Raw genomic sequence first — 55,411 nt, forward strand, 5'->3', positions numbered from 1 at the left:
GCATTGGGGGCATCGAAGTAGAGGTGCAGCGCATGCGCGCCCATGTCGATGTGATGGGCGGCAAAGCGCGCGATCTGCGGCAGCGGCGCCTTGACAGTGCTGACCAGGCCCCAGCGCAGCGTCTCTGCGGTCTTGCGGGGACGCGCGGGCACTGGCGCGTCGTTGTTCCGGGGCGCGGCCTGCCGGTTCCGCCGTTCCTTGCGGGCGGCCATGACCGCGAGCCGGCGAAAGACGCCTGCGGGATCGTGGATCAGCAGGTCCAGCAGGTGATGGGCGAGGGGGCGGATCACCGCGTCGCCCTCGGCCTCTTGCCAGAGGCGGGCGATCAGGTTCACGTCCAGCCCGCCGCCCACCAGCGCATAGCTGTCCATCTGCAGGGGCAGCTTGGCCTTGATGCGATCCGTGACCGGAAAGGGCTTTTCGGGCGGTTTGCCGCTGTAAAGCCGTTCGCTCTCGTAGAGCTTCATCATCCCGAACAGCGCCGTCAGCGCCAGTCCGGTGCTGCGCTGGACCGGCGTCGCCCCGTGATCGCCGAAGGTGGTCACGGCAGAGACCAGCCAGCGCGCGTCGAGCTGCCCCAGCAGGTGATCGCCCTGTTCCGCCCACATGCGTTGGAACAGGCGCGGGGCCTGGTCGGGACAGGCGCGTTTGCGCAGATGCGAGATGGTCAGCCCGTGCAACACGGTCAGTTCGCTTTGCCCCTGCAGTTCCTCGCGCAGCTGAAAGATCTTGCGTTGCAGGTTATTGGCAAAGGGCGGGGCAAAGGGGCCCTGCGCCGGATCTGCCACGGGGGAGGCGGCCAGCGCGGCCAGGTCGACGTCTGCAGCCGGCAAGCCGCCATCGCCGGGCAGCGGCGCGCGGCGGGCTTCGTACTGGTCCAGAACGGCCTTTATGCCGCCCTTGTAGGTGGGTGTCCTGCTCATGCCGCTACAGTGGCTTTGGCCGCGTGCCTCGGCAAGAGGCGGGCCGGTGAAATGGCGCCGATTGCATCTTTGTTCCGGCAGTCGAAGCGTGTAGAGGAGCCCGCATGGCACAGACATCCTTCGAGTTGACCGCCCGCGACGGGCGCGCGCGGCGCGGCGTGATCCGCACCCCGCGCGGTGAGATCCGCACCCCCGCCTTCATGCCCGTGGGCACGGCGGCCACCGTCAAGGGCATGATGCCCGAAAGCGTGGCAGCCACCGGCGCGGACATCCTGCTGGGCAATACCTATCACCTGATGCTGCGCCCAGGGGCCGAACGGGTGGCGCGGCTTGGCGGATTGCACAAGTTCATGAACTGGGAAAAGCCGATCCTGACGGATTCCGGCGGGTTCCAGGTCATGAGCCTGGCGGAGCTGCGCAAGCTGACCGAGGAAGGCGTGAGTTTCCGCAGCCATATCGACGGCTCAAAGCACATGCTGACGCCCGAACGCTCGATGGAGATCCAGAAATTGCTGGGTTCGGACATCGTCATGGCCTTTGACGAGTGCCCGGCCCTGCCGGCGGATCGTGACCGGATCACCCAGTCCATGCGCCTGTCGATGCGATGGGCGGCGCGCTCGCGCGAGGCCTTTGGCGACAGGCCGGGGCACATGCTCTTCGGCATCCAGCAAGGTGGTCTGGAAGAGGACCTGCGAGGCGAAAGCGCGGAGGCGCTGAAGGCCATCGGCTTCGACGGCTACGCCGTGGGTGGCCTGGCCGTGGGCGAGGGGCAGGAGGCCATGTTCGGCTGTCTCGATTTTGCGCCGGACATGCTGCCCGAGGACAAGCCGCGTTACCTGATGGGCGTGGGCAAGCCCGATGACATCGTCGGCGCCGTCAAGCGCGGCATCGACATGATGGACTGCGTGCTGCCGTCCCGCTCTGGCCGGACGGGGCAGGCCTGGACGCGGCGCGGACAGGTCAACATCAAGAACGCGCGGCATGCGGATGATCCGCGACCGCTGGACGAGAATTGCACATGCCCGGCCTGCCGGGGCTATTCGCGCGCCTACCTGCATCATGTCTTCCGCGCGGGTGAGATGATCTCGGGGATGCTGCTGACCTGGCACAACCTGCATTATTATCAGGAGCTGATGCAGAGCATGCGCGACGCCATCGAGGCGGGCGACTTTGCGGGGTTCGAGGCGGATTTCCATGCAAAGCGCGCCGAAGGCGACATCGCGCCGCTTTGAGGGGCGGGTGTCGGGACAATGCCGGCAAAGGATGGTGCCGTTCAGCGCGGCGGTAACATAGCGGGGAGGTCGGCGCGCAGGCGGGCAAGCCCGCCGGGACGCCATCCCAAGGCGGGCAGGCGATCGCAGATCAACGGATTGACCCTGCGGTCGCTGACTGGCGGCACCGGGTGCGGGCAGTTGGTGAGCTGCTGAACCTCGCCGAGCAGGTCGTGGCGGTCAAGCAGCATGTCCGAGAGGTGGAAGGCGCCGATGCCCGTCGTGTGGAGCAAGAGCCGCGTGGCCCCGGCGAGATCGGCTCCGTGCAATTCCGTGCCGCGGCGCGGGGGGATCGGGCGGCCTGCAAGGTAGTCCGCGAACAGGCTTTCCCACTTGTGATGCGGGCCGGGGCCATAGATGCCGGTGGCGCGCAAGCTCTGCCCGATGAGCGGCAGGGCGGCGAGATGCGCCTCGGCCTCGGCCTTGACCTGTCCATAAAGGGAGGCGGCCTGCGGCGCGGTGTCTTCGGTCAGTGGCGTATCGTCCGGATATCCGTCGAAGACCGCCCGGGACGACAGGAACTGGATACGCGTGACGCCCGCCTCGGCGGCGGCATCGAAGAGGCGCCTTGTGCCGTCGAGATTGGACTGCAGGAAGCCGCGCGGGTCGTCGCCTTCGCCGCCGCGATAACGGCCCGGGACATGAGAGAAGGCCGCGTGGATCAGGGTGTCGATCCCGCTAAGGTCGGGCGCCGGGCCGCAGAGATCCCAGGGGCCGAACGCATGGCCGGGCAGGGCGTGTCGCCCCAGCACCGTGATCGGGCCGGGCAGACCACGCAGCAGGAACCGGCCCACAAGGCCCGAGGCGCCGGTCAGCGCGATCATGTCGGGCTTGGAAGGGCGGCGAGGTCGGGTGTTTCTCCCGCCGCATAGGCGTGCCAGAGGTCGATCAGCGGGCGCAGACGGTCGGCCTTGGCGTGGTCCTGCCAAGGTTTTTCATACTGGAAGTGCAGGACCTTGATCGCGTCCCAGTTCCAGAGCGCGGGCATGTTGAACCAGACATATTGCAGCGTGTTGAAGGTGACCGGCAGCCCGTGCCAGTCGGGAAAGAAATCCTGCAGAAAGGTCTGGTCGGTGCGGCGCCAGAAGGCGCCGGGAGTATCGAGCCGGGTCATCATCGCCTCGAAGGTCGCTTGGGAGGGGCGCGCGGTGAAGACACCGGAATTCATCCGGTGAAAGTCACCGAGGCTTTCGTAGACGTTCGGCGCGGCGCAGAATTCCGGATAGTCAAAGAGGCTGTCGATGTTGCGCAGGACCAGCGTGTCGGCATCCAGAAAGACCACCCGGTCATGGCTCAGCTGCCACAGGCGCAGTTTGCAGAAATTGTCGAGCGGGGTGTGAAAGGCAGGTTTCTCGCCCTTGGTGAAGGGAGCGGCTCCATGCAGGGCCTCGCGCGCATGGGCTGAGTTGAAGGCATCCGACGTGGGCAGCAAGTCGGTTTGCACCAGCCGCGCGCCAAGGGCGGTGAGCGGCGCCAGCGCCTCGGGCGGCACGCCGCCGGTGTGCATGACGACGCGCTCCGCCGTTGTCCCGGTGGCAATAAGAGAGTTCAGCAAGGCCTTGGCGCCCAACGCGAAATCCGCGTTGGTCACCAGTGTCACATAGGCACGTTTCACGACACCGACCGCAGTGCCTTGCCTTCGGGGTCATGGTCGACCTTGGCCGCGATGTCCTTGGTCCAGGCCGAAACCGCGGCAACGCGCGACCGGTCGATGCGGTGCGCGTATTTCTTCGCCACGTCCACGACCTCGGACAAAAGACCTTCGGCCAGCGTCGTCGGGTTCAGGCCCAGGGCCAGGAACTGGTCGTTCTTGACGATCAGGTCGTTCTCGGGGGCTTCCTTGCGCGGGTTGGGCAGGTACTTGACCTCGGCCCCGGTCAGCCCCGCCACCTTCTCGGCCAGGTCGCGGACGCGGTGGGTTTCCGTCATCTGGTTGAAGATCTTGACGCGGTCGCCCCGATCAGGTGCGTCCTTCAGAGCCAGCTCGATGCAACGCACCGAATCCTGGATGTGGATAAAGGCGCGGGTCTGACCGCCGGTGCCGTGCACCGTCAGCGGATAGCCGATGGCGGCCTGGATCAGGAAACGGTTGAGCACCGTGCCATAGTCGCCGTCATAGTCGAAACGGTTGATCAGCTGTTCATGGCGACGGGTCTGGTCGGTATGGGTGCCCCAGACGATGCCCTGGTGCAGGTCGGTGATGCGCAAACCGTCGTTCTGGGCGTAGAACTGGAACAGGATCTGATCCAGGCTTTTGGTCATGTGATAGACCGAGCCGGGCCGCGTCGGGTAGAGGATTTCCTGCTCTTTCGGACCTGCGGGCGTGTCGATGGTCACGTCCAGGTAACCTTCGGGGATCGGCGCACCGACCGAGGAGTAGCCGTAGACGCCCATCGTGCCGAGGTGCACCAGATGCGCGTCAATGCCCGATTCCACCATCGCGGCCAGCAGGTTATGCGTCGCGTTGGTGTTGTTGTTGACGGTATAGACCTTGTGGCGGTCGGTTTTCATCGAATAGGGCGCGGCGCGCTGTTCGGCGAAATGGATCACCGCCTCGGGGCGGATTTCGACCAGCCACTGTTTCAGGCGTTCATATTCCTTGGCGAGGTCGAGCAGGTGGAAATGAATGGTTTCTCCGGTGACTTCTTTCCAGATGCGGCAGCGTTCCTGGATCGAATCCATCGGGGTCAGCGATTGAACGCCCAGTTCCGTGTCGATCCAGCGCCGGGACAGGTTGTCGAGGATATGCACCTCGTGTCCCTGGGCCGAAAGATGCAGGCAGGTGGGCCAACCGACGAAACCGTCGCCGCCAAGGATCGCGATACGCATCTGGTGTCTCCTTATGGAAGTCTTCGCGCGCTCGAAGCCGCATTAACGGTTGCCCCTAGGGTGCACAACCGGGGAAGTAAAATGAAGCTTTCTTGACAATTGCTGTCCTGAAAACACCCCTTTCTCTTTGAAAACGTTTTGTTTTCAATGGTGGAAGGTGGAATTGATACAGGGGTGATATCGGCGGATCGCCGCCGCCCGGCAGAGCGGGCGGCGGCGCGGGGGCTATTGGCGGAACCGGATCGCGATCTGCTTGGGATAGTGGCGGGTCGTCGTATCCGCCGGGTCCGCATTGGCTGTTTCGGGCAGGTGGCGCAGCTTGGCGCGGGCCAGCCGGGGGCCAATCTGTGCACTGCAGTCGATGTCCAACGGCGCCTGCGCACCGGCATGGACCGGGATTGACAGCATCATCGGGGTCGTGATCGTGACCGTCCGCCCTCCGCGCGCGATCTCGCACCGCGCGGTGTTCAGTTCCGCCAAAGAGGACGAGGCGCCGACCAGAAAGGCACTGACCGTCACGGTTTCACGTTGAAGAACGGGTTTGCCGGGCTCGGGTGGCAACGCCACTGGCGTTGCCGGCGGATCGTAGTCCGCGGCGCAGGCCGATAGGGCAAACACAACGGCAATGATCGACAGGCGCGAGGAGATCAATCCTCGACCCCCAGCACCAGGTGGATATTGACGGGATAGTTGAACTCATCCTTCAGCGGGTCCCGGGCGGCCTTGGCGATGCCCTTGGCGGCGGCGGTCAGCGCAACGCCCAGGATCCCGCCCGAGGTTGTCGAGGACTGGTTCATCCGCAACAGCGTCATGTTGATCGGCTTGACGGTCTTATCAGTCCGGTCCTTGTCGGTTCGGCAGGTGACGGCAATCGGATCCGCCGCGCCCTGGTAGGCGGGCATCTTGACGATCGCGGGGGTGACGAAAGCGGCCTTGAATCCGGTCCCGGTCAGGCTGCAGCGGACACCGACAAGCTCCTGGTTGTCCTTGCGGCCTTTTTCGGTGCTGCGGAAGCTGCGAAAGGTGGTTTCGGAATAGCCCCGAACCGCGGCCTGGGCGCGGCTCTCGGTAAAGCTGACGGATTGCGGCGGGGTCTTCACTTCGGCGTATTCGACACAGGCCGCCAGCAAAAGCGGCAGCGCCAGGGGAAGGAAACGGATGTTCATGGTCATTCGGCTCTTTGAAATTGCAGTGGGGCGCTCATAGGGGTGACGCCAATTGGCGTCGAGGCTTGGCGGCGCAGTTTTCGTCCGCATGACGGCCTGTGTGGTCTTCCGGGCACGGGCAAAGTTTCCTGCATTGGGAATGGCCCGCGTTTTTCGGGGAATTCACCGCAGATGGCAGCCGTGGCGCAGGATCGGGACACGATGGGCGCTTGCACACCGGGGGGCGTAGGGTCATGCTGCCCATCCAGGGTCAGGGGCGTGTGCTTGAATTCCGGTGCAGCGACCCCATCTTTGACCCTCATGACCGGAGGCGACCTCAAGCTGCCGCGAAGCGGGGCAGGGACGTCTTGCCAAGAACAGGACACGAGCATGAAACAACCTCTCAATCCTTCCTACCCGGTGCTGCCGCTGCGCGACATTGTCGTGTTCCCGCACATGATCGTGCCGCTCTTCGTGGGGCGCGAGAAGTCGGTGCGCGCACTGGAAGAGGTGATGAACGACGACAAGCAGATCCTGCTTGCCAGCCAGATCGACCCGTCCGATGACGATCCGGATACCAGCGGAATCTACAAGGCCGGCGTGCTGGCCAACGTGCTGCAACTGCTGAAACTGCCCGATGGCACCGTCAAGGTGCTGGTCGAAGGCCAGAGCCGCGTGCGCATCGACGAGTACATTGAAAACGAGAACTTCTTCGAGGCCAAGGCCGAGCACCTGACCGAGATGCCGGGTGACACCGCCTCGATCGAGGCGCTGGTGCACACGGTCGCCGAAGAGTTCGAGCGTTACGCCAAGATCAAGAAGAACATCCCCGAAGAGGCCCTGTCCGCCGTGGGCGAGGCCAATGATGCCGCGCAGCTGGCCGATCTGGTTGCCGGGCACCTGGGGGTCGAGGTCGAGCAGAAGCAGGAACTGCTCGAGACGCTTTCAATCAGCGAGCGGCTGGAAAAGGTATATGGCCTGATGCAGGGCGAATTGTCGGTCCTGCAGGTCGAGAAAAAGATCAAGACCCGCGTCAAGTCGCAGATGGAGAAGACCCAGCGCGAGTACTATCTGAATGAGCAGATGAAGGCCATTCAGAAGGAACTTGGCGATGGCGAGGACGGCGAAGGCGAAATCGCCGAGCTGGAAGAGAAGATCGCCGGCACCAAGCTGTCGAAGGAAGCCAAGGAAAAAGCCGACGCCGAGCTGAAGAAGCTCAAGAACATGTCGCCCATGTCCGCCGAGGCGACCGTGGTGCGCAACTACCTCGACTGGATGCTCAGCATTCCGTGGGGCACCAAAAGCCGCGTTAAGAAGGACCTGAACAAGGCCCAGGAGATCCTCGATCACGACCACTACAGCCTCGAGAAGGTCAAGGAACGGATCGTCGAGTATCTCGCCGTGCAGGCGCGCTCGAAAAAGCTCAAGGGCCCGATCCTCTGCCTCGTCGGCCCTCCGGGTGTCGGCAAGACCTCGCTGGGGAAATCGGTTGCCAAGGCCACGGGACGCGAATTCATCCGCATCTCGCTGGGCGGCGTGCGTGACGAATCCGAGATCCGTGGCCACCGTCGGACCTACATCGGCTCCATGCCGGGCAAGATCATCCAGGCGCTGAAAAAGGCCAAGACCACGAACCCGCTCATCCTGCTCGACGAGATCGACAAGATGGGGCAGGACTTCCGTGGCGACCCGGCCAGCGCGATGCTGGAGGTGCTGGATCCCGAACAGAACGGGACGTTCGTGGACCACTACCTTGAGGTGGAATACGACCTGTCGAACGTCATGTTCGTGACCACGGCCAACAGCTACAACATGCCTGGGCCGCTCCTCGACCGGATGGAGATCATCCCGCTCTCGGGTTACACCGAGGACGAGAAGATCGAGATCGCCCGGCGGCACCTGCTGGACAAGCAGGTCAAGAACCACGGGCTGAAGGCCAAGGAGTTCTCTATCACCGACGGCGCGCTGACCGACATGGTGCGGTACTACACCCGCGAGGCCGGTGTGCGGAACCTCGAGCGCGAGATCGCCAAATGCGCGCGGAAGGCCGTGACCAAGATCGTCAAGAAAGAGGCCGAGGTGGTCGAAGTGACCTCTGACAACCTCGACGATTTCCTGGGCGTGCGGAAATTCCGCTATGGCCTGGCCGAGGATGAAAACCAGATCGGTGTCGTCACCGGGCTGGCCTATACCTCGGTTGGTGGGGATCTCTTGCACATCGAGGCGCTGAAGCTGCCGGGCAAGGGCCGGATGAAGACCACCGGCAAACTGGGCGACGTGATGAAGGAGTCGATCGACGCGGCCTCTTCCTACGTGCGTTCCATCGCGCCGGAGATCGGGGTGAAGCCGCCGAAGTTCGACAAGATGGACATTCACGTCCACGTGCCCGATGGCGCCACACCCAAGGACGGGCCCTCGGCCGGTCTGGCGATGGTGACCTCCATCGTGTCGGTCCTTACCGGCATCCCGATCCGCAAGGACATCGCCATGACGGGGGAAGTCAGTTTGCGCGGCAACGCCATGCCCATCGGCGGTCTTAAGGAAAAGCTGCTGGCAGCCCTGCGCGGCGGGATCAAGACCGTTCTCATCCCCGAGGAGAACGAGAAGGATCTGGCCGAACTGCCGGACAACGTGAAGGACGGGCTGGAAATCATCCCGGTCAAGCACGTCTCCGAGGTGCTGGACATTGCACTGGTCGGCAAGCCCGAGCCGGTGGAATGGGACGAGGAGGCCGAGGAAGCGGCCGCCGCGGCATCGGCCAAGAAGGCCGAGGATTCGGTGGCAGGCGCAACCGCGCACTGATCATCGGTCGCGAGGTCTGAAAACGGGAACGCGCGGTGGGTCACCACCGCGCGTTTTGTCTTGTGATCAGGGCTATGCCCGACAGTCAGTGATAGTAGTGGTAGTGGTGACCGCCACTGCCAGAACTGACCGCCGCCGCGACGACAATCAACAGCATCAGCGGAATCAGCAATGCCGCGCCGGACGAGGCTGTTGTCAGCTCGGCGCTCTGCGAAGAGACGATCATGTCGTTGCGCAGTTGCTCCGGGCTCATCTTGGGTGCGGGTTTGCCATCAGCAAAGGCCGCATTGGCCACCGACAGGCACAAGGCGGTGGTGAGTACGAGTTTCTTCATCTTATCCCCCGTGATTGGTGCAGTAGACAGTCAACCGTTTACGCAACCAATGCGCCCGAAGACGCTGTGGATAGTTTGCGCCTCCTTGACGCTGGGGCAAGAGGGGAAAGCGTGCCAGCCGCCTGGTCGCGACCAAGATGCAACATCCCACCTGTCGCCAAATGGAAAAGGACCCCGCAGCCTGGCTGCGAGGCCCTTGTCCCCGGTTGGTCCCGTGATGGGTTCGGTTTCGTCCCCGCGTCCCCGGGCCAGGACCCCGCGATATGCTCAGGGGGTCCGATCGACCGGACATGGCGCCCGGGCCGAAAGTGCCTTACTGGCTGGCGGCCACGCCGAAGACGACGATGGTCATCAGTGCAAGCAGCATGCCGGCGCTGCTGCTGGTCTGTTGCGTCTCTTCGACGACAACCGGCGGCGCGACATAGGGGGTTTCATAGCTTCCGGCGATCGACGTGGTGGTCGTTGCAGCGATCAGAAGACTTGCGGCAGCAATCGTCTTTTTCATGTGAGTCTCCAAACCCAAGTGGCAGATAGAAAAACCCTGCCTTGGAGATTCGTTGCAAGTCAAGCAACCCACAGGCACCCTGTTGTTTTCGCGCATCGACTGTGCTGATGCTGCCGCTCTGGGCACGCGGTCCGGGGTGGCTGCAAGTGGGGCATTTTTTGCGGGCCAAGCCTCTTGCGCAGGGCTGCGCTTGCCGGTAATAGGTCCGCCACCGGGTGATTAGCTCAGTGGTAGAGCGCTTCGTTCACATCGAAGATGTCGGGAGTTCAAATCTCTCATCACCCACCAGGTTTTCCGGAAAGCGCGCCCCGAAAGGCGCGCTTTCTTCGTTTCAGACCCTGTCCGTTCACCGGTATCGTTGCCGGTCGGACAGGGCGTGCAGGCTGTCGGAAAGGCGCATCGCGGAGAGTTCCTCCTGTACTTGTTGGCACAATGCGCCGCAGCGTGGGGCAGGGGCCATGAGGCGGGCCAGAAAAGCTCTCATGACCGGCCCCCTTGCTCGACGTCCTCGGGCCGCAGACCGACATCCCGCAAAAGATGGGGATCAGCGCGCAACCGCGCTTGCCTGCGGCGGTTTGTGCCACGGTGGAACAGACGGGCCAACCGGTCGCGCCAGCGGGCGGGGCGCCGGCGCGAGCGGCGTCTTTCGTCGATGTCTCTGAGGGCTTGGGCGGACATTCAGGTTCTCCTTGCAGATTCGGTTTGTTTCCCTAAGCTGCTTCCTCAAGTGTACTTGAGGTCAAGAAGAATGTCCGGAACACGTGGCCCGCGTCGCATGCGCAGCAATGATCTGACGGTCGGGGAAATGGCGCGCCGCGCGGGGGTGGCGGTGTCGACCCTGCACTACTACGAGGCCGAGGGGCTGATCCAAAGCTGGCGGACAGAGGCCAACCACCGCCGCTATGACCGGCGAGAGCTGCGCCGGGTGGCGGTGATCCGGATTGCCCAGACCCTTGGCATTCCGCTTGCCCAGGTGCGCGAGGTGCTGGCCCAGGTGCCCTCGGGCGGGGCGGTACGCAAGGCCGACTGGCAGGGCGTGTCCGAGATCTGGCGCGAAGAGATCGACCGCCGGATGGAGCTGCTGGCGCGGTTGCGGGGGCAACTGGATCACTGCATGGGATGCGGCTGTCTGTCGTTGGAAAATTGCCCGCTCTACAACCCGCAGGATCGCCTGGGGGACAACGGTTCAGGCCCACGCCGCTGGCTGGGAGAAGAGGAAGAACGCGAAGCGCCACCGGACCCACTTGCGCCCTGAGCATTCCTTCGCTAAATCGCCTTCTGCCGGGTGATTAGCTCAGTTGGTAGAGCGCTTCGTTTACACCGAAGATGTCGGGAGTTCGAGTCTCTCATCACCCACCATTTCCCTCAGGATGCACGGCTTTGGCCCCGGATCGGGCTGGGGTGTTTTCCAACGGCTTACAATGTCGCGGTCCCGGTTGGATTGGACGCCGCCTGGGTGCCCCCTGTGGCGGCTGTGCATAACATCCTCGCGAGCTGTTCCGCGAGGGTTGCTTTCACACACTCAAAATTGTCATTTGTAACTTTGACTGTCCGCGCCCGCCCGGCGCTGCCGGATGATTGTCCAGCCAGGCGGGGTACGGAGACAATTGTTCATTTCCTTTGAAGGCGGCAGTCCGCTTTCCCGGGACAACGCGAGAGGATAATCGTGCGACCCAAGAGCTTTATCAGCGCCACCGCGGTGGCGGCCATTTCCGCCGCCACCCTGCACACCGCGCCCGCACTGGCAGAGGCCGGTGGTGTGCTGGATCCGCAGACGCGCGCGCTTCAGATGCAGCAGTACAACGAGGACCGCACCAAGAGCATTCTCGAACTGCAACCCTTCCGCACCACCCAGACCGCCCAGGGGGCCGACGGTACCAGCTATGAGCTGGTCTCGCTGAACCCGGGCATCAACTCCTGGTATGTTCTGACCGTCAGCTCCGAGGGATTCTGGTCCAGCACGCGGCAGTTCCACCTGGAACTGGCCGATCCGGAACATTCGGTCATGGCGCTGGCGGGCGGGGCCGAGCCCGAACTGGTCATCACCGGCGAGGCGACCGAATACCGCTGCGCCCCTTGGTCGGGCCGCAGCCCCGAGCTGGACGAGGCGCAGTATCGCGGGCTGCCTTTCGCGCCGATCTGCGAGGAACGCGTGTTCCTGCGCAACCAGGTGCGAGGCAACTCCACCAACCGCGAGGCAGTGGCGGAATTCCTGCGCGACAACGTCGTCTTCGGCGAAAGCATCGTGAACATGATCAAGGGCTCCTTCTACGAGGATGCCTTCATGAACTCCGGCCCCGTGGTCGAGGGCGCGGATGCGGGCGAGACGGTCAAGGCACTAGGCAAGGCCAAGCTGGACAATGCGCCGGTCTTCCGCGCCAGCTTCAACTTCGATCTCGAAGGCGCCGAGGGCGGCCGCGTCGAGGCGGGCAGCTGGTACGCCATCAAGGACGTGCCCGGTGTCTATGCCAGCGCGATGAAGCCCGGCATGATCTCGGGTGAGATCCTCAGCCGACCGGGAGAGACGCATGGGCTGGACGGTGTAGAGCGCGGCGCCGACGTCTACATGATGGCCTTCGATCTGGAACAGTTCGAACTGGGCTACGAGCTGGGCACCGAACACCCCCGCCTGGGCTGGTCGCCCCGGCCTTCGGGGGCAGGGCGCAACTATCGCACACCCGGTCCCGACGGCATCGACGACTCCACGCCGCTGGTGCGCTCGGGCATGCTGTCCCCGGCCAAGACCGACCGCGTGGTGGGCACCTTCGCCGCCGGGTTCAAGCGCAGCCACGGCGCCTGGCGCCTCACGGAAAAGGCCTATACCAACTACGGCCACCACTATGGGTTCATCAGTGAAGGCGTGGTCTTCTCCAAGCTGCAGCCGGACCTTGTGACCATTCTCGTCATGGATGACGGCACCATCGACATGCGCAAATGGACGCGCGAGGATGAAAAACTCCTGCCGCGGATCCGCTTTGCCCGCCAGAACGGCGTGCCCCTGATCGAACCGGACCCCGCCACCGGCGAGGGGGTGCCCGGCAGCCAGGTGCGCAGCTGGATGGGCGGCAACTGGTCCGGCGACGCGGACGCCAAGCTGCGCACCCTGCGCGGCGGCGCCTGCATGAAGACCGCCGCCGGGCGCAAGTTCCTGATCTATGCCTATTTCTCGACCGCGACGCCGTCCGCGATGGCGCGGACCTTCCAGGCCTATGGCTGCGACTACGCGATGCTTCTGGATATGAATTCGCAGGAACACACCTATGCGGCCGTCTACACCCAGGAGGACGGCACCGTGGTGCCGCATCACCTGGTCAGCGGAATGGCCTCGATCGACGACCGCCGCCGCGACGGCACGCCGATCCCGCGGTTCGTGGGCTTCGCGGACAACCGTGACTTCATCTACCTGTTGAGGAAGTGAGCGACATGACGACAAGGCGCAAGGTGATCGGAGCGGCCCTGGGGGTCGTGCTGGCGGGGCTGATCGGCGCATCCGAAGGCGCCGCCCAGACCCTGCAACAGAACAACGAGGCGATGTTTCGCCAGATGCAGGCGGCGCGGGGCGTCACCAATGCCGAGATCCAGCGCATCCGCCAGATCTTTGCCGGCTCGCGCTGGATCGGGCAGGGCAACCCTGCGGTGACGCGTCATCCGCTGACTCCGGAACAGGCGCAGGCGCGCTTGCCCGCCCCGGCGCTGGAGTTCTACCGCAACAAGCGGTTCGAGAAGATCTGCGGCGAGAAGTACATGGCGCCGCTCTACGATCCGGCAACAGAGCAGCCAGAGGACGCCAAGGTCTGCGCCGACATGTTCGAATGGCCGAACGTACCTTTGGCCTATCCGGTGACCTGGGTGCGTGCCCGCGAAGCGGCGGAACTGTGCTGGGCCGAGGGCAAACGCATCGGCGACGCGCATGAATGGGAAGGCGCCTCGCACGGGGCGCTGAACCCGCCGGACTATTTCTTTGGCATGAGCGTGCAGGCCGCCCGCGCGGCCCATAACCGCAAGTACCAGTCCAGCGCCCGCTACAGCATCGGCCCGACCTGGAAAAGCGGCGTCTGCGCGACTGGCAGCTTCAAGTCCGGCGGTTGCAATGGCGGCAGCTTTACCGGCTGCGGGTCCAACACCTATCCGGCGGGCAGCTTCCCGAACTGCAAGAGCCCACTTGGCGTCTACGACATCGACGGCAACGCGGCCGAGCACATGAACCTGCCGCTGGCAGCCGACCAGATGGCCAGCCGCGGCAGCCGCAAGCTGGGCGTGACCGAGATGAAGGGCAGCTGGTTCATCTGGGACACGGTACGTGCCCATACCCATTGGAGCCGTTGGCGCGCGCCTTACTGGCATGGCTCACGCGTGCTGGCGCAGGGCAGCCACCATAACTACCACCTCGGCTTCCGCTGCTTCAAGGACGTGAACTGACGCTTCCGTACACCGAAACAGGAAACGCCGTCCGGCCCATCGCCCGGCGGCGTTTCTTCATGTCCGGTGCGGCCCGATACGCCCCTATCGAGTTTCTTCTTGGCAAAAATACCCCGGGGGTGAATTGGCCGAAGGCCAAGAGGGGGCAGCGCCCCCTCTTTATTGGTTCACGTCCGCGAACGGGCCGGGTCTCAGTTGGCGCTTGCGACCTGCAGCTGCGCGGCGCGGATCGGGCCTTCGTCGCTGATCAGCGATGCGTAGTCCGGGTCCGCCATCAGGTCGGCCAGGCGCACGGGGCGTCCGTTCAGATAGGCGGTCTGGCTGATCAGGCGAACACCGTGGCTGTAGTCGGCGTAGGTGGCGCCGTGCACGGTGCTCAGCGGCTGGATCGCCTTGCCGTTGGTCCGGTGCCAGCCATAGATCGCCACGCGGCCACGGTTGCTGCTCAGCCGGTTGGTCAGCACCAGGTCCTTCTTGTGGCCCGAGGTCAGGTGGCCGGCGACGGAGGCTCCGCGCAACTGGCCTTCGACGGTGCGGTTGTGGCGCACGAGATAGTCGGTCGAGGACATCTGCGGACCCGGGGTCATCGGCTTCGGTGCCACGCGGGTGTCGGCGGCGCGGTAGATCTGGTCCACCATGCGGCGCGTCGGGAGCATCATGTCAAAGCGCCCGGCGATCTGCATCGCGGCGGGCAGGCCCATCGGCACGCGCACGAAATCGCGGTCACTGCCGACGGCCAGGTAATCGGGCGTCGCGCAGAATGTGATCCGGATCGGCGAGCCATCGCGTGCGCGGCCCGAGACTTCGACAGGCACCAGGTCCTGGAGGAACGAGGGCATGTTTCCGGCAAGAATTTCACGCGCGACAAGGCGGTCGCGCTCGGTGCCGCTGGTGCGCATCAGGCCGGCCATGACCGCGTCGCCGCCTTTCGCCGAACCACGGCGGTTCGGCATGGCGCGGGTCAGGCGGGTGTTGCAGGTCGCGCCGGACACCGGGCGTTCGATGGCGCGCGGCAGGGCGGCCAGCGTGGCGGTCGGCGCCTCTGCTTCGGGTGTGCGGTCGATGCTGGGTTCGGGCAGTTTCAAACCCTCCGGACGCAGTTTCGGACGCAGCGACACCGCAACCTGGATGGTCTCGGGGACCTCGGGAATGTCCAGTTCGGGGCGGGCGCGGGGGCGGATCGTCCCCAGTGTCGCGATCTGCGGCACCAAGGAAGACTTCAGCACTTCCTTGTCCGGCTCCGGGGTGACGTCGCGCGGCAAGGAGGCCAGCGCCAGCGGTGCACTGTCCAGTTCCGGTGTCGGCAGGCCGTCGGCGCGTGGCGCGGCAAGCCCGCCGGGGGCGCTGCGCGCGATGTCCGGCGCGGCAGAATGGTCGCGCCCGACAGGCAGCTGGTGAGGCGGGTGCCAGGTCTGTGCGCGTGGCAAACGGTGGACCACCTCGCTCAGGGCCGCGTGCCGGGGCTCGGCGGCCGGGGCAGGCACGACCGTCGGGGCCAGCTTGCTCACCATGACCGGTGTCGCGGGTGCCGCTGTCGGGCCCTGATCGTCGGGCATCATGACAAGAACGGTCACGGCCGCAGCCGCGTTCAGGGCAGCAAAGCCCAGTGCGGCGGCAACGAGGCCGGGACGGCGTGCGGCGGAATCAAGTCTGGATAACCAGCCCTTGTGTTCGGCGGCGATTTCAAAATCGGAGGAGTGTGCCTGCATCATGACGCTGCCTCCTAGTCGCGAAGCGTTAAGCGAACAATGACGATGCGCACGGCATGGCCCGCCTTGGGCGGGAACTCGCCAACCCGGCCCGCAACCATCCTGTGGCTGCAAGGCCGCAAAGCGGATCATGCACCGATGTGTCCGTTGATAGGGTTTGATCTCATCCAATTGGAATGAAAGAGTATCTCTGGATTTTAGTCAAACTGCTTCGGCAACAGGTGGCGGATTTCCGCGAGGACTTGCATCTGGGCAACAGCCCGCAGGTCATTTGCGAAAATAACGTCGAAAAGTTGAAAGGAACGCGCGGATGATCCGTTCGACACGAGACCTTACCAAAGTGATTCTTGCTGCGGCGCTGATGCCGCTGGCTGCTCCGGCGCAGGCTGCCGGTGCGGAAGATGCGGCCCGGCTGTGCCGCGAACTGGCGGGTCCGGCCACGGCCGAGGCGCCGGTCAGCAAGCAGGCGGTCAGCGATTACTTCCGCGCGCTGCGTTCCGCCCGCGCTGCCTGCGAACGGGCGGTCATCGGGGCCAACCCTGATCCCGAGGCGCTGTTCCAGGTGGCCGTTCTGATGCAAGCCGATGGTGAACATGCCCTGGCGCTGGAAACCTTCGAACTGGCTGCAGAGGCCGGGGTGGCAGCCGCGCGCACCAAGTTGGGTGATTATTTCAACTTCGGCACCGGCGACGTGTCCGAGGATCTGGACCGGGCCATCGCCGAATATCGCGCGGCTGCGGATGCCGGCGATCTTCCGGCAAAGGCCACTCTTGGCATGATGAGCGGGCTGGGGCGCGGAACCTCGCGCGACTTCCGCCAGATGGTCGGCCTGCTGCAGGAGGCCGCGGATGGGGGCTATCACTTTGCCCAGCTGCGTCTCGCCTCGATCTACATGAACCCGCGCAGCCTGCCGCGCGGCCTGGCCGAGGAACTGGGCCTGCCCGACGTGGTCAAGGCGGCCGAAATGCTCGAGCTGGCCTCGAAACAGGGCAACGAGGATGCGGCGCGGGCCCTGTCTCAGCTTTATTCCGAGGATGGCCCGGTCACTGATCCGGCACAGCGCGCGGCGCTGATCCGGCGGTCGGCCCAGGGCGGCGACCCGGCGGCGATCAACGCGCTGGGATTCCTCTATGAACGCGGCGAGGGGGTGGACTACGACCCCGAACAGGCGGCTTCGCTCTATGTCCAGGCGCTGGAGTCGGGTCAGGTTTCGGTCAACGAGATCCGGGGCCGGGTGGATGGCCGCGCCGTCGCCTGGGACCGGGACACGGCACTGGCTTTCCAGCGGATCCTGCAGGAACGCGGGCTTTATGACGGTGCGCTGGATGCCAAGGTCGGCCCGGGGACGCTGCGTGCGGCACGGGGGCTTGCAACCCAGTGACCTGGGCATATCCGGGGCCGTCTGCCAGACTGGCAGGAGGTCCCGGGTCAAGCCCGGGACGGGCTCATTCGTGGAACGTCAGCCCAGCAGGCGCACGCCCCGGTCGATCCCTTCCAGCGTCATCGGCACCATGCGGTCCTCGAATATCTCGCGGATCATGGTGATCGACTGCGTGTATTGCCAATGCTTCTCGGGCACCGGGTTGATCCAGAGGTGATCGTGCCACTGGTCACGCGCCCGTTGCAGCCAGACCTGCCCGGCCTCGGCGTTCCAATGTTCATTGGCGCCGCCGGGATAGGCAATCTCATAGGGTGACATCGAGGCATCGCCGACAAAGATGCACTTGTAGTCCGGCCCGTAGGTGTTGAGCACCTCCCATGTGGGGGTCTGCCCATCCCAGCGCCGTGAATTGTCGCGCCAGACACCTTCGTACAGGCAGTTGTGGAAATAGTAGTGTTCGAGGTGCTTGAACTCGGACCGCGCGGCAGAGAACAGCTCTTCGACCACCTTGATGAACGGGTCCATCGAGCCGCCCACGTCGAGAAACAGCAGCACCTTGACCGCGTTGTGCCGTTCCGGCTGGGTGACCACGTCAAGATAGCCGTGTTCGGCGGTCGCGCGGATGGTGCCGTTGAGGTCCAGTTCTTCCTCGGCGCCCTGGCGCACCCAGCGGCGCAGCCGTTTCAGCGCCACCTTGATGTTGCGCGTGCCCAGCTCGACCGAGTCGTCGAGGTTGCGGAACTCCCGCTTGTCCCAGACCTTGACCGCCCGCTGGTGGCGGCTTTCGTCCTGTCCGATGCGCACGCCTTCGGGATTGTAGCCATAGGCGCCGAAGGGCGAGGTGCCGGCCGTGCCGATCCACTTGTTGCCGCCCTGGTGGCGACCCTGCTGTTCCTTCAGCCGCTCCTTGAGCGTCTCCATCAGCTTGTCGAAGCCGCCAAGCGCCTCAATCTGTGCGCGCTCTTCCTCGGTCAGGTGCTTTTCGGCTTGTTTCTTCAGCCAGTCGGCGGGCAGGTTGACCGCCTCAAAGACTTCTTCGGCGCTGATCTGGTCCAGTCCCTTGAAGGCGGTTGCGAAGGCGCGGTCGAACCGGTCGAGATGCCGCTCGTCCTTGACCATCGCGCTGCGCGCCAGAAAGTAGAAGGCTTCAACGTCATAGGTGGCGAGGCCCGCGCGCAATCCTTCGAGAAAGGTCAGATATTCGCGCAGCGTGACCGGAACACCGGATTTCCGGAGGGTTTCGAAGAAGGGTACGAACATGGCGCGACGCTATCCCGATTTGCCGGGCATGGAAATGGGGTACGGGACGGCAGTTCGGCTGTCCGCGTTGGCCGTCATCCTGGCGATTGCCCGCGAATTTCCGGCGTTCCTCAGCCCAGCAGGGTCTTTTCCAGCGCGATCGTCACGACCAGCCCCAACAGGGCGAAGGCGATGGCATAGATCACCGCGTATTGGGCAATATCGGCCCAGTTGCCCTTGCGCCGTTTGGCGGTTGTCCCGCCGATGATGGCGCCCAGAAGCGCCCCGAGGATCACGATCATAGCGTCCCTTGTCCCTGCCTCGCGGGATTGAGCGATCCGATCTCGCGCAGTTTCGCGCGCACCGCCCAATCAGAGCCGAACCCGTAGCGTGCCCAGCCGAGCGAGTCCACCCGGACGCTGCGGCCCTCGGCAACGCGGCCCGAGAGTTCCAGTGCCTCGGCCCGCAGCATCAGGAGCGTCGCCAGAAGGGCGGCGTTCTCATGCCGGGCGGCGGTGTCCAGGTGCGGACCGATGAGGGCCAGGGCATGTTCGGAATTGCCCGAGGCGATGGCATAGGCCCCCAGTTGCGAGGCGACATAGGCGCGATGCAGGGCGGTGTCCGGGCGGCGGCCAAAATAGCGTTGTGCCAGGACGAACTGATCCTGCGCCGCCTGCGGGTCGGTGGCCTGCAGCAGCCGGCCCATCGCGTAATGCGAAAAGGCGCGGCGATGATCCGTCCAGCCCATTGCCGAGGCAACCTGCAGCGCCTCGATGGCGGCGGCGCGCCGCTGTGCCGGGTTGGCGCCGGGGCCAAGGGCCGTCTGAACCGCGTCGATCCAGACCCGCGGCGTTTTTGCCAGCCGCTGCGGGACGATGCCCTGTCCGCGCGGATTCACGCGGGCCAGGATCGCGGGCAGACGGTCGGCAACCTGGCGCCGTGTCATTCCGGTGCGCAGCGCCGGGTCATAGTAGACACGCAGTATCATCATGTCGTAGCCGGTCAGGACCGTGTGGACGTTGTCGTCGTTGAACACGCTGTCGGGCAGGCGATAGAGATCGTTCAGAGGGCCGATGGCCTGGGCCAGCTCCTCGTGCAGGCAGTCGCGGACTTCCTGCGGTGAGGCGTCGTTGGGCAGGAAGATCGCCAGTCGTTCACGCTGTTTCAGCGTGGACCAGCTGACAGACCGGGATCGCCGCTTGCTGCGGTATTCCGCCAGCGACGAGACGTTGGGAACCACGAAACAGGCGGCCTGGGGCAGGGCGGCGCGGATGTCGGCCCGGCTGACGGCCTGGACGGTGATATTGGCCTGGGGGTCGCTGCTGAGCGCGATGTCGATCCCGGCCTCTTTGCGCAGCCGGTGCAGCAGTCGGCGCAGGTCCGGCGCCAGCGAGGCGGGCGGCGCACCGGTGACTCGGACGGTGATCGGCGTGTCGAAACGGGTAAAGCTCTGCAGCGGGCGGCCCGATTCCAGCGTGAAGGCCAGGTCGAGGAAATCCCGCGCCACGTCCTGGTTCGAGGCCACGGGCGCTTGTGGGCGCGGTGCGGCAAAGCTCTTCATCGGGGGCAGGCCGCTGGTTCCGTCGACCGCGGCCGCGCGGGTGGCCGCGGTGTCGGTCGGCGTGGCCGGCATGCAGGCGCCCAGCAGCAGGTAGAGCGGGAGCATCAGGCGACGGGACCTGCGCATCACATCCTCTGGTACTTGATGAAGGGCGTCAGCGTGCCGATCCGGTCATAAAGCTGGCGGGCCGTGGTGTTGAAGTCCTGCGTCAACCAATAGACGGTGGCGGCGCCATAGGCATCGGCCTTGTCATAGACGCCCTGGATCAAGGCGCGACCGATGCCCTGTCCGCGCACATCGGGAACTGCGTAGAGATCCTGCAGGTAGCAGACCTCCTCGATCTTCCAGGCGTGGCGGTGGAACAGGTAATGCGTCAGGCCGACCAGCCTGCCGTCAAGTTCGGCGACAAGGGCGTTGAAGTCGCGCGGATCATCGCCCAGAAGGCGTGCGAAGGTGGACGCATAGACCGGTTCGGGAACGGAGCTTTCGTAGAAGGCCAGGTAGGCCGTCCAGAGCTCACGCCACGCCGGTTCGTCCGCGGCGGCCAGGGGGCGCACCGTGAGAGCCGTATTTGGGGACACTTTTGAAGCCTGCCTGCTTTGTGTTCCGTGTGGATGCTCTAAGACATCCTTGGATTATCTGTCCTCTGTGGGATCACTATAGGGCAAAACCTTGGTTTCTGCCCAGCACTATGCCCACTTGTGGATAATTTTTTCCCGATTTCGGGAAGGCGGTTCAGAAATCGTTAATTTTATGGAGTTTCGCTGGATCAGGTGAGTCCGAATTGCCACTGTGGGTGCCTGTTGATAACCCTGCCGCCAGGTCAAACGTGGCGGTTTCTGGGCACTTCAGGCCAGCCAGGCCAGCGAAAACAGCGACAGGACACTGGTCCAGATGATGACCGGCGCGATGGCATCCGTGCGCACGCCGTACAGCAGCGCCAGCGCAAAGGCCATTGCCCCCGACGGTCCGGCGGCGGTCAGCGTGAAAAGCGTCTGCCAGGCTTCGGGCGGGGCCACGGCCCAGAGGGCACCCGCGACCAGTGCCGGGAAGGCCAGCAGTTTCAGGGCGGACACAGTGGCCACCAATGGTGTCGGTGTCAGCGCGTGGCCTGACAGGATTACCCCCAGCGCGAATAGGGTCAGCGGCGCGGCCCCGGCCCCGGCAAAGCCCATCGCGGTCAGGATCGGCTCTGCCACCGGCAGGCCGGTGACATTGACCACCATGCCAAGCGCGATGGCGATCAGCACCGGGTTCGACGCGATGCGCCGCAGGGCCGGACCGGGTCCGGCACCGCGATTGGCCATCAGGTCCGTCGTGACGATGAAGAAGGCAAAGCTGACCGCCGCGTCCCAGGCCACGATGGCGGTGACGGGCAGGGCCGCTGCCTCGCCGTAGATCAGAAAGCTGATCGGCCAGATATACAGCAGCGTGTTGACGAAGATCGTGGCCATCGCCAGCAGCCAGGATTCCAGCAGCTCGCGCCGGAACAGCAGGCGGCAGACCGCGAAGGTCAGACCGAACAGCGCCACCTGAGAGGCGGCATACCCGGCCAGCGCGCCAACCCGGAAGGATGACCAGTCCAGCGCCGAGATCAGAGGAAAGATCAGCGCGGGTTGCAGGATGAGAAAGGCGATCCGGTTGATCGCGCCCGCCTCACCCTTGCTGACCTTGTCAAGGCGGCCCAGCAGGAACCCCAGGGCCAGCATCGAGAAGACCGGCAGGATGTCATGGGTCAGAATGTGAAGCATGGGGCCGTCCGTCTGTGTTCCCCGCGACAGAGCATGCCGGGCCGCCGGGCGCAAGCTGCCGCCGGGGCAGGGCTCGGGTCAGTCGCTGGACAAAAGATGCTCGTACCGGGCGTCGGTCAGCGTCTTCAGGAACGCCACCAGTGCGTCGACGCGTTCATCGTCCAGCGCGGGCCCGTGGGTCAGCTCCTCCTGTGCCAGCGTACCCGGGACAGGCGGCGGGCCAAAAGGCGCGCCGGTTTCCGGGTTGATCTGCCGCGCGGCGGATTTGCTGTTGTAGCGGTTGTAGAAGAGGATCACCGTCCGCAGATCCTGGAACACACCGTTGTGCATGTAGGGGCCGGTCACGGCGACGTTGCGCAGGGTGGGGGTGCGGAACTTGCCCCGCTCTCCCGGGTCCGTCACCGCCGGGTTGTCCAGCAGGCCGTTGTCGACCTGGTCCGGCGGAATGCCGTTCAAGCCCCGCAACTCGGCATTCTGCGGCACTCCGATGTTGTGATAGCGGTAATCGGTAAAGGTCTCGCGCGGGTCCATCTGGCCGCGTCCGACCTGGTGGCAGAGGTTGCAGTTGGTGAATTGCTGCGAAAAGAACAGCAACCGCCCAAGTTCCTCCTGTTTCGTCAGCTCTGCGTCGCCGCGCAGGAACCTGTCGTATTTGGAATCGAAGGGGGCAAAGACCTCGGTTTCCTCGAAGGCGGCGATGGCCTGTGTCATGGCGGCATAGGCGCTGTCCGCCGCGTCCCAGACCTCCGCGCCGAAGAGGGACGGAAAGGCGGCCTCGTACACCGGGTCTTCACGCAGGCGGGCCATGACAGCCGCCTTGTCGGTCATGCCCATCTCGATGGGGTTCAGCGGCGGGCCGCCGGCCTGATCCGCAAGCGTCGCGGCGCGCCCGTCCAGGAATTGCCCGCCTGTCCAGCGCTCTTCGGCATCGCGGTGAAAGGCGGGTGAGAGAGCGGCATAGGTGGCGGTGGGTGCGTTCCTGTCCCCAAGCGACAAACCGTCGTCGCCGGGTGAGGCCATGCCGCGTGGATCGGCGAACCCATAGGCGGGGTCATGACAACTGGCACAGGATTGTGTCCGGTTGGCCGAGAGGTTCACGTCATGAAACAACAGCGCGCCCAAATCTGCCTTCGTCCGGGGCACGTCGGGCGCGTCACCGGAAACCACGGCGGCAAGGGTCGTGACGCCCAGGGTCAGGGCGGCAAGAACGGACAGGCGAAAGGCGGGCATGACGACTCCTTTGGGCTTGGGTCGTCGCATACGCCGAAAATGGACCTGAGTAAATTGATCAGGATCAAGCCCCCGGCGGTTTGGCCGGGGCGGGATCGCCTCAGCGTTGGCGCCGCGCCATGAAGGCCAGCCGTTCGAACAGATGCACGTCCTGTTCGTTCTTGAGCAGCGCGCCGTGCAGCTTCGGCAGGGCGCTGGCGCCGTCGCGTTTCAGGTCTTCGGCGTCCAGATCCTCGGCCAAGAGCAGCTTGAGCCAGTCCAGCACCTCGGAGGTCGAAGGCTTCTTCTTCAGGCCCGGCTGTTCGCGCAGCTCGTAGAACTGGGTCAGCGCGGTGGTCAGCAGCGCGGGCTTGATGCCCGGATGATGGACCTCGACGATCTTGCGCAGGGTCTCGGTGTCGGGGAACTTGATGTAGTGGAAAAAGCAGCGGCGCAGAAAGGCGTCGGGCAGCTCTTTTTCGTTGTTCGAGGTGATGATGACGATGGGGCGTTGTTTCGCGCGGATCGTCTCGCCGGTCTCGTAGACGTGGAACTCCATCTTGTCGAGTTCCTGCAGCAGGTCGTTGGGGAACTCGATGTCGGCCTTGTCGATCTCGTCGATCAGCAGGACGACCTTGCCCTCGGCCTCGAAGGCCTGCCACAGCTTGCCCTTGCGGATATAGTTGGCCACGTCGTTCACGCGTTCGTCGCCCAGCTGGCTGTCGCGCAGCCGGCTGACGGCATCGTATTCGTACAGTCCCTGCTGCGCCTTGGTGGTGGATTTCACCGCCCATTCCAGCATCGGCAGACCCAGGGCCTTGGAGACCTGGCGCGCCAGTTCGGTCTTGCCGGTGCCGGGTTCCCCCTTGACCAGCAGGGGGCGTTCCAGTGTCACCGCGGCGTTCACCGCCATCGTCAGATCGTCGGTAGAGACGTATTCCTCGGTGCCTTCGAAACGCATGGCGCGACCTTCTTGCTGTAACCTGTCGCCAGAGGGGTAGTGCGGTGCGGGCGCCTTTGCAAGTGCAGCACCCGTGCCCGACCGTTGCGTCACGGCGTGTCCTCATGTGCGGGTCAAGACATCGGCACTCGGCGGCCGGAAGGGCCTGCGCCATCCTGTCGCTTTTCGACCTTTGAAAGCGCGGCGGAGGCGAAAACCGGGCCCGGAAACAGGTGCCGATGCTGGAACCCCGGGCCGGAAATCCAGTCCCGAGAATGGCTTGGCCGGGGCATCCCGCGCTTGCCACAAAGTTACCCAGGGGCAGCCGCAAATCGGCCGAGGAAAGACGCTAATGTGACGTGACAACGGTCGCGGCTTGCTTTAATGCCTGCCCGCAGGGGTGCCAGATATCTGAGGAATTTCAACATGGCGGATATTGGCGTTGATGAGGGAGCGGATATGAAGCCTGAGACCTTTCTGCCCGATGATTACCGTCCGGCCGAAGACGAACCGTTCATGAACGAGCGGCAAACAGAGTACTTTCGCCGCAAGCTCCTGGCCTGGAAGGCCGAGCTTCTGTCCGACAGCCGCGACACCATCGAAGCGCTGCAGGAAGGCACGCGGAACATCCCTGATGTGACCGACCGTGCCAGCGAAGAAACCGACCGCGCAATCGAATTGCGCACGCGCGACCGTCAGCGGAAACTGGTCAGCAAGATCGACCAGGCGCTGCGCCGTATCGACGAGGGCGAATATGGTTACTGCGAAGTGACCGGCGAGCCGATCAGCCTGAAACGGCTGGATGCACGTCCGATCGCCACCATGAGCCTCGAGGCGCAGGAACGCCACGAGCGCCGCGAGAAGGTGCATCGCGACGACTGAGCCGCGACCACATGGACACGACATGGTAAACGCCGGGGCCTTGCCTCGGCGTTTTTCCTTTGCCAATGGAAGCACATGGAACTGACGGGCCGCGACATCACCATCATCGGCGCCGGGATCGGCGGGCTGACCGCGGCGCTTGCGCTGCGGGCGCGGGGGGGCGAGGTGCGCATCCTGGAACAGGCCGACGCGATCCGCGAGGTCGGCGCCGGCATCCAGGTCAGTCCCAACGGGTTGCGCGTGATCGAGGCGCTGGGTCTGGGCGAGGGGTTTCGCGCCATCTCGGTCGCCGGGCGCGCCGTCTCGCTGCGCGAGGCTCGTGGGCGCGAGGTGCTGAGGCTGGATCTGACCCGGCTGCCGGCCGAGCAAAGCTATCGCTTCGTGCACCGCGCGGACCTCGTGGATCTTCTGGCCGGGCAGGCGCGGGCCACAGGCATCCGTGTGCGCCTGCTGCAAAAGGTGCGCGAGGTCATGCCGGGCACGCCGCCGCGGGTCGCGCTTTGCAATGGCGATGCCACCGGCGCAGAACTTGTGATCGGCGCGGATGGATTGCATTCGGTGCTGCGCCCGGTCCTGAACGGCAAGGCAGACCCGTTCTTTACCGGGCAGGTGGCCTGGCGCGCGGTGGTGCCCAACACGGTCGGCCATCCACCAGAGGCGAGGGTCCACATGGGGCCGGGGCGGCACATGGTCAGCTATCCGTTGCGCGGAGGCGACCAGGTGAATGTCGTCGCGGTCGAAGAGCGGCGTGGCTGGGTCGAGGAAAGCTGGAGCCATCAGGATGCGGGCGACAACCTGCGCGCGGCTTTCGCGGGCTTTGGCGGGATGGTGCCGGGCCTGTTGGCCGGGGCGGACCAGCCTGGCCTGTGGGGGCTGTTCCGGCACCCGGTGGCGCGGGTCTGGCATGGCGCGGGTGTGGTCCTGCTGGGGGATGCGGCCCATCCCACCCTGCCTTTCCTTGCCCAGGGGGCCAACATGGCGATGGAAGATGCCTGGGTTCTGGCCGATGCTCTGTCAGAGGCGCCCGACATGGCCTCGGCGCTGGCCAGTTACCAGCACCGACGCCGCGACCGGGTGGTTCGGGTGATCGAGGCGGCCAATGGCAACGCCTGGAAATACCATCTGCGCAACCCGCTGGTGCGCGGCGTGGCGCATCTGGGTCTGGGCGTCGTGGGCCGGTTGGCACCGGGCCGGATGCTGCACCAGTTCGACTGGCTTTACGGGCACGACGTGACGCGCGGCGCCTGATCCGTCCGACCATTGAAGGGGGGGACACCGGCCCCCTACATGATAGACATGGCCCGTCACAGGGGAGAGGCATTCATGGACAGGGTAGACGCGATTCCCGAACAGGCATTGGCCTGGCACCGTGCAGGCGATGGCGCCGTGCTGGCCACCGTGGTCGAAACATGGGGCTCTGCCCCGCGGCGCATCGGCAGCCAACTGGCGATTTCCGGAACGGGCATGATCGAAGGTTCGGTCTCGGGCGGCTGCGTCGAGGGCGCGGTGATCGTCGAGGCGCTGGAGGCGCTGGAGGCGGGTGAGCTGCGCGAGCTGGAGTTCGGGGTCTCTGACGACGACGCCTTTGCCGTCGGCCTGGCCTGCGGCGGCACAATTCGCGTGCTGGTGGAACCCGTGGGGGACGTCCTGCCGGAACTGCTGCTCGAGGACCTGGTCAAGGCCCGTGCCGCGCGCGAGCCCGTCGCCTACGTGGTCGACCTGGATCGCAGCGACCGTTGGTTGGACCGACAGGGATTTGCCGATCGGTTCCGGATGGACCGCTCCGGGTTCGAGCCGGACAGCCGCGTCTTTGTCGGCATCCACAACCCGCCACTGCGGCTGATCGTGGTGGGCGCGGTGCATATCGCCCAGGCCCTGCTGCCGATGGCGCGCATCGCGGGCTATGATCCGTCGGTGATCGACCCGCGCGAAACCTTTGCCTCGCCCGAGCGGTTTCCGGATACGCGCCTGTTGCACGACTGGCCGGACGAGGCGGTCGAGACTCTGGGGCTGGACACGCGCACCGCGCTGGTGCTGTTGACCCATGATCCGAAGCTGGACGATCCGGCGCTGGAAAAGGCGCTGCGCTCTGGCTGTTTCTACATCGGGGCGCTGGGATCGACCCGCACCCATGCCAAGCGGGTGACACGGCTGACAGAGGCAGGGTTCACCGAGGATGAGATTGCGCGCATCCATGCGCCCATCGGGCTGGACATCGGCGCCGCCGGTCCGTCGGAAATCGCCGTCTCGATCATCGCGCAGATGACTCAGGTGTTGCGTCGCGGGGATCTGCGATGAAATTCGGCGCCGTTCCGCTGGACGAGGCCGAGGGCGCCGTGCTGGCGCATAGCGTCGCCCTGGACAAGGGGCGCCTGCGCAAGGGGCGGGTGCTGACGCCCGAGGATCTGGACAAGTTGCGCGGTGCGGGCCTGGACGAGGTCATCGCGGCGCGGCTGGAACCCGGCGACATCGGTGAGGACGCCGCCGCTGCGCGCCTGGCGCAGGCGCTGGTCCCCGATCCCGACCGCGCGGGGCTGAAAATCGGCAAGGCCGCCACAGGCCGGGTCAACCTGCACGCCGACGCCCCCGGCGTCGTCGAGGTGCTGGCGGGCCGCATCCACGCGCTGAACGCCCTGCATCCGATGATCACCGTGGCGACGGTGCCGGAATGGCAACGCGTTGCCGCCGGCGGGATGGTGGCGACGGTCAAGATCATCTCCTACGCGGTGCCCGAGGCGGCGCTTGAGGCGGCGTGCCTGGCGGGGCAGGCAGGGCTGCGCCTGCGGCCCGTGGTCTGTCGGACCGCGCAGCTGATCCAGACCACGGTCGACGGGTCGGAAACCGGCGACAAGGGGCAGAAGGTCACGCAGGATCGGCTGGATCGGCTGGGGGTTCAAATCGGCCCGCAACAGGTGGTGCCGCACCGCGTCGGTCCGCTGGCAGATGCGGTCGCGGCCACCGATGCGGATGCGGTTCTGATCCTGACGGGCTCTGCCACTTCTGATCTGCACGACGTCGCGCCAGAGGCGGTGCGACGGGCCGGCGGCTCTGTCACGCATTTCGGGATGCCGGTCGACCCCGGAAACCTGCTGTTCTACGGCGAACAGGCCGGCCGCCCGGTGATCGGCCTGCCGGGGTGCGCCCGTGCTCCGGCGCTGAACGGCGCCGACTGGGTGCTTGAACGATTGCTGTGCGGCGTTCCCGTCACCCCGCAGGACATCGCGGGCATGGGCGTCGGTGGCCTGCTGAAGGAAATTCCGGCACGCGGTCGTCTGCGCGAGGCCTGAGGATCAGCGCGGCGCATCCCCGATCAGGTCGATCAACGCCGAACGGCCCTTGTGGCCCGCGCCCTCGTCCAGGTCCTGTTCGTATTCCGCCAGCCGCAACAGGGTCAGGTCCGGGAAGGCCGCGCGCAGCATCTCTGCGGTATACATGTTGTCGGGGTTTCCCGGTCCCCCGGTGCCATAGTCCACCTGCTTCGGCGTGTAGCCATGCAGCATCAGCCGCCCACCCGGAGCCAGCGCACGGCGCAGCCCGGCAAAGACCGGGGCGCGTTCCTCGGGCGACAGGAACTGGAAGAAGACCGCCACAACCAGGTCATAGGTCCGGCTCCAGTCCCAGTCCTCGATCGTCGAGACATTGAAGTCCGGGGCCACGCCTGCCTTCTTCGCCAGCTTCTCGGCCTTGGCGATGGCATTGGGCGACAGGTCGAAGGCCGTGACATCGCAGCCCTGCTGCGCCAGCCAGACCGAATTGCGGCCTTCGCCATCGGCGATGCACAGCGTACGGGCGCCCGGTGGAATCAGCCCGGCATGTGCGGTCAGAAAGCCCGAGGGCGCGGTGCCAAAGACATACTCCTCGGTTGCGAAACGATTGTCCCAGCTCATGCGCGTTCTCCTTGGGCAGATACGAAAAGCCCGCCTTGGCGGCGGGCTCATGTGCGGATAATGCGCCTTTTCAGGCGATCATGTGCCGGACCCTCACTTGGCGGAGGGGCCGATCATCATGACCATCTGGCGGCCTTCCATCTTCGGCATGTTCTCGACCTTGCCGATTTCCTTGACGTCTTCCGCCACGCGTTCCAGCAGTTCGCGGCCAAGGTTCTGGTGCGCCATCTCGCGTCCGCGGAACCGAAGGGTGACCTTCACCTTGTCGCCGTTCTCGAGGAACTTGAAGACGTTGCGCATCTTGACCTCGTAGTCGTGGGTGTCGGTGTTCGGGCGGAACTTGACCTCCTTGACCTCGATGATCTTCTGTTTCTTGCGCGCTTCGGATTCCCGCTTCTGCTGTTCGTACTTGAACTTGCCGTAGTCCATGATCTTGCAGACCGGCGGCGTCGCGTTGGGCGAGATTTCCACGAGGTCGAGCCCGGCTTGTTCAGCCAGGTCCATCGCACGGGCAGGGGTGACGACACCGACGTTTTCGCCTTCGGCGCCAATGAGCCGGATTTCAGGGGCCCGGATACGGTCGTTGACTCGGGGGCCTGTGTCGCGCGTGGGCGGCGCGTTATGTGGTCTGCGGGCTATCGGAATGCTCCATTTGCGGTTTTCATCAGGGTGGCAAGGTAAACTTGGGCGCATAGGCTTTCAAGCGGCAATTCCATGCCTGTGCGCCACTTGCAAACGGATTCCCCTTGAAGCTGGCCGGGGGGCAGCGCACACCGCTCCCTAGGAACCCTGCGCACCGGTGCGCGGGGCGGAACGTGATGGAGGTTCCCATGAGAAACCTGATCTTCGTCCTGGTCGCGGTTGCAGCGGGCGTGGGTGGTTACCTGTGGTACGCAGACCAGCAGGCCAAGGAAGAAGCGGCACGCGCTGCGGCCGAGGCGGCCCGGGCGGCCGAACTGGCGGCTGCGGAAGCGGCTGAAAAGGCCGAAGAGGCGGCCAAGGACGCGGCAGAGGATGCCGTGGACGTGGCCAAGGACGCGGCGGACGCAACCGTCGACACCGCCAAGGACGTGGCCGATACCGCCAAGGACGCGGCGGATGCCACGCTGGACGCGGCCAAGGACGCCGCCGACAAGACCGTGGATGCCGCCGAAACCGCGCTGGCGGATGCCGCCAAGGACGTTGCAGAGGGCAAGGCCAAGCTGGGCGATGCCCTGGCCGGTGCTGCGGACAAGACGCTGGATGCTGCCAAGGACGCGGCGGATGCGACCGTTGACGTGGCCAAGGATGCGGCTGACGTGACCGTGGACGCCGCCAAGGATGCCGCCGACGCGACGATGGACGTGGCCAAGGACGCCGGTGACGCGGTCGACACGGCCCTGGCGGACGCGGATGCGCCCGAGGCCGTCGATCCCGCGCCCGCTGCAGAGCCTGCCGAAACCGCCGATCCGGCCGCAGATCCTGCCGCCGAACCCGTCGAGACGGCTGACCCGGCTTCGGAACCGGTGCTGGAGCCGTCGGCAACAGCCGATCCGGTGGTCGAACCCGTCGATACAGCCGAGCCGGCCGCAGAACCTGCAGCGGATCCGGCCGCAGAGCCCGTCGAGTCGGCGGAACCCGCCGATGCCGCGCCCGCGGCCGATCCGGCCGCAGAGCCTGTCGAAACCGCCGATGCGCCGTCGATCCAGGAACTGCTGACCGTCGATGGTTTCGACTATGACAAGGTGGTCGACTACATCGACAACTCCGAGCTGGGCGAGCTGAAGAAGGTCAGCGCCAAGGCCGCGGTAGAGGCTGTCCGGGATAACCCCGAGATCACCCAAACCGCGCTGGACCAGATCAAGGTTCTGCTGGGTCTCGAAGAGTAAGGTCCGTATCCCCCGAAACGCAGAAGGGCCGCCCGATAGAGCGGCCCTTTTGGTTTGGTGCGCCATCCTGGGCATCGGCATTCGATGTCGCGTAAATGCGCCGCGAAAGCGGCCCTTCGGCTGGTGGATCTTGGATGGCCGTTCCGCGTGGTCTATCGTGGCCCGGACGTCGTTGCCGAGGCTTCGAGAACAATCGGGCGTCCAGGATCGCATCAAGGATAGACAGATGAAGTTTCGCTTTCCCATCGTCATCATCGACGAGGATTTCCGGTCCGAAAACACTTCGGGCTTTGGAATTCGTGCTCTTGCCGAGGCGCTCGAGAACGAGGGGTTCGAGGTTCTGGGCGCCACGAGTTACGGCGACCTGTCACAGTTCGCACAACAGCAGAGCCGGGCGTCGGCTTTCGTCCTGTCGATCGACGACGAAGAATTCAGCCCCGGCCCAGACCTCGACCCGGCCGTTCTGAACCTGCGAAACTTCATCGAGGAGGTCCGCGCAAAGAACGAAGACGTGCCGATCTATATCTACGGTGAGACGAAGACATCACGGCACTTGCCGAATGACGTCCTGCGCGAACTGCACGGCTTCATCCACGCCTTTGAGGATACGCCCGAATTCGTCGCCCGTCACATCATCCGGGAAGCGAAAAACTATCTCGAATATATCCAGCCCCCCTTCTTCAAGGCACTTCTCGATTACGCCGAAGACGGGTCGTACTCATGGCATTGCCCGGGGCATTCCGGCGGGGTCGCCTTCCTGAAATCGCCCGTGGGGCAGATGTACCACCAGTTCTACGGTGAAAACATGCTGCGCGCCGACGTCTGCAACTCGGTCGAGGAGCTGGGGCAACTGCTGGACCACAACGGCGCCATCGGGGCGTCGGAAAGGAATGCGGCGCGGATCTTCAACGCCGACCATTGCTTTTTCGTGACCAACGGCACCTCGACTTCGAACAAGATGGTCTGGCACCACAGCGTCGCCCGGGACGACGTCGTGCTGGTGGACCGCAATTGCCACAAGTCGGTCCTGCACGCGATCATCATGACCGGAGCGATCCCGATCTTCCTCAAGCCGACGCGCAACCATTGGGGCATCATCGGACCCATTCAGAGATCCGAGTTCGAGCCGGAGGCGATCCGGGCAAAGATCCGGGCAAACCCGCTGCTGGAGGGGCTCGATGCCGATACGGTCAAGCCCCGCATCCTGACGCTGACGCAATCGACCTATGACGGTGTTCTCTACAATACCGAAGTGGTGAAGGACCTGCTCGACGGGTATGTGGAAACGCTTCACTTCGACGAGGCCTGGTTGCCCCATGCCGCGTTCCACCCGTTCTATGGCACCTACCACGCGATGGGCCGCCAGAGGCCGCGCACGAAGCATTCCGTGACCTACGCCACCCAGTCGGTTCACAAGCTTCTGGCCGGCATCAGCCAGGCCAGCCATATCCTCGTGCAGGATTCCGAGGAAACGAAGCTCGACCGCCACCTTTTCAACGAATCCTACCTCATGCACACGTCGACTAGTCCTCAATATTCGATCATCGCGAGCTGCGATGTCGCGGCGGCCATGATGGAGCCGCCGGGTGGAACGGCGCTGGTCGAAGAAAGCCTGCTGGAGGCGCTCGATTTCCGGCGTGCAATGCGCAAGGTCGACGCAGAATATGGCAATGACTGGTGGTTCCAGGTCTGGGGGCCGGACGAACTGGCAGAGGACGGGATCGGCCGGGCAAAGGATTGGGAGCTGAAGAAGACCGACAGCGATGCGGTCGAAAGCTCGGGCGAAGACGCCTGGCACGGCTTTGGCGACATGGCCCGCAACTTCAACATGCTGGACCCGATCAAGGCGACGATCATAACGCCCGGGCTCAACATCGATGGTCGGTTCGAGGACACAGGCATCCCGGCCTCGATTGTCTCGAAGTACCTTGCCGAACATGGGGTCGTGGTCGAAAAGACCGGTCTTTACAGCTTCTTCATCATGTTCACCATCGGCATCACGAAGGGCAGGTGGAACACGCTTCTCGCCGCGCTTCAGCAATGCAAGGACGACTATGACCGGAACCAGCCGCTCTGGCGTGTCATGCCGGAGTTCTGTGCCAAGCAGTCGCGGTACGAACACATGGGGCTCAAGGACCTGTCCCAGCATGTGCACGAACTCTATGCGAAATATGACGTGGCCCGGCTGACAACCCAGATCTATACCAGCGATCATCATCCGGCCATGTCACCATCAGAAGCCTTTTCCCACATTGCGCGCAGGAAGACCGAGCGGGTCGGGATCGACGAGCTCGAAGGTCGTGTGACCACGAGCCTCGTCACCCCATATCCGCCCGGTATCCCGCTTCTCGTTCCCGGCGAGATCTTCAGCACGGAGATCGTGGACTATCTCCGCTTCAATCGTGAGTTTTCACGCGAGTGCCCTGGCTTCGAGACTGACATCCACGGCCTCTTGCAGGAAACGGACAAGAACGGCGAGGTCAGGTACTTCGCCGACTGCGTCGCAGAGTGAACAGAAAATCGGTGCGCCGGGGGGCGTTCTTGTGCGACAGGCGGCGGCTTGCGGCAATCTCGTCGTGCTGTTCCTGCGTGTCGCAGGCCCCCTCTGCAGTCATGGAGCCGTTTCGGACCGGGGGGAATTGATCAACTATCCCGCCACCGATGCCGCTGCCGGGCGCGCTGTCGTCTCAATGAGACCTTCAAGGCACCCGTTCGTCGTCTTGTGCCTCTGTATCGCACAACAGTCCACCGCAACGCAGAAGGGCCGCCCGATGGGGCGGCCCTTTCGCGTTCCAGTGCGGCGCTTTCTCAGTCGAGAAAGGCCTTTTCGACAACGTAGTGCTTGGGGTCGGAGTTCGCCCCTTCTTCCAGCCCGTATTCCTCGAGCATTTCCTTCAGTTCGAGGTTGAAGGCCAGGTTGCCGCAGATCATCGCCCGGTCGGTCTCGGGGGTCAGCGGCGCCACGCCCAGGTCCTCGAACGCCTCGCCCGAGCGCATCAGGTCGGTGATGCGGCCCATCTTGGCGCTCTCTTCGCGGGTGGTGGTCGGGTAGTACTTGATCTTCTTCCAGAAGCCTTCGCCGATCACCTCGGCCAGGAGTTCGTCGGTCTTGAGGCTCTCGATGATCTCGCGGCCATAGGTCAGCTCGCCGGCCTCGCGGCAGGTGTGGGTGATGATGACCTCGTCGTAATCCTCGTAGGTCTGCGGTTCGCGCAGCAGCGACGAGAAGGGCGCAAAGCCGGTGCCGGTGGCAAAGAACCACAGCCGCTTGCCCGGCAAGAGCGCGTCATGGACCAGCGTGCCCACGGGCTTGGGGCGCAGGATGATCTGATCGCCCGGCTTGATGTGCTGCAGCTTCGAGGTCAGCGGGCCGTCCTGCACCTTGATCGAGTAGAACTCCAGTTCCTCGTCCCAGGAGGGGGAGGCGATGGAATAGGCGCGAAGCAGCGGTTTCTGCTTGCCGGTCTTGGGATCGGGGTCGCCCATTAGGCCGATCATGACAAACTCGCCCGAACGGAACCGCAAGCTCGCGGGGCGTGTGCAGCGGAAGGAAAACAGCCGGTCGGTGTAGTGCTTGACCTCGGTCACGGTCTGGGCGTCCGGCACGGCAAGGGTGCGGGGCGCGCGGGCGGGCTCGGTTGCGGTGGCGTCGGTCACGGGGCTCATCTCTGTCATGTCGTCCTGCCGGCTAGGTAAACCGGCACCTCATATCTAGCTTTGATCTGCATCAGGTGAAAGGCGGCGCAAGGGCGCGGGCCGGGATTGCCCCGGCCTGCGCCCGATAACGTCGCGAAATGCGTCAGGCGGTGCCGCGCATCCGTGCCTGGTAGTCATGGGCTTGCCAGTCGGCGCGGAACACCCATTGGTCCTGCGGCTGGCGTTCGGCCAGCGCCTCGTCGATCTCGACTTCGTCGAAACCGGCGCGCCGGGCCATCGCGTATTGATCCGCGATCACATGCCCGCGCGCCCGCAGGCGGCCCTTGTATCCCCGCAGGCGCAGCAGCCGCGCCAGGGTAAAGCCGCGCCCATCCGCAAAGCTGGGAAAGTCGATCCGGATCATGCCGGTGTCGTCGTCGAATGCGAGGCTTTCCGGGTCGGTGTCGGACGGCAGGTCCTGGGCCGCCGGGCCGTCGAAGTCGCCGTTCCAGTCCTCGGCGTGAAAGCCGTCGTCGCGCACGATGATCGTCATGCCTTTTCTCCTTGTGTCTCGCCGCCTCTGACGGCGCGGCCATCCACGAAATGGATGCCGCATTCTTCCTTGTCCTGCCCGCGCCAGCGGCCCGAGCGGGGATCCTCGCCCGGCGCGACCTTGGACGTGCAGGGTTGGCAGCCGATCGACGGATACCCCTGCGCCACCAGCGGATGCTTGGGCAGGCGGTTTTCCTCCATGTAGGCGCGCACGTCCTCGGGCGTCCAATGGGCCAGCGGGTTCAGCTTGATCCGGCCCGTGCCGTCTTCAAGCTCGAAGAACTCCAGCGCGGCACGGGTGCCGGACTGGTAGCGCTTGCGCCCGGTGATCCAGCCGTCGTAGCCGTCCAGCGCGGCGTTCAGCGGCTCTGTCTTGCGCAGGGCACAGCAGGCATCGGTGTCCGACATCCGCAGGGCGCCATAGGGATCGCGCTTGTCCAGCGTTGCCCGGTCGGTGCGGATGATCCGCAGGTTCTCCAGCCGCAGCCGTTCCGCGACCTCCTGCTGGTAGGTCAGGGTCTCCGCGAACAAGAGCCGCGTGTCGATGAACAGCACCGGCGTCTTGCGGTCCACCATCGCCACCAGGTGCAACAGGGCCACGGATTCAGCCCCGAAGGAGGACACCAGCGCCAGTTGCCCGGCGTCGGGATCGCTGAGCGCGCCTTCCAGCACCGAGGTGGCGCTGTGGTGGCGATACCGCGCGTTCAGCGCCGCGACCCGTTCGGCGCGGTCGGTCATGTCCTGCCGCGTGCCCTGCGCGGCAGGTCTGGACGGGGTGAAGGCGTTCATGCGCTCAGGCCGCCTCGGACCGCTTGTCGGCCTTCTCGCCGTAGAGCGCCGTCTTGAAGGGCGCCATGCCCAGACGGCGATAGGCCTGCAGGAAGGTTTCTTCGGCGCTGTCGCGGTGGTCGAGATAGGCCTCCACGATGCGTTCGATGGCCGGAACGATTTCCTCGGCTGAAAAGCCGGGGCCGGTGCGGGTGCCCAGGGCGGCGGTTTCGGTGTGGTCGCCGCCAAGGGTGATCTGGTAGTTCTCCACCCCCGCGCGGTCCAGACCCAGGATGCCGATATGGCCGACGTGGTGATGCCCGCAAGCATTGATGCAGCCCGAGATCTTGATCTTCAGGTCGCCGATCTCGTGCTCGATCTTCAACTCGTCGAAGCGCGTGGCGATCTCCTGCGCGATCGGGATCGAACGGGCGGTCGCCAGGGCGCAGTAATCCATGCCGGGGCAGGCGATGATGTCGGACACCAGCCCGATATTGGCGGTGGCCAGCCCGTGCGATTTCAGCCGCGCGTGGATTTCCGGCAGGTCGTCCTTGTGGACATGCGGCAGGATCACGTTCTGCTCATGGCTGATGCGCAGCTCGTCGTGGCCGAACTCCTGCGCGATGTCGGCCATGATGCGCATCTGGTCCGCCGTGGCGTCGCCCGGCGTTTCGCCATGCGCCTTGAGGCTGATCTGCGCGATGGCATAGCCCTCTGCCTGGTGGTCCGACAGGTTGGTGTCGGCCCAGGCGCGAAAGACCGGATCGTTGTCATAGGCGCGGTCAAAGGCCGAAACAGGGCGTTTCGTGAACGAAGGCGCCGCGAAATGAGTCTTGATTGTCTCGAACAGGTCGAGGTCTGCACCGTTGAAGGCGGCCCTGGTCTCGGTGAAGCGCGCCTCGACCAGGCGGCGGATCTCGTCGATGCCGTGCTCGTGCACGGTGATCTTGATGCGTGCCTTGTACTTGTTGTCGCGCCGGCCTAGCAGGTTCCAGACCGAGACGACGGCCTCGACGTAGGGTAGCAGGTCTTCCTGGCGCACGAACTCGTTGATGATCTTGCCGATCATCGGCGTCCGGCCCAGTCCGCCACCGACCAGCACGGCATAGCCGATCTCACCGTCCTTTTCGACGATGCGGATGGCCAGGTCATGCGCGGCGGTCACGGCGCGGTCGTTGGGCGACCCGGTGACGGCGATCTTGAACTTGCGCGGCAGGAACTGGAATTCCGGGTGATCGGTCGACCACTGGCGCAGCAGTTCCGCCACCGGGCGCGGATCGGCGATCTCGTCGGCGGCGGCACCGGCGAAGTGGTCGGCTGTCACGTTGCGGATCGTGTTGCCCGAGGTCTGGATGGCGTGCATCTCGACCTCTGCCAGCGCGTCCAGCATGTCCGGCACATCCTGCAGCTTGGGCCAGTTGTACTGGATGTTCTGCCGCGTGGTGAAATGGCCATACCCCTTGTCCCAGCGCTCGGCGATATAGGCCAGCTGGCGCATCTGGGCGCTGTTCAGGGTGCCATAGGGGATGGCGACGCGCAGCATGTAGGCGTGCAGCTGCAGGTAGAGGCCGTTCATCAGGCGCAGCGGCTTGAACTCGTCCTCGGTCAGCGACCCGTCGATGCGGCGCTCCACCTGGGCGCGGAACTGGCGGTTGCGTTCCGCCACGAAAGCGGAGTCGAAGTCATTGTATGCGTACATCTGTCGTCTCCTTTGCGCCTCGGCGCGTGGGGTCGGAAATTCTTACAGCTCGGCCTGTTTGCCGTGCGCGTAGTTCGAAGGGCCCTTGCGGCGAAAAGCCTCGCGGAAGTGCGTCGGCTCCGGCCCGTTTGCGCCCGGTTCCATGTCGGCGAGGTAGACGCCGACAACCTCCGCGTGCCGCGCGCTGGCCTCGACCAGCCGCAGCTGCGCGTGGGCCTCGTCGGTCAGCAGTTCCGCATCACGCAGGTCCGCGCTCCAGCGGTCGTCGGCGGTCAGATAGACGACGTCGCCAGCGAGGAGGGCGTTTGCGGTGACGACTTTGGGTGTGAACTTGCGGGCCATTGATATGCCTCCTGATCGAAACTTGTGACGGGAAGGCCATCGCGCGGGGCGAGGCCGTAAAGCATGAGGGCGGGGCCGTCGAAGCCGGCCTCCGCGAGGTCGGTCGAAAGCCGGTCGAGCGTGGTGTCCAGCACCCGCTGGTCGGGGCGCGAGGCATTCTCGACCACGGTGACGGGGGTGTTGGGGGCTGCGCCGTGCATCATCAGCCGGCCTTGCAGGAAATGCGCGGGGCGCTTGCCCATGTAGATCGCAGCGACCTCGCCGGGGCGGGCCAGGCTGCGCCAGTCGTGATCGGCAAAGCCCTGCATGTCATGGCCGGTCATCACCCGCGCCGAGGCATTGCGCCCGCGTTTGGTGATCGACTGGCCGATCGAGGCGACAGCGGCAGAGGCGGCGGTGATGCCGGGCACCACGTCATAGGAGAGACCCGCGGCCAGAACTGCCTCGATTTCCTCGTCCAGGCGACCGAAAACGGTGCAGTCACCGCCCTTGAGCCGAACCACCTGCGCGCCTTCGAGGCCGTGCTTGACGATCAGCGCGTCGATGTCTTCCTGCCGGGTGGACGGGCCGAAACCGGTCTTGCCCACGTCGATCATGGTGGCCTCGCGGCGGGCCAGTTCCAGGATCGGTTGCGGCACCAGCCGGTCGTGGATCACCACGTCGGCGGCGTCCAACGCCTTGCGCGCCTTCAGCGTCAGCAGGTCCGGGTCGCCGGGACCGGCACCGACAAAGGAGATGTGGCCGGGGCGCTGATCGCGCTCAAGGTGGCGGGCCAGAAGGTCGTCCAGAGCCTGGCCAACGGCCTCTTCGCCCTGCGTGATCGCGCGGGGGCCTGCGTTGAAATAGTAGTCCTGCCAGAAGTCGCGGCGTGCGCGGCCAAAGGGCAGGGCCTCTGCCATTTTGCGGAACGTCTTGCCGATGCGCGCCAGCGTGCCCAGCGTAGCGGGCAGGCGCTCTTCGAGGTCGGCCTTGATCGCGCGGGCCAGCACCGGGGCCGCGCCCTCTGTCCCGATGGCCACGGTCACCGGATCGCGGTCGACGATGGCGGGGGTGATGAACTGGCTGTCCTGCAGGTTGTCGACGACATTGACCAGCGCGCCCTCGGATCGGGCCAGCGCGGCTGTGCGCGCGTCCTCGACCGCATCCTCGTTGGCGCCGTAGAACAGGACGGCGCAAAGCGTGTCGCCCGGTTCCAGCGCACGGGGCACCAGGGTCAGGACACCTTCGGCGGCCCAGGTGATGATCTGACGGGCGGGATGGGCGGCAAAGACGGTGATCTGCGCCTCTGTCTTGAGGAGCAGGCGCAGCTTGGCCAAAGCGGCATCGCCGCCGCCGGAAACAATCACCCGCCGCCCGGCGAGATCGAGAAAGATCGGGAAGTGCTGCACTTCGGAACTCCTTGCGTCTGCCCTTGATAATAGGAAATTGTCCCCCGTTTTGCCTATGGGGCTGGGAAAGTAAGAACGTTTGTTCTACAAGGTCAATGTCGGTGGAGGAATGTTCCAATACTGGCCGAGAGGGAGAACAGCCGTGAAGATCGACGACACGGATCGGAAAATTCTTGCGGAACTGCAACGCGATGCAGGGCAGTCGCTGGACGAGATCGCCAAGAAAGTGGGCTCTTCCAAGACCCCTGTCTGGAACCGGATTCGCAAGTTGCGCGAGGGTGGGGTGCTGGGTCAGCAGACCGTTGTGCTGGACGCCGAAAAGCTGGGGTTCGAGGCGACGTTCTTCGTCCTGATCCGCACGTCCGAGCACGAGGCGGACTGGCAGGCAAAGTTCCTCAAGGCCCTGCGCGAACGCCCCGAGGTGCAAGAGGCGCACAGGCTGGCGGGCGACATCGACTATATCCTGAAGGTGCGGGTGAAGAATGCCCGCGCCTATGACGTATTCTACCAGGCGCTGATTTCAGAGGTGAAGGTGCACAACGTCACCGCGCTCTTGTCGATGGAAGAGATCAAGGCGACGACGGCGTTGCCCTTGTGACCACGGGCACTTGGCCCGTGTCACGATGTGCTGACCCGCAGACGTTCCAACCCGTGAAAATGATAGAGGTTGGCGTACTGCGGCGGTTCGGCCAGGCGCAGGGCGGGCAGGCGCTCGAACAGGATCGGCAGGGCGATCTGCAGCTCCAGCCGGGCCAGCGGCGCGCCGACACAGAAATGCAGACCGGCGCCGAAACTGGTGTTGGCGCTGATCGGGCGCGCTGGATCAAAACGCGCCGGGTCGGGCCAGACCCCGAGGTCGCGGTTGGCGGCGCCCAGCAACAGCGCCACCTGGTCTCCGCGCCGGAAGCGATGCCCGAAAACCTCCACCTCTTCATAGGCGTAGCGCGTGAACATGTGCAGCGGCGGGTCAAAACGCAGGATCTCTTCGACCGTGGTGTCGGCTGACGCCCGCGTGATACCCAGCCCGCGGTCCAACAGGCACTTGATCCCGTTGCCAAGCGTGTGCACCGTCGCCTCGTGGCCCGCGTTCAACAGCAGGATGCAGGTGGTGATCAGTTCCTCGGTCGAGAGCTTCTCGCCATCCTCCTCGGCGGCAATCAGATGCGTGATCAGGTCATCGCCGGGCTGGCTGCGCCGGGTTTCGACATAGCCCTTGAGGAAATCCGAGAACTCCTGCGCCGCGCGCGCGGCACCATCCTCGATCGCGCGGTCGCGGCGGGCCTGGTACATGGCGACCATCGCGTTCGACCAGGCCAGCAGTTGATCCGCCTGGGCCTCCGGCACCCCCAGCAGGCGGCAGATCACGATGACCGGCAGCGGCTGGCAAAAGCCCGTCAGCAGGTCGCAGTCACCCTCGGGCAGGCGGTCGATCAGGTCATTGGACAATTGCGCGATTTCTGGCCCCAGCGCCTTGATCCGGCGCGAGGTGAAGGCGCGCAGCACCAACCCGCGCAAACGGGTGTGGCGCGGCGGTTCCAGTTCCAGCATGGAATGCGCCTCGACCGCGTAGAAGGGCGCGAGATGCGGCGGGATCGCGGGGGCCTGTTCCGGCGGGATCTCTCGCCCGAAACGGCGGTCGCGCAGGAGCGCGCTGACCGCCCGGTGCGAGACCGCGCAGGGCATCGCGTAGTCCTCCCACCAGGCCAGATCGCCTGCACCGCGCAGGCGTTCGTAGAACGGGTAGGGGTCCTGGACGAATCCGGCGTCGGTCGGGTCTTGGGAAAAGCGTTGCATGGCGGGATGCTTGGCCCGTCTTGGCAGCACTGGCAAGAGGGGTCTATGATCGTTGGCCATGAGAGACAGACCCACAGCACGCGCGCCCATCGTCGGGCTTTTCCTGGCCGCGGTCGCTGGACTGGGCTGGATCGTCTGGACAACCAGCTACGCCGAGGCCCTGCGCCAGGTCGAGGCACAGGGCCGGTCTGACCTGAGACTGGCCGCCGACCGGCTGGTGACCGGGTTGCAACGCTACCGGTCACTTGCGGTGTCGCTCGCCGATCATCCTGCGCTGACCGCGCTGCATGCAGATGGGGACCGGGCCGCGGCAGAGGCGGTTTTGTTGCGCAACCTGGACCAGACCGGCGCGCTCAATGCCTTTTACGCCGACCGCAATGGGCGCGTTCTGGCCTCTGCCCAGGGCGAAGTGCCTGTCGATCTGGCGGCGCAGCCCTGGTTCTTGCGGGCGGTGAACGGCGCGCTGGGGGCAGACCGGGGCATCAGCGCAGCCGCCGCACGGCGGGCCTATTTCCACGGTGTCCCGAGTTTTGGTCCGGACGGCAAGGTGCGGGGTGTGCTGGTCCTCGTGGCCGACATCGAGGCGCTGGAATGGGAGTGGAGCGGTTCGCGCCCCTCGGTCTTCTTTACCGACGCGTTGAACCAGGTCTTCGTCACCAACCGGTCCGAACTGCTGTTCTGGCAGCGCACCGACCGGGCGATGATCGGTCCCGGGGGCGAGGTCGTCGATGTCCATGCGCGTATGGTCGGCGAACACGAGGTTTGGCACCAACTTCTCAGCCCCTATGTCCCGCGTGCGGCCCTGCACCTTGTCCAGCCGCTGCCTGTGATCGGCCTGACCGGCGAGGCACTGGTGGACGTCGGACCAGCGCGGCGGCTGGCCTGGTTGCAGACCGCCGTGGTGGCGGTGCTCTGCCTCTTCTTCGGCTCGCTGCTGTTCCTGGCAACAGAGCGGCGGCGCGCGCTCAGCATCGCCAATGCACGGCTGGAAGGCCGGGTCAGGGACCGGACGCAGGACCTGGAACAGGCGAACATGGCGCTGCGGCGCGAGGTATCGGAACGAGAAGAGGCTGAGGCCGCGCTGCGCCGGGCACAGGCGGAACTGGTGGAGGCAGGCAAGTTGAGCGCCCTGGGCCAGATGTCGGCAGGCATCAGCCACGAGCTGAACCAGCCGCTGATGGCGATCGGGCAATTCGCCGAAAACGGCGCCGCCTTCCTGGACAAGGGCAAGCCGGAGAAGGCGCGGGCCAACCTCGACCGGATCGCCGGGCTGGCGGCGCGGGCGGCACGGATCATCAAGAACCTGCGCGCCTTTGCCCGCAACGAGGCAGAGCCGATGGGCAAGGTCGACGTGGTGGCGGTGCTGTCCTCGGCGGTGGAGATGACAGAGGCGCGGTTGAAATCCGACGGCGTGACGCTGCATTGGAACCCGGCATCCTGGCCCGCGCCGATCTGGGTCATGGGCGGCGAGGTGCGCCTGGGTCAGGTCTTCGTCAACCTCATCAACAATGCGGCCGATGCCATGTCGGGGCAGGAGGTCAAGGTGATCGAGATCACGCTGGTGCTGGGCGACAGGTTGGTGGTGCGGGTGCAGGACAGCGGGCCGGGCATCGCCGATCCGGACAAGGTGTTCGAGCCGTTCTATTCGACCAAGCAAGTGGGCGACGGCATGGGGCTGGGCCTGTCTATTTCCTACGGTCTGGTGCAGAGTTTCGGCGGCCGCATCCGCGGCGCCAACACGGAAGCCGGGGCGCTGTTCACGGTCGAGCTGGATTACTGGCGGGCGGAGATGGCCGCGTGAGGACGATGGACGACGCTTGTCCCGCCCACCGTCCCTTGGGAGGCCGGACATGATGGTCAGCCGCGTGCTGCTGGTCGATGACGACGCCTCGGTTCGCGAGGCGCTGGGGCAGTCCCTGGAACTGGCGGATTTCGACACGCTGACCGCCGGGTCTTTTGTCGAGGCCAAGGACCGGATCCGTCCAGATTTCGACGGGGTGATCGTCTCGGACATCCGGATGCCGGGGCGGGACGGCTTTCACCTGCTGGACTATGCGCACCAGCAGGACCCGGAACTGCCGGTCATCCTGCTGACTGGCGAGGGCGACATTCCGATGGCGGTGCGGGCCATGTCGCAGGGGGCCTTCGACTTTCTGGAAAAACCCTGCAGCCCGGCGGATTTCACGGCCGTTGTGCGCCGGGCCCTGAAGACGCGCGGCCTGGTGCTGGAAAACCGGCGGCTGAAGGCCCAACTGGAAACCGGCGATCCGGCTGCGCGGCTGATTTTCGGCATTTCACCTGCGGCGGAACGCTTGCGCGCCCGCGTGCGCATGGCCGCGCGCGCCGGGACAGAGGCCCTTGTGACAGGTGCGCCCGGCACCGGCATTTCCAAGGTTGCCGAGGTCATTCACCTGGCCTCGCCCCGTGCCAAGGCACCGTTCCAGAAACGCGCCGCATCGGGGCTGGACCGGGCCGAACTGCAGGCCCTCTGGCAAAGTTGCGCCGGTGGGTCGCTGTTCCTCGACGGGATCGGCGGGCTCAGCCAGGATACGCAACTGGCCCTGATCGACCTCATGGAACAGGGCGACACGGTCCTGATCGGGGGCAGCACGCAGGACTTGTCAGTAGCGGCGGAAAAGGGCGAGATGTCCAGTGACCTCTACTACCGGCTCGAGGTCTGCCAGGTCCGTATTCCTTCGTTGTCGGAACGCCCCGAGGACATCCCGGTGTTGTTCCGTCACTATGTCGCCCAGGCCGCCGAACAGGCCGGCCTTGCGCCGCCGGAGATTACCGAGGACCTGATCTCCAGCCTGATGGCGCAGGACTGGCCGGGCAACGCCCGCTCACTGATGAGCACGGCCATGCGCTTTGTGCTGGGATTAGGCGACGTTGCCGCGCCGGAGGGCAGCCTGGGGCTGGCCGAGCGCATGGCTCAGGTCGAGCGATCCCTCCTGATCGAGGCGCTGCGCAAGAACGAGGGGCAGGCGCGGCTGGCCGCCGAGGCATTGAAGCTGCCGCGCAAGACCTTTTACGACAAGCTGGCGAAATACGGGCTGAAACCCGAGACCTATCGCGCCTGATGGCGAGTCGCGCCGAAGGGCAGGGGGATTCGCAATCTGCCCGGCAACTGTGCGGATTTCCGCACAGCGAGCGGAAACAGCTGTGCGGAGAATCGCACGACTCGCGGCGCCAAGACACCGGTCGCGCGAGGAATTCCATCGTAACGATATGATTTTGTTTCAGAAAAGTGGCGCGAAAGAGTTTCCGGTCACGCGCTCTTGATCCGATTCGGAACAGGCGGCTTTCTATGCGGCATCCGGCGCCTCGAGGAGGGGCGCCGCGAAACTTGCAAAACGTATCTGGGAGGATACCCATGAAAAAGTTTCTGATGACCGCCGCGGCGGCAGCCCTTGTCGTGACCGGTGCCACCGGCGCCCAGGCCGCCTGCGACGAGGGTGAGCTTGTCATCAAGTTCAGCCATGTCACCAACACCGACCGTCACCCCAAGGGCATCGCCGCCACCCTGCTGGCCGAGCGCGTGAACGCCGAGATGGACGGCAAGGCCTGCATGGAGGTCTTCCCGAACTCGACCCTCTACAACGATGACCAGGTGCTGGAGGCGATGCTGCAGGGCGACGTCCAGCTGGCCGCGCCCTCGCTGTCGAAATTCGAGCAGTTCACCAAGCAGTTCCGCATCTTCGACCTGCCGTTCATGTTCAAGAACATCGAGGCCGTCGACGGGTTCCAGAACTCCGACACCGGTCAGAAGATGAAGGAATCGATGACCCGTCGCGGTCTGCTGGGCCTGGCCTTCTGGCACAACGGTATGAAACAGATGTCGGCCAACAAACCGCTGGTTGATCCGGGTGATGCCGAGGGGCTGAAGTTCCGCGTGCAGAACTCCGAAGTGCTCAAGGCGCAGATGGCGGCCCTGGGCGGCAGCCCGCAGCCGATGGCCTTTTCCGAGGTCTACGGTGCGCTGCAGACCGGCGTCGTCGACGGACAGGAAAACACCTGGTCCAACATCTACGGCCAGAAGTTCTTCGAGGTGCAGGACGGCATCACCGAGACCAACCACGGTGTGATCGACTACCTGGTCGTGACCAACGTGGACTGGTGGGAAGGCCTGGACGCGGACGTGCGTGACCAGCTGGCGACCATCATCGCCGAGGTGACCGAGACCCGCAACGCTGAGAGCTTCAAGGTTAACCAGGAAGCCAAGCAGGCCATCATCGACGCGGGCGGCACCGTGCGCGAACTGACGCCTGAGCAGCGCGCGGCCTGGGTCGACACCATGAAGCCGGTCTGGGACGAGTTCGTGAAGGACGTGGGCCAGGACAACATCGACGCAGCACAGGCCATCAACAACGGCATGTAATGGCCTGAGCGCCGAATGCCCGGCCCCCGTGATAGTATGGGGGCCGGTTTTTTTGTACCCGAAACCGGGGCAAGGAGGGGGACCATGTCATCTCATAATCCGCCGAACGGGATGTTCGGACGTTTCATCGACGAACTGGAAGAGACGGTGATCGCGCTCATCCTTGGCGCGATGACGATCATCACGTTCATCAACGTCGTGCTGCGCTACGGCGTGAACAGCAGCTTCGGTCGCTGGCTCGAGGACCTGCTGGGCGTCGACCTGCCCGGTGGCCTGATCTGGGGGCTGGAGGCGACCTCGTTCCTCTTTGCATGGCTGGTGCTGTTCGGGGTCAGCTACGCGGTCAAGAAGACCGCCAACCTGGGCGTGGACGCGGTGCTGAACGTGGTTTCCGCCCCGACACGCAAGGTCATGACCCTGATCGCGGCGGCGGTCTGCATCGGCTATGCCTTCCTGCTGCTCAAGGGCGCCTGGGACTACTGGGCCAACTTTGCCAACCTGCCGCAGACCACGGGCCGCTGGTTCCCCACCGGGTTCGAGGAGATGGGCCGTACCTCTTACCGCTCCTGGTACGAGGTGATCGACATCCCGATGCCCGAGTGGCTGCGCTTTATCGAACCCTGGATCAACGAGGGCGAAGCCTATGAAAAGATCCCGCGGTTCATCCCCTACGTCATCCTGCCCTTCGGCGCGCTGCTGCTGTTTTTCCGGTTCATCCAGGCCACCGTCCGCATCTGGCGCGGCGAAGCCGAGAGCCTGATCGTCAGCCACGAAGCCGAAGACGCGGTCGAAGACGTCGCGCACATGAACAAGGACTGATCCGATGGATGTTGTCATTCTCTTTGGCATGGTGATCGGCCTGATGCTGATCGGTGTGCCGATTGCCGTCTCGCTCGGGTTTTCCTCGATCGTCTTCCTGCTGGTGCTCAGCGACACCTCGCTGGCCTCGATCGCGCAGAGCTTTTTCCAGGCGATGGCCGGGCACTACACGCTCCTGGCGATCCCCTTCTTCATCCTGGCGTCCAGCTTCATGTCGACAGGCGGCGTGGCGCAGCGGATCATCCGCTTTTCCATCGCCTGCGTCGGGCACCTGCCGGGCGGTCTTGCCATCGCCGGCGTCTTTGCCTGCATGCTCTTCGCGGCGCTTTCCGGGTCCTCTCCGGCAACGGTGGTCGCCATTGGGTCCATCGTGATCGCCGGGATGCGGCAGGTGGGGTATTCCAAGGATTTCGCCGCCGGTGTCATCGCCAATGCGGGCACCCTGGGCATCCTGATCCCGCCGTCGATCGTCATGGTCGTCTATGCGTCGGCCACCGATGTTTCCGTGGGCCGCATGTTCCTGGCAGGGGTCATCCCCGGCTTGATGGCGGGCACCATGCTGATGGCCACCATCCTGATCATCGCCATCATGCGCGACCTGCCCAAGGGCGAATGGAAAGGCTGGGGCGAAGTGGCCGAGGCCGGGGGCGATGCGCTCTGGGGGCTCTTGCTGATCGTGATCATCCTGGGCGGCATCTATGGCGGCATCTTCACACCGACAGAGGCAGCGGCGGTCGCGGCGGTCTATGCCTTCATCATCGCCACCTTCGTCTATCGCGACATGGGGCCGCTTGCGAACAAGGAAGGTGGGCCGAACACGCCGCTGATCCGCAAGCCCATCGCCCTGGTCACCGCCTTCTTCCACAAGGACACAAAGGACACGCTGTTCGAGGCGGGCAAGCTGACGGTCACGCTGATGTTCATCATCGCCAACGCGCTGATCCTGAAACACGTCCTGACCGACGAACAGATCCCGCAGCAGATCGCCTCGGCCATGCTGGATGCAGGCTTTGGCCCGATCATGTTCCTGGTGATCGTCAACGTGATCCTGCTGATCGGCGGTCAGTTCATGGAGCCTTCGGGCCTCCTGGTGATCGTCGCGCCGCTGGTCTTCCCGATTGCGCTGCAACTGGGGATCGACCCGATCCACCTGGGCATCATCATGGTGGTGAACATGGAAATCGGGATGATCACGCCTCCCGTCGGTCTGAACCTCTTCGTGACCTCCGGCGTGGCGGGCATGCCGATGATGCGGGTCGTCAAGGCGGCGCTGCCCTTCCTGGCCGTGCTCTTCGTCTTCCTGATCATGGTGACCTATATCCCGATCATCTCGACGGTCTTGCCGGACAACGTGATGGGGCCGCAGATCAACTGCGCGGGTGCACCACCCACAAACCAGCTCGAGGCCGCCTTCTGCGAGGCCCGCACAGCGGAATAAGCAAAAGGGCCGGGAAACCGGCCCTTTTTTCTTGTCTCGGGGATGGCTGGCGCGTCCTATGCCTCCATCGGGGCGGCGTTCAGCGCCTCGATGATGGGCAGGAAATCCGCAGCCTTGAGGCTGGCCCCGCCGACAAGCGCGCCGTCGACATTAGGGACGGCAAAGATCTCGGCGGCATTGCCGGGTTTGACGGAACCACCGTAGAGCAGGCGGGTCGACCGTCCCACCCCGGCGCCAAAGCGGCGCTCCAGACGGGCGCGGATGAAACCGTGGACCTCGCCGATCTGTTCCATCGTCGGCACCTTGCCGGTGCCGATGGCCCAGACAGGTTCATAGGCCACCACCAGCCGGTGCGCGGTGGCGCCGTCGGGGATCGAGGCGGCCAACTGCCCGCCGATGATGTCCAGCGTGTTGTTGGCCTCGCGCTGGTCCAGTGTCTCGCCGACGCAGACCACGGCGGTCAGGTTCGCGTCCCAGGCGGCGCGGGTCTTTTCCCGGATCAACTGGTCATCCTCACCATGATCGGCGCGGCGCTCGGAATGGCCGAGGATGACATAGCTTGCGCCCGCATCCGCCAGCATCGGCGCCGAGAGATCGCCGGTATGGGCACCCGAGGCCGCAGGGTGGCAATCCTGGCCGCCGATGGCGATGCCCTTTGCGGTCTGGGCCGCCGCCGCGATCAGGGTCGCGGGCGGGCAGACCAGGATTTCGGCCGCGCCCTCGGCGGCGGCACCCATCGCCGCCAGTTCGTCCAGCGCGGCGCGCGTTCCGTTCATCTTCCAGTTGCCCGCGGCCAGTTTGCGTCGCATATGCCTCTCCTTTTTGCGGGGCCAAGTGTCACCGGGCGCGGCGCGACGTCAAGCCCGCTTGCGGCGCGCGCGACCTCGTGACAAAGGGCGACCAAAGGGAGAGGCGGATGATCCCCAGACTGGATGCGGCAAAGATCGCGGCGCGGGACGCCGAAACACTGGCGGCGCTGAAGATCGGGGCCGAGGAAAGCGGCTTTCTGACCGTCTTCAACACCGGCATTTCCCCGGCGCGGATGCGGTTTGTACTCGCGGCCTACCGGGCCTTTTTCGACCTGCCGGAGGCCGAGAAACGCGCGGTGGACATGGCGGCGACCGGGTCGAACCGCGGCTGGGGCGCCTCGCAGAGCGAGCAAGTCGACCCCGAGGCCAACCCGGATTACAAGCAGGTCTTCGACTGTGGTTTCGAGGCGCCGGACACCGGCCTGTCGGTCTATGCGGCGAACCTCTGGCCCGAGCGCCCGGACGGGTTCCGCCAGGTGATCGAAGCCTATTACCGCGATGCAATGGCGGTTGCGATGGACCTGTTGCGGGGGATCGCCGAGGCGATTGGCGAAGACCGGGGCTTTTTCGACGACAAGTTCGCCCGGCCGATGGCCTTGCTTCGGGGCAACTACTATCCGCCGCGCCCGGGGTGGGCCGGCGAAAAGGACTTCGGCATCGGGGCGCATACGGATTACGGTTGTCTGACCCTGCTGGGGACGGACGGGGTGCCCGGGCTGGAGGTGCTGACACCGGAAGACGACTGGCTGCCGGTGCGGGCCGATCCGGGGGAGTTCATCATCAATTTCGGAGAGATGCTGGAAATCTGGACCGGCGGGCGGGTCAAGGCGACGCTGCACCGGGTGCGGGGATCGGCGGAGGAGCGGATCTCGGTGCCGCTGTTCTTCAACCCTGACTGGGAGACCAACGTGGCGCCGATCGGGTCCGGGGAGGCGGTTTCGGCTGGCGCGCACCTGGAACGGCGGTTCAGCGAAACATACCTGCACCTGAAGACGGGGTGAGACGGGGCGCCGGTACGGGCCTGGGAACTTGGGCGTCAGAGGTGGTTCAGCGCCTCACGGGCCAGGGCGACGGCCTCTTCCGGATCGTCCAGAGCGGCGCCGGGCAGGCTCCAGTAGGGCATGGCCGCGCTTTGTCCCGTCTTGCGGGTATAGGTCCAGCGCGTGCAGCCCATGTCCTCAAGCCGATCGACGAAGCCGCCCGCGCCTTTGAGAAAGATACCACCCTCGGGGTGCAGGATCGCAAAGATCGTGCCCTGATGGTACAGGCACAGCCCGCCCATCATGCGCCGGGTGGTGATGTCTCCGAGGCCGGAAAAGAGATCGCGGGCAAAGGCGATCTCTTCGGCCGAGATGCTCACCCCTGGCTGCCCTGGTCGGCCGAGAGTTCCTCGACATCCTTGAACTTGATGGATTCGCCGCAGCCGCAGGCGTCCACCACGTTGGGATTGCGGAATTTGAAGCCGGATTCGAGCAGCGATGTCTCGTAGTCGATTTCCGTGCCGAAGAGGAACATCTGCGCCATCGGCGCGATCAGGACGCGTGCGCCGTCCTGTTCCACCACTTCGTCGTTGGCCTCGGAACCGTCGACGTAGTCCATCGTGTATTCCATGCCCGCGCAGCCGCCTTTCTTGACGCCGATGCGCAGCGCATAGCGACCGTCCCGCTCCATCAGCTTGCGGATCTGGGTCACGGCGGTGGGGGTGATCGTCACGGGGGACTGACCGGGTATGCCAAACATGTGTGAAACCTCACTTTCAAACCAAGATTTAAGGGAGCGGCTGCGTCTACTCAAGAGGAAGGCGGCGCGCGCTGTTGTCGCCGGGTGTTTCAGAACGCGGATCGGGCTTGAGATGAAACGATTTTTCGGGGTGCTGGCCAGTGTCATGACCGTCATTTCAGGCGGTTTGTCCAGCACCGGGGAGGCGCCGGTTGATGTCTGTGCCGTCTTTTTCGACTGGCAGTAGCCTTATTTCGACGCTTTCGGCGTGGCGCCGACCGATGTGCCGCATCCCGTCGAAAGCAGGTGGATCGGGCAACCGCACGGAAAATTCGTCGGGTCGGATGACAGGCTGTTCGAAACGGAGCTGGTCCAGGCAGGGTTCGGCAGCGATGCCCATGCCTTTGAGAAGGCCAATCCCGGTGCCTGGGATCGGGTTGTGCAGTGCATCGACGACAGGTTCAGGGCCGCGCCCGAGGCGGTGCGCCGCAGTCATCACCGGCGACTGGAGATGTTGAGGGCGCACGGGCGCCGCATGGAGAAAAACACGACACTGCCTCGCGCCGATGCCTATGGAATGCCCTTGATGCCGCCCATGTCGGAGCTGCGGCAGCGGGCGTCGACGGTGCTCTACTACCGGATGCAGCTGGACGCCTGGCGCGAGGACTTGCAAGCCGAGGTCGCCGGGATGAAGGCCGCTCGGGACAGTGAGATTGCGGGGCTTTACGAGGCTCTCGTCGGCGTGCAACCGCAACCCTTGTCGCCCTACCGCATGCGCATCGTGACCGCGCGGTTTGTGACAGAGCCAATGGCCTACCTGCGCAACATCGTTCTTGCGGAAATGGCCAGGGCTCAGGGCGCAGCGCTGGCAGGGAGCCCGGTTCTGCCGCCAACCTGTATCGGACCCTTCGTGGACCTGGAGTTCCGCCGCGACTGACGGGGGCTGTATCTGACAGGGTTTGTCCGGTCAGACTGTTTAGCCCACCGGTTCCGGCTGGCGGTCCGGGCGCAGGGCGGGCAGGGCGGCCAGGACCGAGAGAAGCGCCAACCCCCAGAGCAGCCAGATCAGGCGCGTCGGATCCGGTGTCGCCCCCAGAATGGCGCCGGACACCGAGGTCATGGCCGCGCCGCAGCCGATGGTGACGGCGCCGGACAACCCCGCCGCACTGCCGGTGAGATCGGGGCGCACCGACATGGCTCCGGCCATGCCTGCGGGCGTGCTGAGGCCGTTTGCCACGCCGATCACCGGCATCAGCAGGAAAAAGCTCCAGGCGCTGCCGGGGCCAAGCGTCCAGAGCAGAAGCGCGACGCCAAGGCCCGCGACCGAAACCAGCCGCCCGGCCAGGACCATCAGCGGCGGGGCCACCCGGGCGCCCAGGCGGCGCGAGAGATACGAGCCGATGACGAAACCCGCCGGGGGCAGGCCGATCAGCGCGCCGACCGTGCTTTCCGAAATGTCGAAATAGGCTGCGCCCAGCAGGGGCGTTCCCGCAAGAAAGGCAAAGAAGATGCCGATGCCCAGCCCCATCGAGATCGTGTAGGACCAGAAGCGCAGGTCGGTCAGCAGCGCGGGGTAGGCCCGGAAATGGGCGGCAAAGCCCTGTCCCCGGCGTGGATTGGTTTCGCCCACGTCTGCCCAGCAGAGCCAGAGCAGCGCTGCGCCCAGCCCGGTGAAGGCCCAGAGCGTCGACCGCCAGCCCAGGGCCTGGTCCATGACGCCACCGATCACGGGGGCGATCATCGGTCCCAGCGCGATGGCCATGCCGATCGTGCCCAGCCGGCTGGTGGCCTCGCTGGGGGGCGATGTGTCGCGCACGATGGCGCGCGACAGGACGTTGCCCGCGATGACGGCAGTCTGCAGCACGCGAAAGACCATGAAGCTGGTGAAATCCGGCGCCAGCGCCGTGCCGAGAGAGGCGCAGGTGAACAAGGCCAGCGACCACAGCAACACCGGGCGGCGTCCATAGAGGTCCGATAGCGGACCGATGACCAGTTGCAGCCCGGCGGTGATCAGCATGAACAGCGAGATCGCGAGACTGGCCGTGGCGTAGGAGATGGAAAAGCTGCGGGCCATGTTCGCCAGAGAAGGCAGGAACATGTTGACCGAGACGATGCCCAGCACCGTCATCAGGACAAGCGTGACCAGGCTGGGCGGAGAGGCGGGAGGCTGTCGCATGGGGTTCAATCAATAGGTGTCCATGCGGTACCTGTTTTTCCGCCCGGGTGACAGCGGAGAATTGGCACCAATGCGAAAGGGCCGCCAGAAGGCGGCCCCGACACATGTGTTGTTGCCGAAGCGCGCGGGTCAGAGGCCCATGCAGTTGGCATAGAAGGTGGTCGTGGCGGGCCAGTCCGAGAAGACGCCCTTGACGCCGACCTGCTGGGCCAGAACGTCGAGGATCTCGAAATAGGCGCCGTCCGTGTTCGTGGCATCCTTGACCGACTGGAAGTACCAGCCGCCGCCCGAGGTCAGCGGGCCGGAGCGTTCCAGCGACCAGGTGATGATGTCCAGGCCGGCGGCATTGGCCTCTTCGGCGTAGACCGAGGGTACCATTGCGCCACTATCATCCAGCGTGACCAGCATCCACAGCGGCGGCGCGATGTAGTTGACGCCCATCTCCTTCAGCTCGACCATCGTCGGCTTGAAAGTGGCGGCGTCCATCGGGTCGATCAGCCCCTCGTCGTCGTCCGCGGCCTCGTAGCGGTCATCCAGGTAGACCGCCTGCTTGCCGAACTCGGGTTCGTTCTCGATCCAGTAGAGCACGTCCGACAGATCGAAGGACTGGGCCCAGACGCGCGACGGGTCGATGCCGGCGGCCTTGTACTCGTCGATCAGCTTCTGCGCGTAGTCGGCCTGGGTGAAGCCGTTGAAGGGCATCTCGACCGAAGGAGCCTTGAGTTCGGGGGTGAAATCGGCGCCGAGGCTGTCGAACAGGGCGATCGATTCCGCGTGGGTCATCAGGGTCGCGCCGCTGACGAAAAGGTCAGTCCGCCAGTTGGCGGTGCCGCCCAGGTAGGCCTCTGCCGTGGTGGCCGAAGCATCGGCGGAATCCATCTTGGGTGTCAGGGTCTTGAACTCGGCCAGGGTCAGGTCCGAGGTGCGGCATTCGGCGCTGGCCTTGGCATCGCCCGAGGCCGGGGTGAAGGGCGTGGTGCACTTGGAGGCCAGCGGGCCTGCCACGATGTCGGTGGTGGTGTGCAGGTCGTTCTGGGCGTGGCGGCAGACCAGTTCCAGGTCGGCGGTGAAGGTCACGTCACATTCCAGGATGCCCGCGCCCATGCCCGCCGCGGCCCGGTTCGATTCGACCGTGTGTTCGGGGAACATCAGCGGCGCGCCACGGTGGCCAACCGAGAAATGCGTGCGCGCGGGTGTGTTGCCCAGGCAGGACTGCAGCTTGTCCTTGAGTGCGCCGTCTTCCATCCGCGACACCAGGTAGGCGGGGCGGACACCGTAGGTGAGGCCGGCGTCATAGGCATTGGCATGGGTTTCGGCCAGGACGGGGCCGGCCAGGGCTGCGCCAGCCAGGGCGAGTGTGAACGTCTTCATGAATAAGGACCTCCTGTTGAGAGGCCCTTCTCATCGGGGCGCAGGGTAACGGGCGCGTGACGGCTTTGACAAACTTCGGTAACGCTTTGTCAGGGCTGGGCGATCTGCATCAGGGCCAAAGTGCCGTAGCTGGCGCCAAGCGCCCAGGCAAAGGAGGCCAGCGTGCCGATGATGACGTATTCGCTGGCGCGGTGATCCTCCTTGGCGGTGTCGAAACGCAGCACCGACTTGGCCGCGATCAGAAAGCCGATTCCGGTGGGTTCGCCGATTGTGACAAAGAGAAAGATCAGCGCCCGCTCCAGTTGACCGATCAGGCGACCGGCCTCTGGCAGGCCCTTCAGGGGTACCTCGAACCGGGCGGTCAGCATCCCCACGACATAGCCGCCCGCAAGGACCGTGGTGATCAGCCCGGCGGCAAAGATCGCGGGCGCCACCAGGTGCGGCAACCAGGGCGCCCAGAGCCCCTGGGACGCGGCGGCGGGCCACCACAGGGCGGCGGCCAGCAGCGTGACCAGGTGCGCGCCCTGGTCCAAAAGGAAGGCGGCAAGCGTGTCGCGCCAGCGGTCCGGGGACCAGGCCTTGACCGCGTCGATCGCGAAATGCGCCAGGGCCACCATCAGCGCCACGACCCAGGCACCGCCAAGCGCCCCCCAACTGAGGACAAAGACCACGCCCACATGCAACAGCAGGACCCCGAGGTTGCGCTTGCGGTCGACCATCCAACGGCCTTGAAAGACGAAATCCGCCAGCACATGCGCCAGGAACAGCGCGGCAAAACTCTGCGCGGCCATTGGATCGAGAGCGGGGAGTGCAGGGGGCATCACAGGCTGTCCCGGATCGTGTCGATGCGGTTTTCGTAGACCCACAGCGTTTCCTGCAGCGCGTCCAGGGCGGTGCCGGAGAGGCGGCTTTGGACCGCCTGCCGGGTCACGCCGACCTTCTGCGCGATCTCTTCCTGAGTTGGGGTCTGTACGCGGAGCGCCTCGAACAGGGCCTGTCCCTGCGTGCGGTTCCAGCCCTGTGCCTCACGATCCACAAAGAGCATGAGCGCGCCAAACGCGTCGCCCAGGGCGCCGGGAATTGGGGGCAGGGCCAGATGCGTGCCGCGCGCCAATCCTGCCAGCACGTCGCCCGCCATATGGAAGGCCGCGCCGGAGGCGGCGGCGAGGTCGCCGTCATCGGGGATGTGGGCGGGGCCGACGCCGATGCCGATCCGGGTGGCCAGCGACCCGGTGGCGGCAAGCGCGGCCTGGATACGCAGCGCGGCCCGCAGAGAAGGCTGGGCCAGTGGCAGGAACAGCTGCCAGCCGTCGCCGCGATGGCGCTGAAAGACGGCTTTCGCGCCGATGTCCTCGCCAAAGTCGCGGCTGACGCGTTCCAGCACCTGCATCGCTTTGTCCAGCACCTCTGGCCCATGCCTGCGCGAGGCAACAAGGTCGCCGGTCAGGACGCTGGCAAAGTCATGAGCTTGGGTTTGGGACATGCGCAAAATTAAACCCTTGCATAGCGGAGATGCAAGGGTTTCGTTTTGCGGTCGTGTTGTGCAAGGGAAAAGGCTTGCCTTACATGAAGCCCAGTTCCAGCCGCGCTTCGTCCGACATCATTTCCATGCCCCAGGGCGGTTCCCAGGTCAGATCGACATCGACCTGCTTCACACCGGGCAGCGGTTCGACCGCCTCGGCGACCCAGCCCGGCATTTCCCCCGCGACGGGGCAGCCCGGCGCGGTCAAGGTCATGATGATGTTGACCTCGTTCTGGTCGTTGATTTCGACGGTGTAGACCAGCCCCAGATCGTAGATATTGACCGGGATTTCAGGGTCGTAGACCGTGCGGCAGGCCTCGACCACCGTGTCGTAAAGCGGGTGAT

At 65.1% G+C, this 55,411-nt stretch carries 53 protein-coding genes and 2 tRNA genes (2 of these 55 cut by a window edge); 22 read left to right on the forward strand and 33 right to left on the reverse strand.

All coding sequences use genetic code 11. The features are described from left to right. On the reverse strand, positions 1 to 923 hold the 5' portion of the coding sequence (locus tag BLQ71_RS04770) for a glycosyltransferase family 2 protein (RefSeq protein ID WP_074620893.1). It extends 805 nt beyond the left edge of the window; only the first 923 of its 1,728 coding nucleotides appear in the window; its start codon is at positions 921 to 923; the stop codon falls past the left edge of the window. A 104-nt stretch (positions 924 to 1,027) separates the two neighbouring features. On the opposite strand from BLQ71_RS04770, the gene tgt reads away from it, so the two are divergent. After that, positions 1,028 to 2,155: a tRNA guanosine(34) transglycosylase Tgt gene (gene tgt / locus BLQ71_RS04775; RefSeq protein ID WP_074620894.1), complete on the forward strand. Its 1,128-nt coding sequence runs from the start codon at positions 1,028 to 1,030 to the stop codon at positions 2,153 to 2,155. A 41-nt stretch (positions 2,156 to 2,196) separates the two neighbouring features. Here the strand turns inward: tgt and BLQ71_RS04780 are convergent, their stop codons facing one another. The 5 genes from BLQ71_RS04780 to BLQ71_RS04800 all read right to left on the reverse strand — a co-directional run bounded on the left by BLQ71_RS04780 (position 2,197) and on the right by BLQ71_RS04800 (position 6,195). Continuing rightward, positions 2,197 to 3,018, reverse strand: a complete 822-nt coding sequence (locus BLQ71_RS04780) for an NAD-dependent epimerase/dehydratase family protein (RefSeq protein WP_074620895.1) — start codon at positions 3,016 to 3,018, stop codon at positions 2,197 to 2,199. Further along, a complete protein-coding gene (locus BLQ71_RS04785; protein ID WP_074620896.1) occupies positions 3,015 to 3,809 on the reverse strand; it encodes a glycosyltransferase in 795 nt (264 codons plus the stop codon). Before BLQ71_RS04785 ends, BLQ71_RS04780 begins: the two co-directional genes overlap by 4 nt. Further along, complete coding sequence (locus tag BLQ71_RS04790; RefSeq protein WP_074620897.1) at positions 3,806 to 5,023, reverse strand: NAD-dependent epimerase/dehydratase family protein; 1,218 nt, start codon at positions 5,021 to 5,023, stop codon at positions 3,806 to 3,808. The genes BLQ71_RS04785 and BLQ71_RS04790 overlap by 4 nt, the downstream gene beginning before the upstream one ends. Before the next feature lie 225 nt (positions 5,024 to 5,248). After that, on the reverse strand, positions 5,249 to 5,674 hold the full coding sequence (locus tag BLQ71_RS04795; protein ID WP_074620898.1) for a hypothetical protein: 426 nt from the start codon (positions 5,672 to 5,674) through the stop codon (positions 5,249 to 5,251). Further along, positions 5,671 to 6,195, reverse strand: a complete 525-nt coding sequence (locus BLQ71_RS04800; protein ID WP_069211609.1) for a hypothetical protein — start codon at positions 6,193 to 6,195, stop codon at positions 5,671 to 5,673. The genes BLQ71_RS04795 and BLQ71_RS04800 overlap by 4 nt, the downstream gene beginning before the upstream one ends. Before the next feature lie 363 nt (positions 6,196 to 6,558). Here BLQ71_RS04800 and lon point away from each other — a divergent pair, with 363 nt between their 5' ends. Further along, complete coding sequence (gene lon / locus BLQ71_RS04805; protein ID WP_069211610.1) at positions 6,559 to 8,970, forward strand: endopeptidase La; 2,412 nt, start codon at positions 6,559 to 6,561, stop codon at positions 8,968 to 8,970. An 85-nt stretch (positions 8,971 to 9,055) separates the two neighbouring features. Here lon and BLQ71_RS04810 read toward each other — a convergent pair whose 3' ends face one another. Together BLQ71_RS04810 and BLQ71_RS04815 are read right to left on the reverse strand one after the other, a co-directional pair. After that, on the reverse strand, positions 9,056 to 9,304 hold the full coding sequence (locus tag BLQ71_RS04810) for a hypothetical protein (RefSeq protein ID WP_043143669.1): 249 nt from the start codon (positions 9,302 to 9,304) through the stop codon (positions 9,056 to 9,058). Positions 9,305 to 9,617: 313 nt separating this feature from the next. Further along, a complete protein-coding gene (locus BLQ71_RS04815) occupies positions 9,618 to 9,809 on the reverse strand; it encodes a hypothetical protein (RefSeq protein ID WP_043143672.1) in 192 nt (63 codons plus the stop codon). Positions 9,810 to 10,022: 213 nt separating this feature from the next. Between BLQ71_RS04815 and BLQ71_RS04820 the strand changes: the two genes are divergently transcribed. The 5 genes from BLQ71_RS04820 to BLQ71_RS04840 all read left to right on the forward strand — a co-directional run bounded on the left by BLQ71_RS04820 (position 10,023) and on the right by BLQ71_RS04840 (position 14,228). Further along, positions 10,023 to 10,097 (forward strand) — tRNA-Val (locus tag BLQ71_RS04820). 460 nt (positions 10,098 to 10,557) lie between these two features. Beyond that, on the forward strand, positions 10,558 to 11,064 hold the full coding sequence (soxR, locus tag BLQ71_RS04825; RefSeq protein WP_254780696.1) for a redox-sensitive transcriptional activator SoxR: 507 nt from the start codon (positions 10,558 to 10,560) through the stop codon (positions 11,062 to 11,064). A gap of 28 nt (positions 11,065 to 11,092) precedes the next feature. Beyond that, positions 11,093 to 11,168 (forward strand) — tRNA-Val (locus tag BLQ71_RS04830). 307 nt (positions 11,169 to 11,475) lie between these two features. Further along, on the forward strand, positions 11,476 to 13,227 hold the full coding sequence (locus tag BLQ71_RS04835) for a hypothetical protein (protein ID WP_088702294.1): 1,752 nt from the start codon (positions 11,476 to 11,478) through the stop codon (positions 13,225 to 13,227). Between the two features lie 5 nt (positions 13,228 to 13,232). Further along, positions 13,233 to 14,228, forward strand: a complete 996-nt coding sequence (locus BLQ71_RS04840) for an SUMF1/EgtB/PvdO family nonheme iron enzyme (RefSeq protein WP_074620899.1) — start codon at positions 13,233 to 13,235, stop codon at positions 14,226 to 14,228. Between the two features lie 191 nt (positions 14,229 to 14,419). On the opposite strand, the gene BLQ71_RS04845 is transcribed toward BLQ71_RS04840, so the two are convergent. Next, a complete protein-coding gene (locus BLQ71_RS04845; protein WP_074620900.1) occupies positions 14,420 to 15,940 on the reverse strand; it encodes a hypothetical protein in 1,521 nt (506 codons plus the stop codon). 307 nt (positions 15,941 to 16,247) lie between these two features. Between BLQ71_RS04845 and BLQ71_RS04850 the strand changes: the two genes are divergently transcribed. Continuing rightward, positions 16,248 to 17,318, forward strand: a complete 1,071-nt coding sequence (locus tag BLQ71_RS04850; protein WP_074620901.1) for a tetratricopeptide repeat protein — start codon at positions 16,248 to 16,250, stop codon at positions 17,316 to 17,318. A gap of 78 nt (positions 17,319 to 17,396) precedes the next feature. Here the strand turns inward: BLQ71_RS04850 and BLQ71_RS04855 are convergent, their stop codons facing one another. The 7 genes from BLQ71_RS04855 to BLQ71_RS04885 all read right to left on the reverse strand — a co-directional run bounded on the left by BLQ71_RS04855 (position 17,397) and on the right by BLQ71_RS04885 (position 24,039). Further along, the gene (locus BLQ71_RS04855) at positions 17,397 to 18,578 is read right to left on the reverse strand and encodes a vWA domain-containing protein (protein ID WP_074620902.1); all 1,182 of its coding nucleotides are present in this window, start codon (positions 18,576 to 18,578) and stop codon (positions 17,397 to 17,399) included. Positions 18,579 to 18,688: 110 nt separating this feature from the next. After that, positions 18,689 to 18,859: an apolipoprotein acyltransferase gene (locus BLQ71_RS04860; RefSeq protein ID WP_069211616.1), complete on the reverse strand. Its 171-nt coding sequence runs from the start codon at positions 18,857 to 18,859 to the stop codon at positions 18,689 to 18,691. After that, entirely contained in the window at positions 18,856 to 20,244 is a 1,389-nt protein-coding gene (locus BLQ71_RS04865) for a DUF2927 domain-containing protein (protein ID WP_074620903.1), read from the reverse strand. The genes BLQ71_RS04860 and BLQ71_RS04865 overlap by 4 nt, the downstream gene beginning before the upstream one ends. Then, positions 20,244 to 20,699: a GNAT family N-acetyltransferase gene (locus BLQ71_RS04870; protein ID WP_074620904.1), complete on the reverse strand. Its 456-nt coding sequence runs from the start codon at positions 20,697 to 20,699 to the stop codon at positions 20,244 to 20,246. The genes BLQ71_RS04865 and BLQ71_RS04870 overlap by 1 nt, the downstream gene beginning before the upstream one ends. A 267-nt stretch (positions 20,700 to 20,966) precedes the next feature. Continuing rightward, positions 20,967 to 21,869 carry an AEC family transporter gene (locus BLQ71_RS04875; RefSeq protein ID WP_043145251.1) on the reverse strand — a complete coding sequence of 301 codons (903 nt, stop codon included), beginning with the start codon at positions 21,867 to 21,869 and terminating at the stop codon, positions 20,967 to 20,969. 78 nt (positions 21,870 to 21,947) lie between these two features. Next, on the reverse strand, positions 21,948 to 23,099 hold the full coding sequence (locus BLQ71_RS04880; protein WP_083342151.1) for a cytochrome-c peroxidase: 1,152 nt from the start codon (positions 23,097 to 23,099) through the stop codon (positions 21,948 to 21,950). Between the two features lie 100 nt (positions 23,100 to 23,199). After that, the gene (locus BLQ71_RS04885) at positions 23,200 to 24,039 is read right to left on the reverse strand and encodes an AAA family ATPase (RefSeq protein ID WP_043145248.1); all 840 of its coding nucleotides are present in this window, start codon (positions 24,037 to 24,039) and stop codon (positions 23,200 to 23,202) included. Positions 24,040 to 24,477: 438 nt separating this feature from the next. On the opposite strand from BLQ71_RS04885, the gene dksA reads away from it, so the two are divergent. The 4 genes from dksA (at position 24,478) to BLQ71_RS04905 (ending at position 28,187) form a co-directional block, all read left to right on the forward strand. Next, positions 24,478 to 24,900 carry an RNA polymerase-binding protein DksA gene (gene dksA, locus BLQ71_RS04890; RefSeq protein ID WP_043145369.1) on the forward strand — a complete coding sequence of 141 codons (423 nt, stop codon included), beginning with the start codon at positions 24,478 to 24,480 and terminating at the stop codon, positions 24,898 to 24,900. A 75-nt stretch (positions 24,901 to 24,975) separates the two neighbouring features. After that, a complete protein-coding gene (locus BLQ71_RS04895; RefSeq protein WP_074620905.1) occupies positions 24,976 to 26,148 on the forward strand; it encodes an FAD-dependent monooxygenase in 1,173 nt (390 codons plus the stop codon). 75 nt (positions 26,149 to 26,223) lie between these two features. Further along, entirely contained in the window at positions 26,224 to 27,198 is a 975-nt protein-coding gene (locus BLQ71_RS04900; protein WP_074620906.1) for an XdhC family protein, read from the forward strand. Then, complete coding sequence (locus tag BLQ71_RS04905) at positions 27,195 to 28,187, forward strand: molybdopterin-binding protein (protein ID WP_074620907.1); 993 nt, start codon at positions 27,195 to 27,197, stop codon at positions 28,185 to 28,187. The genes BLQ71_RS04900 and BLQ71_RS04905 overlap by 4 nt, the downstream gene beginning before the upstream one ends. Before the next feature lie 3 nt (positions 28,188 to 28,190). On the opposite strand, the gene BLQ71_RS04910 is transcribed toward BLQ71_RS04905, so the two are convergent. Both BLQ71_RS04910 and infC read right to left on the reverse strand, forming a co-directional pair. Then, on the reverse strand, positions 28,191 to 28,787 hold the full coding sequence (locus BLQ71_RS04910; RefSeq protein WP_069211622.1) for an SAM-dependent methyltransferase: 597 nt from the start codon (positions 28,785 to 28,787) through the stop codon (positions 28,191 to 28,193). Between the two features lie 93 nt (positions 28,788 to 28,880). Continuing rightward, entirely contained in the window at positions 28,881 to 29,480 is a 600-nt protein-coding gene (gene infC, locus BLQ71_RS04915; RefSeq protein WP_074620908.1) for a translation initiation factor IF-3, read from the reverse strand. A 137-nt stretch (positions 29,481 to 29,617) separates the two neighbouring features. Between infC and BLQ71_RS04920 the strand changes: the two genes are divergently transcribed. Together BLQ71_RS04920 and BLQ71_RS04925 are read left to right on the forward strand one after the other, a co-directional pair. Then, entirely contained in the window at positions 29,618 to 30,655 is a 1,038-nt protein-coding gene (locus BLQ71_RS04920) for a hypothetical protein (RefSeq protein ID WP_088702293.1), read from the forward strand. A gap of 226 nt (positions 30,656 to 30,881) precedes the next feature. Beyond that, the gene (locus BLQ71_RS04925) at positions 30,882 to 33,167 is read left to right on the forward strand and encodes an arginine/lysine/ornithine decarboxylase (protein ID WP_043145241.1); all 2,286 of its coding nucleotides are present in this window, start codon (positions 30,882 to 30,884) and stop codon (positions 33,165 to 33,167) included. A gap of 296 nt (positions 33,168 to 33,463) precedes the next feature. Here the strand turns inward: BLQ71_RS04925 and BLQ71_RS04930 are convergent, their stop codons facing one another. The 6 genes from BLQ71_RS04930 to cysG form a co-directional block, all read right to left on the reverse strand. Further along, positions 33,464 to 34,330, reverse strand: a complete 867-nt coding sequence (locus tag BLQ71_RS04930) for a ferredoxin--NADP reductase (protein ID WP_074620910.1) — start codon at positions 34,328 to 34,330, stop codon at positions 33,464 to 33,466. Positions 34,331 to 34,454: 124 nt separating this feature from the next. Next, positions 34,455 to 34,844 (reverse strand): DUF934 domain-containing protein, encoded by a 390-nt coding sequence (locus tag BLQ71_RS04935; protein WP_074620911.1) that lies wholly within the window; start codon positions 34,842 to 34,844, stop codon positions 34,455 to 34,457. After that, positions 34,841 to 35,581 (reverse strand): phosphoadenylyl-sulfate reductase, encoded by a 741-nt coding sequence (locus BLQ71_RS04940; protein WP_229754816.1) that lies wholly within the window; start codon positions 35,579 to 35,581, stop codon positions 34,841 to 34,843. The genes BLQ71_RS04935 and BLQ71_RS04940 overlap by 4 nt, the downstream gene beginning before the upstream one ends. Before the next feature lie 55 nt (positions 35,582 to 35,636). Beyond that, complete coding sequence (locus tag BLQ71_RS04945) at positions 35,637 to 37,310, reverse strand: nitrite/sulfite reductase (RefSeq protein ID WP_074620912.1); 1,674 nt, start codon at positions 37,308 to 37,310, stop codon at positions 35,637 to 35,639. A gap of 42 nt (positions 37,311 to 37,352) precedes the next feature. Further along, positions 37,353 to 37,652, reverse strand: coding sequence for a DUF2849 domain-containing protein (locus tag BLQ71_RS04950; protein WP_069211627.1), 300 nt, complete (start codon positions 37,650 to 37,652; stop codon positions 37,353 to 37,355). Next, a complete protein-coding gene (cysG, locus tag BLQ71_RS04955; protein ID WP_074620913.1) occupies positions 37,583 to 39,040 on the reverse strand; it encodes a siroheme synthase CysG in 1,458 nt (485 codons plus the stop codon). The genes BLQ71_RS04950 and cysG overlap by 70 nt, the downstream gene beginning before the upstream one ends. A 109-nt stretch (positions 39,041 to 39,149) precedes the next feature. Here cysG and BLQ71_RS04960 point away from each other — a divergent pair, with 109 nt between their 5' ends. Then, the gene (locus BLQ71_RS04960; RefSeq protein WP_043145361.1) at positions 39,150 to 39,638 is read left to right on the forward strand and encodes an Lrp/AsnC family transcriptional regulator; all 489 of its coding nucleotides are present in this window, start codon (positions 39,150 to 39,152) and stop codon (positions 39,636 to 39,638) included. A 20-nt stretch (positions 39,639 to 39,658) separates the two neighbouring features. Here BLQ71_RS04960 and BLQ71_RS04965 read toward each other — a convergent pair whose 3' ends face one another. Then, positions 39,659 to 40,834 (reverse strand): cytochrome P450, encoded by a 1,176-nt coding sequence (locus BLQ71_RS04965; RefSeq protein ID WP_074620914.1) that lies wholly within the window; start codon positions 40,832 to 40,834, stop codon positions 39,659 to 39,661. 58 nt (positions 40,835 to 40,892) lie between these two features. Here BLQ71_RS04965 and BLQ71_RS04970 point away from each other — a divergent pair, with 58 nt between their 5' ends. The 5 genes from BLQ71_RS04970 (at position 40,893) to BLQ71_RS04990 (ending at position 47,469) form a co-directional block, all read left to right on the forward strand. Continuing rightward, positions 40,893 to 42,635, forward strand: a complete 1,743-nt coding sequence (locus BLQ71_RS04970; protein ID WP_074620915.1) for a sensor histidine kinase — start codon at positions 40,893 to 40,895, stop codon at positions 42,633 to 42,635. Between the two features lie 52 nt (positions 42,636 to 42,687). Next, a complete protein-coding gene (locus tag BLQ71_RS04975; protein WP_043145359.1) occupies positions 42,688 to 43,914 on the forward strand; it encodes a sigma-54-dependent transcriptional regulator in 1,227 nt (408 codons plus the stop codon). A gap of 293 nt (positions 43,915 to 44,207) precedes the next feature. Further along, positions 44,208 to 45,212 carry a DctP family TRAP transporter solute-binding subunit gene (locus BLQ71_RS04980; protein ID WP_043145222.1) on the forward strand — a complete coding sequence of 335 codons (1,005 nt, stop codon included), beginning with the start codon at positions 44,208 to 44,210 and terminating at the stop codon, positions 45,210 to 45,212. A gap of 84 nt (positions 45,213 to 45,296) precedes the next feature. Continuing rightward, the gene (locus BLQ71_RS04985; RefSeq protein WP_074620916.1) at positions 45,297 to 46,031 is read left to right on the forward strand and encodes a TRAP transporter small permease; all 735 of its coding nucleotides are present in this window, start codon (positions 45,297 to 45,299) and stop codon (positions 46,029 to 46,031) included. Positions 46,032 to 46,035: 4 nt separating this feature from the next. Continuing rightward, the gene (locus BLQ71_RS04990) at positions 46,036 to 47,469 is read left to right on the forward strand and encodes a TRAP transporter large permease (protein WP_074620917.1); all 1,434 of its coding nucleotides are present in this window, start codon (positions 46,036 to 46,038) and stop codon (positions 47,467 to 47,469) included. A gap of 56 nt (positions 47,470 to 47,525) precedes the next feature. Here the strand turns inward: BLQ71_RS04990 and tpiA are convergent, their stop codons facing one another. After that, entirely contained in the window at positions 47,526 to 48,278 is a 753-nt protein-coding gene (gene tpiA / locus BLQ71_RS04995; protein ID WP_074620918.1) for a triose-phosphate isomerase, read from the reverse strand. A gap of 107 nt (positions 48,279 to 48,385) precedes the next feature. On the opposite strand from tpiA, the gene BLQ71_RS05000 reads away from it, so the two are divergent. Beyond that, positions 48,386 to 49,279, forward strand: coding sequence for an isopenicillin N synthase family dioxygenase (locus BLQ71_RS05000; RefSeq protein ID WP_069211634.1), 894 nt, complete (start codon positions 48,386 to 48,388; stop codon positions 49,277 to 49,279). Positions 49,280 to 49,314: 35 nt separating this feature from the next. Here the strand turns inward: BLQ71_RS05000 and BLQ71_RS05005 are convergent, their stop codons facing one another. Together BLQ71_RS05005 and BLQ71_RS05010 are read right to left on the reverse strand one after the other, a co-directional pair. Further along, positions 49,315 to 49,638: a TfoX/Sxy family protein gene (locus tag BLQ71_RS05005; protein WP_074620919.1), complete on the reverse strand. Its 324-nt coding sequence runs from the start codon at positions 49,636 to 49,638 to the stop codon at positions 49,315 to 49,317. Beyond that, positions 49,635 to 50,018 carry a HesB/IscA family protein gene (locus tag BLQ71_RS05010; RefSeq protein WP_043145215.1) on the reverse strand — a complete coding sequence of 128 codons (384 nt, stop codon included), beginning with the start codon at positions 50,016 to 50,018 and terminating at the stop codon, positions 49,635 to 49,637. Before BLQ71_RS05010 ends, BLQ71_RS05005 begins: the two co-directional genes overlap by 4 nt. Before the next feature lie 247 nt (positions 50,019 to 50,265). Here BLQ71_RS05010 and BLQ71_RS05015 point away from each other — a divergent pair, with 247 nt between their 5' ends. Next, positions 50,266 to 50,934, forward strand: a complete 669-nt coding sequence (locus tag BLQ71_RS05015) for a hypothetical protein (RefSeq protein WP_074620920.1) — start codon at positions 50,266 to 50,268, stop codon at positions 50,932 to 50,934. Positions 50,935 to 50,973: 39 nt separating this feature from the next. Here BLQ71_RS05015 and BLQ71_RS05020 read toward each other — a convergent pair whose 3' ends face one another. The 5 genes from BLQ71_RS05020 to BLQ71_RS05040 all read right to left on the reverse strand — a co-directional run. Continuing rightward, entirely contained in the window at positions 50,974 to 52,173 is a 1,200-nt protein-coding gene (locus BLQ71_RS05020) for a multidrug effflux MFS transporter (protein WP_074620921.1), read from the reverse strand. A gap of 129 nt (positions 52,174 to 52,302) precedes the next feature. Further along, on the reverse strand, positions 52,303 to 53,544 hold the full coding sequence (locus BLQ71_RS05025; RefSeq protein ID WP_083342152.1) for a glycerophosphodiester phosphodiesterase family protein: 1,242 nt from the start codon (positions 53,542 to 53,544) through the stop codon (positions 52,303 to 52,305). A gap of 89 nt (positions 53,545 to 53,633) precedes the next feature. Beyond that, positions 53,634 to 54,365, reverse strand: a complete 732-nt coding sequence (locus BLQ71_RS05030) for a DUF3307 domain-containing protein (protein ID WP_083342153.1) — start codon at positions 54,363 to 54,365, stop codon at positions 53,634 to 53,636. After that, positions 54,365 to 55,027, reverse strand: coding sequence for a hypothetical protein (locus BLQ71_RS05035; protein ID WP_074620923.1), 663 nt, complete (start codon positions 55,025 to 55,027; stop codon positions 54,365 to 54,367). Before BLQ71_RS05035 ends, BLQ71_RS05030 begins: the two co-directional genes overlap by 1 nt. A 79-nt stretch (positions 55,028 to 55,106) precedes the next feature. After that, positions 55,107 to 55,411, reverse strand: partial view of an SUF system Fe-S cluster assembly protein gene (locus BLQ71_RS05040; protein WP_043145204.1) — the 3' portion only. 58 nt of this gene lie beyond the right edge of the window; the window shows 305 of its 363 coding nt (coding positions 59-363); the start codon falls outside the window, past its right edge — the gene reads right to left on this strand; its stop codon occupies positions 55,107 to 55,109.

Source organism: Antarctobacter albus, assembly GCF_900101505.1.
GTDB lineage: Bacteria > Pseudomonadota > Alphaproteobacteria > Rhodobacterales > Rhodobacteraceae > Antarctobacter > Antarctobacter albus.

Bases quoted from the DNA above. Each gene is read 5' to 3' on its own strand.
- tgt (WP_074620894.1), top strand. From the start codon at position 1,028: ATGGCACAGACATCCTTCGAGTTGACCGCCCGCGACGGGCGCGCGCGG.
- BLQ71_RS04780 (WP_074620895.1), bottom strand. From the start codon at position 3,018: ATGATCGCGCTGACCGGCGCCTCGGGCCTTGTGGGCCGGTTCCTGCTG.
- BLQ71_RS04790 (WP_074620897.1), bottom strand. From the start codon at position 5,023: ATGCGTATCGCGATCCTTGGCGGCGACGGTTTCGTCGGTTGGCCCACC.
- BLQ71_RS04800 (WP_069211609.1), bottom strand. From the start codon at position 6,195: ATGACCATGAACATCCGTTTCCTTCCCCTGGCGCTGCCGCTTTTGCTG.
- lon (WP_069211610.1), top strand. From the start codon at position 6,559: ATGAAACAACCTCTCAATCCTTCCTACCCGGTGCTGCCGCTGCGCGAC.
- BLQ71_RS04810 (WP_043143669.1), bottom strand. From the start codon at position 9,304: ATGAAGAAACTCGTACTCACCACCGCCTTGTGCCTGTCGGTGGCCAAT.
- BLQ71_RS04815 (WP_043143672.1), bottom strand. From the start codon at position 9,809: ATGAAAAAGACGATTGCTGCCGCAAGTCTTCTGATCGCTGCAACGACC.
- soxR (WP_254780696.1), top strand. From the start codon at position 10,558: ATGTCCGGAACACGTGGCCCGCGTCGCATGCGCAGCAATGATCTGACG.
- BLQ71_RS04840 (WP_074620899.1), top strand. From the start codon at position 13,233: ATGACGACAAGGCGCAAGGTGATCGGAGCGGCCCTGGGGGTCGTGCTG.
- BLQ71_RS04845 (WP_074620900.1), bottom strand. From the start codon at position 15,940: ATGATGCAGGCACACTCCTCCGATTTTGAAATCGCCGCCGAACACAAG.
- BLQ71_RS04850 (WP_074620901.1), top strand. From the start codon at position 16,248: ATGATCCGTTCGACACGAGACCTTACCAAAGTGATTCTTGCTGCGGCG.
- BLQ71_RS04855 (WP_074620902.1), bottom strand. From the start codon at position 18,578: ATGTTCGTACCCTTCTTCGAAACCCTCCGGAAATCCGGTGTTCCGGTC.
- BLQ71_RS04860 (WP_069211616.1), bottom strand. From the start codon at position 18,859: ATGATCGTGATCCTCGGGGCGCTTCTGGGCGCCATCATCGGCGGGACA.
- BLQ71_RS04865 (WP_074620903.1), bottom strand. From the start codon at position 20,244: ATGCGCAGGTCCCGTCGCCTGATGCTCCCGCTCTACCTGCTGCTGGGC.
- BLQ71_RS04875 (WP_043145251.1), bottom strand. From the start codon at position 21,869: ATGCTTCACATTCTGACCCATGACATCCTGCCGGTCTTCTCGATGCTG.
- BLQ71_RS04880 (WP_083342151.1), bottom strand. From the start codon at position 23,099: ATGCCCGCCTTTCGCCTGTCCGTTCTTGCCGCCCTGACCCTGGGCGTC.
- BLQ71_RS04885 (WP_043145248.1), bottom strand. From the start codon at position 24,039: ATGCGTTTCGAAGGCACCGAGGAATACGTCTCTACCGACGATCTGACG.
- dksA (WP_043145369.1), top strand. From the start codon at position 24,478: ATGAAGCCTGAGACCTTTCTGCCCGATGATTACCGTCCGGCCGAAGAC.
- BLQ71_RS04895 (WP_074620905.1), top strand. From the start codon at position 24,976: ATGGAACTGACGGGCCGCGACATCACCATCATCGGCGCCGGGATCGGC.
- BLQ71_RS04900 (WP_074620906.1), top strand. From the start codon at position 26,224: ATGGACAGGGTAGACGCGATTCCCGAACAGGCATTGGCCTGGCACCGT.
- BLQ71_RS04905 (WP_074620907.1), top strand. From the start codon at position 27,195: ATGAAATTCGGCGCCGTTCCGCTGGACGAGGCCGAGGGCGCCGTGCTG.
- BLQ71_RS04910 (WP_069211622.1), bottom strand. From the start codon at position 28,787: ATGAGCTGGGACAATCGTTTCGCAACCGAGGAGTATGTCTTTGGCACC.
- infC (WP_074620908.1), bottom strand. From the start codon at position 29,480: ATGCGCCCAAGTTTACCTTGCCACCCTGATGAAAACCGCAAATGGAGC.
- BLQ71_RS04920 (WP_088702293.1), top strand. From the start codon at position 29,618: ATGAGAAACCTGATCTTCGTCCTGGTCGCGGTTGCAGCGGGCGTGGGT.
- BLQ71_RS04925 (WP_043145241.1), top strand. From the start codon at position 30,882: ATGAAGTTTCGCTTTCCCATCGTCATCATCGACGAGGATTTCCGGTCC.
- BLQ71_RS04930 (WP_074620910.1), bottom strand. From the start codon at position 34,330: ATGACAGAGATGAGCCCCGTGACCGACGCCACCGCAACCGAGCCCGCC.
- BLQ71_RS04935 (WP_074620911.1), bottom strand. From the start codon at position 34,844: ATGACGATCATCGTGCGCGACGACGGCTTTCACGCCGAGGACTGGAAC.
- BLQ71_RS04940 (WP_229754816.1), bottom strand. From the start codon at position 35,581: ATGACCGACCGCGCCGAACGGGTCGCGGCGCTGAACGCGCGGTATCGC.
- BLQ71_RS04945 (WP_074620912.1), bottom strand. From the start codon at position 37,310: ATGTACGCATACAATGACTTCGACTCCGCTTTCGTGGCGGAACGCAAC.
- BLQ71_RS04950 (WP_069211627.1), bottom strand. From the start codon at position 37,652: ATGGCCCGCAAGTTCACACCCAAAGTCGTCACCGCAAACGCCCTCCTC.
- BLQ71_RS04960 (WP_043145361.1), top strand. From the start codon at position 39,150: ATGTTCCAATACTGGCCGAGAGGGAGAACAGCCGTGAAGATCGACGAC.
- BLQ71_RS04965 (WP_074620914.1), bottom strand. From the start codon at position 40,834: ATGCAACGCTTTTCCCAAGACCCGACCGACGCCGGATTCGTCCAGGAC.
- BLQ71_RS04970 (WP_074620915.1), top strand. From the start codon at position 40,893: ATGAGAGACAGACCCACAGCACGCGCGCCCATCGTCGGGCTTTTCCTG.
- BLQ71_RS04975 (WP_043145359.1), top strand. From the start codon at position 42,688: ATGGTCAGCCGCGTGCTGCTGGTCGATGACGACGCCTCGGTTCGCGAG.
- BLQ71_RS04980 (WP_043145222.1), top strand. From the start codon at position 44,208: ATGAAAAAGTTTCTGATGACCGCCGCGGCGGCAGCCCTTGTCGTGACC.
- BLQ71_RS04985 (WP_074620916.1), top strand. From the start codon at position 45,297: ATGTCATCTCATAATCCGCCGAACGGGATGTTCGGACGTTTCATCGAC.
- BLQ71_RS04990 (WP_074620917.1), top strand. From the start codon at position 46,036: ATGGATGTTGTCATTCTCTTTGGCATGGTGATCGGCCTGATGCTGATC.
- tpiA (WP_074620918.1), bottom strand. From the start codon at position 48,278: ATGCGACGCAAACTGGCCGCGGGCAACTGGAAGATGAACGGAACGCGC.
- BLQ71_RS05000 (WP_069211634.1), top strand. From the start codon at position 48,386: ATGATCCCCAGACTGGATGCGGCAAAGATCGCGGCGCGGGACGCCGAA.
- BLQ71_RS05010 (WP_043145215.1), bottom strand. From the start codon at position 50,018: ATGTTTGGCATACCCGGTCAGTCCCCCGTGACGATCACCCCCACCGCC.
- BLQ71_RS05020 (WP_074620921.1), bottom strand. From the start codon at position 52,173: ATGCGACAGCCTCCCGCCTCTCCGCCCAGCCTGGTCACGCTTGTCCTG.
- BLQ71_RS05025 (WP_083342152.1), bottom strand. From the start codon at position 53,544: ATGAAGACGTTCACACTCGCCCTGGCTGGCGCAGCCCTGGCCGGCCCC.
- BLQ71_RS05030 (WP_083342153.1), bottom strand. From the start codon at position 54,365: ATGCCCCCTGCACTCCCCGCTCTCGATCCAATGGCCGCGCAGAGTTTT.
- BLQ71_RS05035 (WP_074620923.1), bottom strand. From the start codon at position 55,027: ATGTCCCAAACCCAAGCTCATGACTTTGCCAGCGTCCTGACCGGCGAC.